43 protein-coding genes and 1 pseudogene (1 of these 44 running past the window's edge) are annotated in these 57,671 nt (G+C 57.8%); 31 read left to right on the top strand and 13 right to left on the bottom strand.

All coding sequences use genetic code 11. The features are described 5' to 3' along the window. The 4 genes and pseudogenes from CFN46_RS15730 to CFN46_RS15715 all read left to right on the top strand — a co-directional run. Positions 1-457: the end of an AraC family transcriptional regulator gene (locus tag CFN46_RS15730; protein ID WP_088744111.1), read on the top strand. Its footprint begins 548 nt before the window's first position; only the last 457 of its 1,005 coding nucleotides appear in the window; its start codon lies off the left edge, out of view; the stop codon is at positions 455-457. Positions 458-631: 174 nt separating this feature from the next. Further along, positions 632-1,924, top strand: a complete 1,293-nt coding sequence (locus tag CFN46_RS15725) for an O-acetylhomoserine aminocarboxypropyltransferase/cysteine synthase family protein (protein ID WP_088744145.1) — start codon at positions 632-634, stop codon at positions 1,922-1,924. Positions 1,925-2,077: 153 nt separating this feature from the next. Beyond that, positions 2,078-2,605, top strand: coding sequence for a hypothetical protein (locus CFN46_RS15720; protein WP_088744110.1), 528 nt, complete (start codon positions 2,078-2,080; stop codon positions 2,603-2,605). Between the two features lie 369 nt (positions 2,606-2,974). Next, positions 2,975-3,214, top strand: a pseudogene (locus CFN46_RS15715) (PLP-dependent transferase); the annotation flags it as partial. A gap of 108 nt (positions 3,215-3,322) precedes the next feature. Here the strand turns inward: CFN46_RS15715 and CFN46_RS15710 are convergent. Next, positions 3,323-4,090: a hypothetical protein gene (locus CFN46_RS15710; RefSeq protein WP_088744109.1), complete on the bottom strand. Its 768-nt coding sequence runs from the start codon at positions 4,088-4,090 to the stop codon at positions 3,323-3,325. A gap of 716 nt (positions 4,091-4,806) precedes the next feature. Between CFN46_RS15710 and CFN46_RS15705 the strand changes: the two genes are divergently transcribed. Genes CFN46_RS15705 through CFN46_RS15675 form a run of 7 tightly spaced genes read left to right on the top strand, consistent with a single transcriptional unit; the run spans position 4,807 to position 13,130 of the window. Next, positions 4,807-5,799, top strand: coding sequence for a DctP family TRAP transporter solute-binding subunit (locus CFN46_RS15705; RefSeq protein WP_088744108.1), 993 nt, complete (start codon positions 4,807-4,809; stop codon positions 5,797-5,799). A 2-nt stretch (positions 5,800-5,801) separates the two neighbouring features. Next, positions 5,802-6,392, top strand: coding sequence for a TRAP transporter small permease (locus tag CFN46_RS15700; RefSeq protein ID WP_254918519.1), 591 nt, complete (start codon positions 5,802-5,804; stop codon positions 6,390-6,392). Then, the gene (locus tag CFN46_RS15695) at positions 6,389-7,678 is read left to right on the top strand and encodes a TRAP transporter large permease (protein ID WP_024953016.1); all 1,290 of its coding nucleotides are present in this window, start codon (positions 6,389-6,391) and stop codon (positions 7,676-7,678) included. Before CFN46_RS15700 ends, CFN46_RS15695 begins: the two co-directional genes overlap by 4 nt. A gap of 3 nt (positions 7,679-7,681) precedes the next feature. Next, complete coding sequence (locus CFN46_RS15690) at positions 7,682-8,479, top strand: aldolase/citrate lyase family protein (protein WP_141103676.1); 798 nt, start codon at positions 7,682-7,684, stop codon at positions 8,477-8,479. A gap of 28 nt (positions 8,480-8,507) precedes the next feature. Next, positions 8,508-10,268 (top strand): thiamine pyrophosphate-binding protein, encoded by a 1,761-nt coding sequence (locus tag CFN46_RS15685; protein WP_088744106.1) that lies wholly within the window; start codon positions 8,508-8,510, stop codon positions 10,266-10,268. Between the two features lies 1 nt (position 10,269). Continuing rightward, positions 10,270-11,586, top strand: a complete 1,317-nt coding sequence (locus tag CFN46_RS15680) for a Zn-dependent hydrolase (protein WP_088744105.1) — start codon at positions 10,270-10,272, stop codon at positions 11,584-11,586. Continuing rightward, on the top strand, positions 11,583-13,130 hold the full coding sequence (locus CFN46_RS15675) for an aldehyde dehydrogenase (RefSeq protein ID WP_088744104.1): 1,548 nt from the start codon (positions 11,583-11,585) through the stop codon (positions 13,128-13,130). The genes CFN46_RS15680 and CFN46_RS15675 overlap by 4 nt, the downstream gene beginning before the upstream one ends. Here CFN46_RS15675 and CFN46_RS15670 read toward each other — a convergent pair. Next, a complete protein-coding gene (locus CFN46_RS15670; RefSeq protein WP_088744103.1) occupies positions 13,127-14,182 on the bottom strand; it encodes a LysR family transcriptional regulator in 1,056 nt (351 codons plus the stop codon). The genes CFN46_RS15675 and CFN46_RS15670 overlap by 4 nt on opposite strands. Before the next feature lie 124 nt (positions 14,183-14,306). Between CFN46_RS15670 and CFN46_RS15665 the strand changes: the two genes are divergently transcribed. The 8 genes from CFN46_RS15665 (at position 14,307) to CFN46_RS15630 (ending at position 21,580) form a co-directional block, all read left to right on the top strand. Continuing rightward, positions 14,307-14,690 (top strand): hypothetical protein, encoded by a 384-nt coding sequence (locus CFN46_RS15665; RefSeq protein ID WP_176426506.1) that lies wholly within the window; start codon positions 14,307-14,309, stop codon positions 14,688-14,690. Between the two features lie 5 nt (positions 14,691-14,695). Further along, positions 14,696-15,733 carry a sodium:solute symporter gene (locus CFN46_RS15660; protein ID WP_088744101.1) on the top strand — a complete coding sequence of 346 codons (1,038 nt, stop codon included), beginning with the start codon at positions 14,696-14,698 and terminating at the stop codon, positions 15,731-15,733. A gap of 528 nt (positions 15,734-16,261) precedes the next feature. Beyond that, positions 16,262-17,251 carry a TRAP transporter substrate-binding protein DctP gene (gene dctP, locus CFN46_RS15655; RefSeq protein ID WP_088744100.1) on the top strand — a complete coding sequence of 330 codons (990 nt, stop codon included), beginning with the start codon at positions 16,262-16,264 and terminating at the stop codon, positions 17,249-17,251. Between the two features lie 10 nt (positions 17,252-17,261). Beyond that, a complete protein-coding gene (locus CFN46_RS15650) occupies positions 17,262-17,807 on the top strand; it encodes a TRAP transporter small permease (RefSeq protein WP_088744099.1) in 546 nt (181 codons plus the stop codon). A 3-nt stretch (positions 17,808-17,810) separates the two neighbouring features. Beyond that, the gene (locus CFN46_RS15645; protein WP_088744098.1) at positions 17,811-19,115 is read left to right on the top strand and encodes a TRAP transporter large permease subunit; all 1,305 of its coding nucleotides are present in this window, start codon (positions 17,811-17,813) and stop codon (positions 19,113-19,115) included. Between the two features lie 22 nt (positions 19,116-19,137). Beyond that, a complete protein-coding gene (locus CFN46_RS15640; protein WP_176426505.1) occupies positions 19,138-19,806 on the top strand; it encodes an RraA family protein in 669 nt (222 codons plus the stop codon). 313 nt (positions 19,807-20,119) lie between these two features. Next, a complete protein-coding gene (locus CFN46_RS15635; protein WP_088744097.1) occupies positions 20,120-21,232 on the top strand; it encodes a hypothetical protein in 1,113 nt (370 codons plus the stop codon). A 120-nt stretch (positions 21,233-21,352) separates the two neighbouring features. After that, a complete protein-coding gene (locus CFN46_RS15630) occupies positions 21,353-21,580 on the top strand; it encodes a hypothetical protein (protein ID WP_088744096.1) in 228 nt (75 codons plus the stop codon). 233 nt (positions 21,581-21,813) lie between these two features. Here the strand turns inward: CFN46_RS15630 and CFN46_RS15625 are convergent, their stop codons facing one another. The 3 genes from CFN46_RS15625 to CFN46_RS15615 are packed head-to-tail and all read right to left on the bottom strand — an operon-like array spanning position 21,814 to position 25,913. After that, positions 21,814-22,671 (bottom strand): HNH endonuclease, encoded by an 858-nt coding sequence (locus CFN46_RS15625; protein WP_088744095.1) that lies wholly within the window; start codon positions 22,669-22,671, stop codon positions 21,814-21,816. Then, positions 22,668-24,257, bottom strand: coding sequence for an ATP-dependent endonuclease (locus CFN46_RS15620; RefSeq protein ID WP_088744094.1), 1,590 nt, complete (start codon positions 24,255-24,257; stop codon positions 22,668-22,670). The genes CFN46_RS15625 and CFN46_RS15620 overlap by 4 nt, the downstream gene beginning before the upstream one ends. Before the next feature lie 24 nt (positions 24,258-24,281). Further along, a complete protein-coding gene (locus tag CFN46_RS15615) occupies positions 24,282-25,913 on the bottom strand; it encodes a sigma-54-dependent Fis family transcriptional regulator (protein WP_088744093.1) in 1,632 nt (543 codons plus the stop codon). Positions 25,914-26,155: 242 nt separating this feature from the next. Here CFN46_RS15615 and speB point away from each other — a divergent pair, with 242 nt between their 5' ends. The 4 genes from speB to CFN46_RS15595 all read left to right on the top strand — a co-directional run bounded on the left by speB (position 26,156) and on the right by CFN46_RS15595 (position 32,067). Then, positions 26,156-27,106 carry an agmatinase gene (gene speB, locus CFN46_RS15610; protein ID WP_024953002.1) on the top strand — a complete coding sequence of 317 codons (951 nt, stop codon included), beginning with the start codon at positions 26,156-26,158 and terminating at the stop codon, positions 27,104-27,106. A 175-nt stretch (positions 27,107-27,281) separates the two neighbouring features. Beyond that, entirely contained in the window at positions 27,282-28,769 is a 1,488-nt protein-coding gene (locus CFN46_RS15605) for a YjiH family protein (RefSeq protein ID WP_141103675.1), read from the top strand. 75 nt (positions 28,770-28,844) lie between these two features. Continuing rightward, on the top strand, positions 28,845-30,521 hold the full coding sequence (locus CFN46_RS15600) for a 5-guanidino-2-oxopentanoate decarboxylase (RefSeq protein ID WP_088744092.1): 1,677 nt from the start codon (positions 28,845-28,847) through the stop codon (positions 30,519-30,521). A gap of 67 nt (positions 30,522-30,588) precedes the next feature. Continuing rightward, positions 30,589-32,067: an aldehyde dehydrogenase family protein gene (locus CFN46_RS15595; protein WP_088744091.1), complete on the top strand. Its 1,479-nt coding sequence runs from the start codon at positions 30,589-30,591 to the stop codon at positions 32,065-32,067. A 245-nt stretch (positions 32,068-32,312) separates the two neighbouring features. On the opposite strand, the gene CFN46_RS15590 is transcribed toward CFN46_RS15595, so the two are convergent. From CFN46_RS15590 to CFN46_RS15580, 3 genes are all read right to left on the bottom strand, one after another. Next, positions 32,313-34,148, bottom strand: a complete 1,836-nt coding sequence (locus CFN46_RS15590) for a SulP family inorganic anion transporter (protein WP_088744090.1) — start codon at positions 34,146-34,148, stop codon at positions 32,313-32,315. Further along, the gene (locus CFN46_RS15585) at positions 34,141-35,448 is read right to left on the bottom strand and encodes an FAD/NAD(P)-binding oxidoreductase (RefSeq protein WP_088744089.1); all 1,308 of its coding nucleotides are present in this window, start codon (positions 35,446-35,448) and stop codon (positions 34,141-34,143) included. Before CFN46_RS15585 ends, CFN46_RS15590 begins: the two co-directional genes overlap by 8 nt. A gap of 138 nt (positions 35,449-35,586) precedes the next feature. Next, on the bottom strand, positions 35,587-36,465 hold the full coding sequence (locus CFN46_RS15580; protein WP_088744088.1) for an MBL fold metallo-hydrolase: 879 nt from the start codon (positions 36,463-36,465) through the stop codon (positions 35,587-35,589). Positions 36,466-36,772: 307 nt separating this feature from the next. On the opposite strand from CFN46_RS15580, the gene CFN46_RS15575 reads away from it, so the two are divergent. From CFN46_RS15575 to CFN46_RS15540, 8 genes are all read left to right on the top strand, one after another. Next, positions 36,773-38,161, top strand: coding sequence for a sugar porter family MFS transporter (locus CFN46_RS15575; RefSeq protein WP_024952996.1), 1,389 nt, complete (start codon positions 36,773-36,775; stop codon positions 38,159-38,161). Positions 38,162-38,575: 414 nt separating this feature from the next. Then, complete coding sequence (locus CFN46_RS15570; protein ID WP_088744087.1) at positions 38,576-39,577, top strand: substrate-binding domain-containing protein; 1,002 nt, start codon at positions 38,576-38,578, stop codon at positions 39,575-39,577. A gap of 72 nt (positions 39,578-39,649) precedes the next feature. Beyond that, on the top strand, positions 39,650-40,918 hold the full coding sequence (locus CFN46_RS15565; RefSeq protein ID WP_088744086.1) for an ABC transporter substrate-binding protein: 1,269 nt from the start codon (positions 39,650-39,652) through the stop codon (positions 40,916-40,918). Positions 40,919-41,097: 179 nt separating this feature from the next. Further along, positions 41,098-41,946 (top strand): carbohydrate ABC transporter permease, encoded by an 849-nt coding sequence (locus CFN46_RS15560; protein ID WP_088744085.1) that lies wholly within the window; start codon positions 41,098-41,100, stop codon positions 41,944-41,946. Further along, entirely contained in the window at positions 41,946-42,845 is a 900-nt protein-coding gene (locus CFN46_RS15555) for a carbohydrate ABC transporter permease (protein ID WP_211242472.1), read from the top strand. The genes CFN46_RS15560 and CFN46_RS15555 overlap by 1 nt, the downstream gene beginning before the upstream one ends. An 87-nt stretch (positions 42,846-42,932) precedes the next feature. Next, positions 42,933-43,967 carry an ABC transporter ATP-binding protein gene (locus CFN46_RS15550; protein WP_088744084.1) on the top strand — a complete coding sequence of 345 codons (1,035 nt, stop codon included), beginning with the start codon at positions 42,933-42,935 and terminating at the stop codon, positions 43,965-43,967. Positions 43,968-44,022: 55 nt separating this feature from the next. Next, entirely contained in the window at positions 44,023-45,366 is a 1,344-nt protein-coding gene (locus CFN46_RS15545; RefSeq protein WP_088744083.1) for a trehalase family glycosidase, read from the top strand. Continuing rightward, the gene (locus CFN46_RS15540) at positions 45,366-46,613 is read left to right on the top strand and encodes an AGE family epimerase/isomerase (protein ID WP_088744082.1); all 1,248 of its coding nucleotides are present in this window, start codon (positions 45,366-45,368) and stop codon (positions 46,611-46,613) included. The genes CFN46_RS15545 and CFN46_RS15540 overlap by 1 nt, the downstream gene beginning before the upstream one ends. Positions 46,614-46,832: 219 nt before the next feature. Here CFN46_RS15540 and CFN46_RS15535 read toward each other — a convergent pair whose 3' ends face one another. The 5 genes from CFN46_RS15535 to CFN46_RS15515 all read right to left on the bottom strand — a co-directional run. Further along, positions 46,833-48,944 carry an HlyD family efflux transporter periplasmic adaptor subunit gene (locus CFN46_RS15535; RefSeq protein ID WP_176426504.1) on the bottom strand — a complete coding sequence of 704 codons (2,112 nt, stop codon included), beginning with the start codon at positions 48,942-48,944 and terminating at the stop codon, positions 46,833-46,835. A gap of 23 nt (positions 48,945-48,967) precedes the next feature. Further along, positions 48,968-50,308, bottom strand: coding sequence for an efflux RND transporter periplasmic adaptor subunit (locus tag CFN46_RS15530; protein WP_088744080.1), 1,341 nt, complete (start codon positions 50,306-50,308; stop codon positions 48,968-48,970). Between the two features lie 33 nt (positions 50,309-50,341). Next, entirely contained in the window at positions 50,342-51,145 is an 804-nt protein-coding gene (locus CFN46_RS15525; protein ID WP_024952985.1) for an efflux RND transporter periplasmic adaptor subunit, read from the bottom strand. Positions 51,146-51,234: 89 nt separating this feature from the next. Continuing rightward, on the bottom strand, positions 51,235-53,049 hold the full coding sequence (locus CFN46_RS15520; RefSeq protein WP_176426503.1) for a TolC family protein: 1,815 nt from the start codon (positions 53,047-53,049) through the stop codon (positions 51,235-51,237). 65 nt (positions 53,050-53,114) lie between these two features. Further along, positions 53,115-57,671 (bottom strand): S-layer family protein (locus CFN46_RS15515; RefSeq protein ID WP_141103674.1); only part of this gene is annotated, 4,557 nt, incomplete at its 5' end.

Below are 57,671 nucleotides of genomic sequence, written 5' to 3'. Positions count from 1 at the left end.
GGAATTCAGTCGCCAACGGCCGGGAACGCTGGCGCTTAGACTCGGCATCGAGTCAGTGGCGCTTGAGGTGATCAGCGAGTGCCTGGCGGCCAGACCGCCCCAGGCGGATGACAGCGCACAGCGCAGCCTGCAGGACACGTCAGAGTGGCAGGCGAGGCTCGAGGACTGGATCTCCAGCGGGGAAGTGGCCTATCTGAGTCAGGCGGAGATCGCCGCCCGGCTGGGCATGAGCGTGCGCCAGTTGCAGCGCCGCTATCGCGACGCCTACGGCCAGACCATGTCGCGGGACCTGAGGCGGCGGCAGTTGCTCCGCGCGGCGCACCTGTTGCAGGACCGCAATGTCACGGTGGAGTCTGCCGCCGAGATGGCGGGGTATCGCAGCGCGGCCAATTTCGCCACCGCCTTTCGCCGCCAGTTCGGCGTGCCGCCCAGCCAGCGGCCTGTCGTGACGGTGTGAACGACGCATGGACCTGGAGATGCCCCGTTGCTAATGTTGAGCGGCATCACGGCCTGCGCCATGCCTGCCGGTTGCGGTAGCACCTGAACGGCACACGGCTCGAATCAAACCGCACCACACAACAAGATCTTCGCCACGCTCTCGCACAAGGACATTGCCATGTCAGTCGACAACATGAAGCTGGAATCGCTCGCCCTGCATCACGGTTATACCTCGGAAGCCACCACCAAGGCGGCGGCGGTGCCGATCTACCAGACCACCTCCTATACCTTCGATGACACCCAGCACGGCGCGGATCTGTTCGATCTCAAGGTGCCGGGCAATATCTACACCCGCATCATGAACCCGACCAATGACGTGCTGGAACAGCGCATGGCGGCGGTGGAAGGTGGCATCGCGGCATTGGCCGTGGCCTCTGGCATGGCAGCCATCACCTACGCCATTCAGGCATTGGCTCAGGTCGGCGACAACATCGTCAGTACCAGCCAGCTATATGGCGGCACCTACAACCTGTTCGCCCACAGCCTGCCGCGTCAGGGGGTCGAGGTGCGCATGGCGGCCTTTGATGACTTCGCCGCACTCGAAGCACTGATCGATGACAGGACCCGCGCCGTGTTCTGCGAGTCCATCGGCAACCCTGCCGGCAACATCGTCGATCTCGAGCGTCTGGCCGAGATCGCCCACAGGCATGGTGTGCCGCTGATCGTCGACAACACCGTCGCCACGCCAGTGCTGTGTCGTGCCTTCGATCACGGTGCCGACATCGTGATCCACTCGCTGACCAAGTACATCGGCGGCCACGGCACCACCGTGGGCGGCATCATCATCGACTCCGGCAAGTTCGACTGGGTCGCCCACAAGGAGCGCTTCCCGATCCTCAACGAGCCGGACCCCTCCTACCACGGCGTCGTCTACACCGAAGCCTTCGGCCCGGCCGCCTATATCGGTCGCTGTCGCGTGGTGCCGCTGCGCAATACCGGCGCCGCGCTCGCCCCGCACAGTGCCTTCCTGCTGCTGCAGGGACTGGAGACACTCGCCCTGCGCATGGAGCGCCACTGCAGCAATGCGCTCGCGCTGGCCGAATACCTTCAGCAGCATCCGAGCGTCAGCTGGGTCAACTACGGCGCACTGCCCAATAGCCCCTTCCATGCCACCTGCCAGAAGATTACCGGCGGCAAGGCTTCTGGCATCGTCAGCTTCGGCATCAAGGCCGCGGATGCTGAGGCAGGCAAGATCGCCGGCGGCAAGTTCATCGATGCGCTGCAGATGATTCTGCGCCTGGTCAATATCGGCGATGCCAAGTCGCTGGCCTGCCACCCGGCCTCCACCACCCACCGCCAGCTCAACGAGGAAGAACTCGCCATGGCCGGTGTCTCGGCGGACCTGATTCGCATCTCGGTGGGGATCGAGCATATCGACGACATCATCGCCGATGTCAGCCAGGCACTGGACAAGGCGGTGGCGTAAACCATTTCTTAGTCCATTGTTAAAATTAAAAATATTAATTTTAACAAGCAAGTCCCTAACATAAGCCACTAAGATATGATTGAGTATAATTGGGGGCTACATACTTAGAACATTTAATAAACCATGGACGAATCAAGGACAAATGGATACAGTATGATCAACAAAAAAATCATCAACAACAGTAATTTGAGCATATTCATAGCCGTTTGTGCTTTCGGGTTGTCTTTATGGCAAGGGTATCAACAACGAGTTCAGAACCACATTTCAGTAGAACCAAGAATAAACGCATATTTCAAGCATGACTCTAAAATAGACAAACACGGCATCTACATATTTAATAACGGTCTTGGCCCAGCTTTCATAAAATCTTTCGAAGTCACTTTAGCTGGAAAAAAACTTAAAAAAAGCGTGTACGGCGAGCTATATAGCGCAGCAATAAAATTAAATCTAGATCCAACATGCTTTGCTTATGGCTCACCGAGGAAAGGCGATTCTTTAGCATTGAATAAGGAAGAAACCCTAATGGAAGTCAGTAAAAATGCTAGTAAAAGCTGTGCGGATAGTATAGAGAGATTCAACAAAATCAGGAGTAAGCCCCTAAACTTCACCATTAAATTTGAATCAATTTACGGCGATAGGTTTGTTTACAAATATCTCGACAACAAACAATATGATGACTAGCAGCGTTTCTTCATACATTTACAGCACCTTAATAAAAGTACAGCAACCATCCAAATATGAGCAATAAGCGTCATAACTATATATCACAATAGCTAGAACACACCCCCTACCTTGACAAAGAGATTATTTAAATAATCTGATCAACCATATTTAGACAGGTGCTATTTAAAAACCATCTTATCGCAACCACCAAGTATTAAAATATTTAAAACATTAGGATTACATGACGCTAGACCTTAGCGGATGGCCTGCCCACAAACCTATACTGCAGCTAAGGTCTGCACCGCAACTTCTCTCTTCAACACCATTCGGGACGGCTCGGCTATATAAGCAAATCACTTTAGCTAGGCCTGTTACGCAATGCATGATGGCCGTATCGCCGGCGGCAAGTTCATCGATACGCTGCAGATGATTCTGCGCCTGGTGAATATCGGTGACGCCAAGTCGCTGGCCTGCCACCCGGCCTCCACCACCCACCGCCAGCTCAACGAGGAAGAACTCGCCATGGCCGGTGTCTCGGCGGACCTGATTCGCATCTCGGTGGGAATCGAGCATATCGACAACATCATCGCCGATGTCAGCCAGGCGCTGGACAAGGCCGCAGGGTAAGAGCTGATTGAAGAACATGAAAAGCCCATGAGGAGATTAGACCTCATGGGCTTTGGGCCAACAGAAACGGAAAATCGAAAATGGCTATGGCTATGGCTATGGCTATGGCTACGATTTCACATAGTAGAGATTCCAGAGATCCGTCTTGAAGTTTGAATCTTTATTATAATCCGATATATAATCTGCATCATTCCATTTCTTGAACGTGGCATCATCCAACTTTACCCAATCATGCTGAGACATGATACTCTTCATCATCGACTTGCATTTCTCAGCTCTTTCGTCATCAGTACCCAGCCTCTTCCCTCTCTCGATCTCAAAACGATCAGGATAAGACAGACTACTCCTATCGGGTTCAAAGTCATAACTTTTGTAAGTATAAAAAGGTCCCGCCTTTTCAACCAGACGATAGGGACATTCCGAATATTCAGACCGATCACCAATTTTCTTATATATCGTCACAAAGAATGGAGATATTGCCCTTTTGGCTTCATCTCGGGGTCCAAAGAATTTCATGCTTTCCAGAGGCGGCTGCGTATGTCTCTTGCTCATCCATCCATATCCTGTATATTCTGGAGTGTAGAATGCTCCATACGACACAAGCAAGATGATAGGAATCGGTAAAAGCCCGACCAGCATATTCGAAGTTGGTTTCATCTCATTGACGATGAATCCAGAAACAATGACAGCCAATGTAGTGGAATAAACGACAGGACTGATGATCTTGGCAGAAAAAGACCACCCAAATATATAAATCGACGCCGGTATCAAACTGTGATGCATAGCAAGCAGAATAGCAATATTGACACAAAATACCAACAGCACTATAGCAACATAAAAGTACCCGCGAGAAATCTTGTTGGTTTTTTCTAGCATTACACGCCTCATAATATCAGATATATCAACTAATTCTAATTTATTATTGTAAACTAGTCAATCTCATGCAACATTGGTGCAATTGATACACAAGGCCGCTTGGTGATTGATCCTTTGCATCACGTAGCTCCACTACTATCAATTCACTGAACGACAGCATTATATTTCACACAGCGTGCGCGTGATCATGGTGTAGGGATTGTCTTCCTCCTGATCGGCAGTCAAGATTTGCGTCGAGTGTATCCACTGATGATTAGTCGCCTGGCATCGCAACGGGGAACTCGGCAGTAAAGCAGACCTAGCCTCCTGTTCGGCACGCGATGTATGGCAGAGCATCGATGGTGAACATCTCTGCCAGAGTGGCACTGATCAGCAATAGCTTGACCTTCTTTCCGGCGCCATGAGCAGCATATTCACGATCTTCTTCTCACTCTCCGCTCCTTACGCTCCACGCCTCGCCGGCTGCCCTGATCACGAGGGTTTCTACGAGCACCTCTCCCAGCCTTGCCAGTGTCGGACATTTCAACACGACAAGATAACGGTATATAAAAGAACTGGACTGTCAGATGGGCGGGACATCCAGACCCAGCATAAATCTGGTTAATACCAAGAATAAGAATTCGCAACTACCGAAATACACGAGCAGAACACACTCTTGGATCAAGGCGTACACAGAGACGCCTGTCATGACCATAACAACTCCAAGAGGTGTCCCGATGAAATCCGTCCTGTTGAAGCCTGCTCTACTGACCGCTGCCATCGCGGCTGCCACCGCCCTGCCACTGAGCGCCGCTCAGGCTCAGGATATCAAGCTGGGTCATGTTCTTGCCCCGACGCACAGCTGGAACATCGCTGCCAAAGGCTTCGCCAAGGATGTGGCTGAGGCGACCGACGGTCGCGTCAATTTCCAGGTCTTCCCCAGTGGTCAGCTTGGCAACGAGAAGACAGTCGTTGAAGGCATGCAGATCGGCAGCGTACCGGCTGGCGTGATCGGCTGTGGTTCCTTCCAGCCGCTGGATGCCCGCTTCGGTATCGTCGAACTGCCCTACTCCTGGCCGGACCGCGAGCACGCCTATGCCGCCTACGATGGCAAGCTGGGCGACGCGCTCGAGGCACTAGCCGACGAGCACAACATGAAGATTCTGTCGTGGTGGGAAAACGGTTTCCGTCACGTCACCAACAACCGTGGCCCGATCACCTCGCCTGAAGATCTCGCTGGCCTCAAGATTCGCGTCACGCCAGACAAGATGCGTCTGGACACTTTCACCGCACTGGGTGCCAGTCCTGCACCGCTGTCCTTCGGTGAACTCTACTCCGCGTTGCAGCAGGGCGTGTTCGATGCCCAGGAAAACCCGCTGGCCATCATCTATTCCTCCTCGTTCAGCGAAGTGCAGGACTACGTCTCCCTCACCGGCCACGTCTGGGCACCGGCATGTCTGACCATGTCCAACTTCAGCTGGAATCAGCTCTCCACTGACGATCAAACAGCCGTACAGCAGAGCGCCGATGTGTGGCGTGACAAGCAGCGCGCCATGACTCAGCTTGACGACGCCGAGCTGGTCGCCAAGCTGGAAGCGGCGGGCATGAAGGTCAATGAGGTTGATACCGCGCCGTTCAATGCGCAGGTGCAGGGTGTGTGGGCAGAGTATGCCGACGTCTTCGGGCCTGAGCTGATGGGCCTGGTCGAGCAGTACCGCAAGGGCGAGTAAGCATGGCTTTCCTCTCTCCTTCCGCCAAGCCCTCAGCCATGTCTGCTGCGCGCGTCTTGATCATCACCCTGTCACGCTGGGTCTGCCAGGGCTGTCTCGCCCTGGCGGCCAGCGGCGTGGCGCTGCTCTCGGCACTGGTGATCTGGACGGTATTCATGCGCTGGGTGATGGGTCAGCCACCGCACTGGGCAGAAGAATTGCCGCAATTGGTGCTGGTGTGGACCACCCTGCTGGCCGCCGTCTCTTGCACGCGCAACCGCACTCATCTGAGTGCGGGTCTACTGCCGCTGCTGGTGCGTTCACTCAAGGTGCAACGTATCACTGGCCGCATCACCAATGCGCTGATCTTGATCATGTTGCTGATGCTGGCCAAGGCCGGATATGACCTGTCCGTGATCACCATGCGTCAGACCACCACTGCGCTGCAGATTCCGGCCGGCATCGTCTACCTGTCCGTGCCGCTGTGCTGCGCCGCGATGGCCCTGATCCAGCTTGAGCATCTATTGAGCCCTTCGGCCATCGGAGCCGATGTTCACGAGACGGATGCCACTGCGCCTGACAACGCTTCATCTCGCCAAGGAGATGCCTCATGACACTCGGCGCCCTGGCTCTGCTCGGCGTATTCGCGCTGGGCATCCTGATCGACATTCCCATTGCCTTCGCATTGTTGATGTCGGCACTCGTCTACCTGCTGGCCTTCGGTGCGGCACCGATGATGGTGTCGGCGCAGCAATTCGTGGCGGGCATGGAAAGCTTCACGCTGCTGGCGATTCCGCTGTTCGTGCTCGCCGCACAATTGATGAACCGTGCCGGACTGACCGAGCGTCTGGTCAAGCTGTGCATGGCGATGGTTGGCAACATTCGCGGCGGTCTGGCCGTGGTCGCGGTACTGGCCTGCATGATGTTCGGTGCGCTGTCCGGTTCCGGTGTCGCGGACGTGATCGCCATCGGCAGCATGTTGCTACCGACCATGGCGCGCAACGGCTATGACAAGGGCTTCAGTAGTGCGCTGGTCGGGACTGCCAGCTCCATCGGCACCGTCATTCCGCCCAGCATCGTGATGATCGTCTACGGCACCACCTCCAACACCTCGGTCGGTCAGTTATTCATGGGCGGTATCGTGCCGGGCCTGATGCTGACAGCGGCGCTGGTGGGCGTGGCGCTTTACACCTCACGCAAGCATGGTTGGTCCGGGGGTGTCGCTGAACGCAAGCCCGGCGAACGTCGCCGCGCCTTCATCAGTGCGCTACCAGCCTTGATGGTGCCAGTGATGATCATCGGCGGCATTCGCTTCGGGGTGTTCACGCCCACCGAAGCCGCGGCCTCCGCGATTCTCTACGCCATCATCATCGGTACCTGCGTGTATCGCAGCCTCACCTGGCGCGGAATGCTGGATAGCGTCAAGGCGACCGCCGAGACCACCGGCGCCATCCTGTTGATCATCGGCGCCGCCGGCATGTTCGCCTGGGGACTGACCTACGAGCAGGTGCCGCAGGCCATCGCCCAACTGATTGGTGACTTCACCGATAGCCGAATCAGCGTATTGCTGCTGCTGACCGCCGTACTGCTGGTGCTGGGTTCCTTCATGGAAAGCGTGGCGATCATCATCATCGTGACACCGATCGTGATGCCGCTGCTGGCCCAGTACGGCATCAGCCCGGTGCACTTCGGGGTGCTGCTGACCGTCAACCTGGCCATCGGTGCCAATACGCCTCCGCTGGGCATTGACCTGATGGCGGCCTGTCGTATCGCCGGCATCAACGTCAGTGACTCGCTGCGCCCATTGGGACTGATGCTGGGCGCGATGATTTGCGTGCTGATGTTGATCACCTTCATTCCGGAACTCGTGCTGTTCCTGCCCAACCTGATGGAGGGCTAAGTGATGACGACTTCTGTTGACCAGACCCTGCCACAGCGCTGGTTGTTCGTGCCAGGTGACGATGCCGTACGGCTGGACGCCACATTGGAAAGCGGTGCCGACGCCATCGTGGTGGATCTCGAGGAATTCACCGCCCCCGAAGGCCGTGCACTGGCGATCAGTCGTTTCGCCGAGTTCGCCAGACGTGCCCGTCGCCTGCATCTGTGGCCGGCGGTACGCCTCAACCTGCTGGAGCAAGGCGGGCGCGAAGAACTGGCTGCCCTGATCACGAATGCGATGGGCGATATCACTGCCTGTCCTGCCGCCGTCTTTCTCCCGGCGGTCGAGTGCCGCGAGCATCTGGTCACGCTGGATCACGCACTCGCAGAGCAGGAACGCCTGCATCAGCTACCGACAGGCAGCCTGAAAGGCATCGCCACGCTCGAGAGCCAGGCAGGCCTGATGGCGGTTGATGAGCTGCTCGCACCGGCGACCGATACGCCACGCCTGCTGGGTGCGCTGATTGGCACCGGTGATCTGGCGCTTGATCTTGGTCTATCGCCCACCCAGGACCCGACATTGATCACCGAGACTCTCAAGCCGTGGCGCGTGCGACTGGCGACCGCCTGCCGGACACATCAGCGGCTGGCCATCGACGGGCCATGGCGCTGGAAGAATGGCCTGGGCACTGATCAACACTGGGCCAATCAGCAGGGCTTCAAGGCACGCTGCGTGATTCACCCCGAACAACTGGAAGCGCTGAGCGACCTGATGCCGCTGGCGATGCCACTTCTCGAGCCGACGTCTCGAACCCACTTCTGATCTCCTCAACAATAACGAGAGCACCTCCATGACTCAGGCCACCGCTGCTTCTGACACCACCGGCTTCTCCACTGCCTCTGAATACCCGCTGCGCAATGGCGGACAGATCCTCGTCGATCAGATTCGTCTGCACGGCACCAAGCGTGTCTTCCTGGTGCCCGGCGAAAGCTACCTGCCGTGCATCGATGCGCTGAATGAACACAAGGGCGCCATCGAGCCCATCGTCTGCCGTCAGGAAAGTGGCGCGGGTTACATGGCCGAAGCCTACGGCAAGCTGACCAACGAGCCGGGCGTCTGCTTCGTCACGCGTGGCCCGGGCGCCACCAACGCCTCCATCGCCGTGCATACCGCCTATCAGGACTCCACGCCGATGATTCTGTTCATCGGTCAGGTCGGGGGCGACTTCATCGAGCGCGAAGCCTTCCAGGAAATCGATTACCGCCGCATGTTCGGCGAGATGACCAAGTGGGTCGCGCAGATCGACGACACCTCACGCATTCCGGAATACATCGCTCGCGCCTATCAGGTCGCGCGCAGTGGGCGGCCGGGGCCTGTCGTGCTGGCGCTGCCGGAAGATACCCTGTGGGGCGAGGCGCAGGTCGCGGACGTCAAGCCGCATCCGCGCCTGATGACTTACCCGGGACAGCCGCAGCTGGATGAACTCAAGCGCCTGCTGGCCAGTGCCGAGCGCCCCTTCCTGCTGGTCGGTGGCAGTGGCTGGACCCGTGATGCTCAGGTCGCGCTGGAAGGCTTCGCCGAGCGCTTCGACATCCCCACCGGCGTCGCCTGGCGGCGCCTGGAATGCGTCGATGCCGAACTGCCGCAGTACGCCGGTCACGTCGGCATGGGCATGCACGCTGAACTGCGTCAGCAGCTGGTCGAGAGTGACCTGGTCATCGCAGTCGGCACGCGCATCGGCGAAGCCACCAGCGAAGGCTACAGCTGGATTCAGTCACCGGTGCCGACACAGAAGCTGGTGCACGTCTACGCCGACCCCGAAGAGCTGGGCCGTGTCTATCAGCCGACACTGGCCATCAACACCGATGTAAACGGCTTCGCGCTGGCGCTCTCCACGCTGTCACCGGACAGCGCACCGCGCTGGTCTGACATCACTCGCGCTGCCCGCACCGCCTATCTGGCCACGCTGGAAGAGCAACCGTCGCCGGGCCCGCTGAGTCTGGACAAGGTCAGCCTGACGGTTGATCGCATCCTCGACGGCAAGGGCTGCATCACCGTCGGCGCGGGCAACTATGCACTGTACGCCCACCGCTATGTACGCTTCCGCGGGCTGGGTAGCTCGCTGGCCCCGACCGTCGGTTCGATGGGCTACGGCCTGCCAGCGGCCATCTCCAGCAAGCTCGAGTTCCCGGAGCGCCCCGCCGTCTGCTACGCCGGTGATGGCTGCTTCCAGATGAACATGCAGGAGTTGGGAGTGGCACTGCAGTATCGCGTCGGCATCGTGGTACTGGTGTTCAACAACGGCATGTGGGGCACCATCCGCGCCCACCAGGAGAACGACTTCCCGGGCCGTGAGATCGCGCTGACCTTCACCAATCCTGACTTCGCGGCGTTGGTGACGGCCTATGGCGGTCTCGGTCAGGTGGTGGAGAAGGACGAAGACTTCGAGGCAAGCTTCACGCGCGCGCTGGAATTCGCTGATCGCGAGCGCCTGCCGGCCCTGATCGAGCTGCGCTATGACCCGGACGGCATCGCCCCCGGCAAGCTGCTGAGCGGCATTCGCGAAGATGCCCTGGCCCGCAACGCGACCACCGCACAGGCAGGAGTCTGACATGAGCACAACATCTCCCCAGTCACCTCATCATGTTCTTGAAACACTCGACCTGCGCGTCGATGGCCAGCGCCTATGGGAAGCGCTGATGACCTTGGCCAAGATCGGCGCTACCCCCAAGGGCGGCAACTGCCGTCTGGCACTGACCGAGGAAGATCGCGCCGGTCGTGAGCTGGTCACCGGCTGGTTGGAGGCCGCGGGCCTGACACTGCGCGTCGATCAGATCGGCAATATTTTCGCGCGCCGTGCAGGCCGTAACAATGCCCTGCCGCCCATCGCCACCGGCAGTCACATCGACACCCAGCCGACCGGCGGCAAGTTCGACGGCTGTTACGGCGTGCTGGCCGGTCTTGAAGTCATGCGCGTACTGCAAGAACGCGGCATCGAGACCGAAGCACCGCTGGAGGTGGTGATCTGGACCAACGAGGAAGGCAGCCGTTTCGTGCCGGTGATGATGGGCTCTGGTGTGCATGCAGGCTTGATCCCGCTTGAGAAGGCGCTGGCCGCCACCGACCGTGACGGCGACAGCGTTGCCGCCTCGCTGGAACGCACCGGCTATGCCGGTGATGTGCCCGTGGGCAGCCATGAGTTTGGGGCCTATTTTGAAGCGCATATCGAGCAGGGCCCAGTGCTGGAGCAAGAAGCCATCACCATCGGCGCCGTCACCGGCTCCCTCGGCCTGCACTGGTTCGACGTGGTGGTCAGCGGTCAGGAAGCCCATGCCGGACCGACGCCGATGCCCTACCGTCGCGATGCGCTCAAGACCGCCTGCGCGCTGGTCAGCGATATCCTGACGCTGGCCGATGACTACCAGCCCAACGGCCGCGTGACCTGTGGTGAGTTCAATGTGCATCCCAACTCGCGCAACGTGATTCCGGGCCAGGTGCGTTTCAGCGTTGATCTGCGCCACCTCGAACCTCCAGTGCTCGCCGAGATGCACGCCAGACTCAAGGCGCTGTGCCTCAAGCATCACGCGGCCAATCAGAGCGACAAGCAGCGCGTCGAGGTTGAGCTGATCGAAGTGCAGCATATTCCGCCGACGCCCTTCGCGCCGGCGCTGATCGAGATGGTGCGCAGCGCCAGTCGACATCTCGGCTTGAGCTTCCGCGACATGGAAACCGGCGCGGGCCATGACGCCGTGCAGATCGCCGGTATCAATCCGGTCGCGATGATCTTCGTGCCCTGCGAGGACGGCATCAGCCATAACGAGAGCGAAAATGCCGAACCGGAGGATCTCGAAGACGGCGCCAACGTGCTGCTGCTGGCGATGCTGGAACGCGCCGGTGTCGTTGCCAACCCGCAGGAGGCTGCGCAATGAGCACCTCTTCTGATCAGGCGACTTCGGTTCAGGCCTCTGTCGCCCCGTTGACGCATGCTGATTGGCAAGCACGCGCGGCAGGGCTCGTCTTCGAGACCCGTCCCTTCATTGACGGGGCGTATGTCGAAAGCACCGGCTGCGACACCTTCCCGGCCTGGAATCCGGCAACCGGCGAGGTACTGGCCCACATCACCGCCTGCACCGAGCAGGACATCGACCGCGCCGTGATAGCGGCGCGGCGTGCCTTTGACTCCGGCATCTGGTCGCGTCAGTCACCCCAGGCACGCAAGGCAGTCTTGCAGCGTTTCTCGGCATTGATCAGCGAGCATGCCGAAGAGCTGGCATTGCTGCAGACACTGGAGATGGGCAAGCCGATCGGTGACAGCCTGGGCTTTGATCTGGCGGAGACCGCGCGCTCGGTGGCCTGGTATGCCGAGGCCATCGACAAGCACTATGACGAGATCGCACCGACGGGCGAGAACGTTCACGCCACCATCACCCGTGAAGCGCTGGGCGTGGTCGCGGCGGTGGTGCCGTGGAATTTCCCGCTGATGATCGCCTCTTGGAAGTTCGCCCCGGCGCTGGCGCTGGGCAACAGCGTGGTGCTCAAGCCGGCCGAATCCTCAAGCCTCAGTGCGCTGCGTCTGGCGGCACTGGCCACTGACGCCGGCATTCCGGCGGGCGTCTTCAATGTCACTCCAGGGCTGGGCGCAGTGGCAGGACAGGCACTCGGCCTGCACATGGAAGTCGATGCACTGGCCTTCACCGGCTCTACCGCCACCGGCAAGCGCTTCATGCGCTACGCCAGCGAGTCGAACCTCAAACGTGTGTGGCTTGAGTGCGGCGGCAAGTCGCCGCATATCGTGTTCGCCGATTGCCCGGACCTCGACATGGCGGCGCGCGCGGCCGCTGATGCCATCTTCATCAATCAGGGCGAAGTCTGTATCGCGGGCTCACGTCTGTATGTCGATGACGCCATCTATGACGACTTCATGCCGCGCTTGATCGCCTGTGCCCGCGCCATGCCGGCCGGTGATCCGCTCAACCCGGCCACGCGCATGGGCGCACTGGTCAGCGCTGATCATCATCAGAAGGTGCTGGGGTTCGTCGAGACAGCACTCGCGGAAGGCATGACACTGCATCAGGGAGGCGGTTCGCTGCCACCGAGCACAGCGTGCGCAGGCGGCTGGTATCTGGAACCGACCATCGTGGAAGGCGCCCATGACAGCACCGTGATGCGTGAAGAGATCTTCGGGCCAGTGCTGGGCGTGACGCGCTTCAATGGTGAGGATGAAGCGGTCGCGATGGCCAACGACTCAGTCTATGGCCTGGGGGCGGGGCTGTGGACGCGCGATCTGGCCCGCGCCCACCGTGTCTCGCGTCGATTGAAGGCGGGGCTGGTGTGGGTCAACTGTTATGCCGATGGCGATATCAGTGTGCCCTTCGGCGGCGTCAAGCAGTCTGGCTTCGGGCGTGACAAGTCACTGCACGCCCTCGACAAGTATTCAGACCTGAAGACCACCTGGATCAACCTCGACTACTAGGTATCCGCAGGCGGCAGTGTCAGGGAATCGATCATTCGCGGCGTATCGGACGATCGATTCTCTGGCGCTGCCGTCTTGGCATCTGGTTCTGGCGCACGCACGGGCTCAAGGCCACGATGCAGACGGTCTTCCAGCGGCACCTTGGCCAAGGCGTTATGCAGGAAATCAACGAAGGTGGATTCGGCCGCGCTGAAGCGCGCTTCGCGGTGCCACATCAGGTGCAAGTCGATATCCGCCACACCGCCATAGGGCGGCAGCGGCCACAGCTGACCCTGTTCGACTTCGCGCCTGACGATGTGTTCCGGCATGCAACCGATGCCCCAGCCGGCATGCACCATGCGCTGGATTTCCTGCAGGCTGCTGGACTGGCCGACCACTGGCCCCTGCAGGCCTTCCTTGGCGCGGAACATCGCCAGCGGCGACAACACACCATCCAGCTGCTCACTGCCAAACGAGATGTAGCGCTCACTGCGCAGCGCCTCGAGGGGCAGATTCTGGCGGCCAAACAGCGGATGGGTCTGGCCACAGAAGTAGTGATAACTCTGGCGTACCAACACCTGTGACATCAGCTGGTCCGGTGTCTGGCGGGCCAGACAGATTCCCAATGCCCCCTGGCGCTGCAACAGGCCCTGCTGAACCTCGTGACTGGACATGTCCTGTATCGAGAAGGTGACCTGGGGGAAACAGCGATGAAAGCGTGCAAAGACGCTATCAAGGAAACGGCATTCAATGCCAGTCACGAAAAGGAGCGAGACATGCCCGGAAATCTCCGTTTGACTATTGCCCACCTCCGACGCCAGACGTGCCACATTGGCGTAGATCTCCACCGCTTCGCGATAGACTACCTGCCCTGCCGATGTCACCCGAAAGCGGTGACTATCACGCTCGATCAATCGCTGCCCCAGTCTTTCTTCCAGCCGCTTGAGTGACAGGCTGACCGCGGGTTGAGACAGGTAAAGACGTGCGGCTGCACGACTGACACTCTCCTCTTGGACAATGACAATGAAGGTGCGCAGTAGATTCCAGTCCAGCGTGTCATGAATGGGCCGCATGTCACTTTTTCCTGTATGTCGTGAGAAAATCCGTACGACAGTCGAGTTTGCCTGTGCAATATGCTATGACAACTCACGCTGTTATGACGTTAAATACAATACCAAGAAAGCGGAAATAAAGACGATGTTCAATAGCCGAGAAACCTTCATCCTCTCGATCATGATCATAGCATGTGGCGTATTTATGATGGGGCTTTCGCTCTATTTCTTCCGCCGCATCAAGACCTATGACGACTACAATGTAGCCGGGCGATCCACCGGCACCTTCCCGCTGATCTGCACACTCATTGGCACCGCCGTCGGAGGGTCCACATTATTGGGATTCGTTTCCAAGGGCTATGCGTTCGGGCTTGGCCAGCTGTGGCTACCGGTCGGCATGACCGTTGCCGGTGTGGCGCTCTACTTCTTCATCGCCAGGATTCACTCTGAAGGTGAGCGCCTGAACATGGTGACACTGGCCGACTTTCTGGTCAGTCGCTTCGGTGAAGGCGTAAGAACCCCACCCTGATCAGTGTGCTGTGTGCCTACTCCGCCATCACCGGCATGCAATTCGTCGCAGTGGCCACGGTGCTCAAGCTAGTCTTCGGGCTGGCACTGCCGGTGGGCATCCTGCTGACCTGGGCACTGCTGACCGCCAAGACCTGGCTGGGGGGCCTGATGGCGGTGATCTGGTCAGACGCCATCCTCGGCACCCTGCAAACGCTGGGTATCTTCTTCCTGCTGGGCATGGTCTATTTTGCCAGCGGTAGCTGGGAGGTGATGTCGGCCGCGCCGCTGCCCACTGACAGCCCTGACTTCCTGAGCCTGACCGGCATTTCCGGCCACGAATTGACGGTCTACATGCTGACCATCGGTGCCTATCAGTTCGTGCGTCAGGACCTGTGGCAACGCTTCTGGGCCGCTCGCAGCCTCAGGGCGGCACGTACCGGCTACGCTGTGGCCATCGTCTTCACACTGCTGGTCGGTGCGGCGGTGGTCTTGATCGGCAGCTTCGCCAGGCTGGGGCTGGACATTGCGGTCACCAATCCGGATCTCTCCTTCTATGCCATCATCAAGGCGACCCTGCCATTGCCGTTGATGGTCAGCATGGTCGTGGTGCTGCTGGCGACCATCATCTCGTGTGCGGATTCGTTCTTCATCGCGGGTGCCTCGTCGATTGCCAATGACGTGATCAAGCCGCGCATGAAGGGCCGTGACGATGCCTTCATGCTACGCATGAGCCGTCACTCCGTGATCGCCATGTCATTGATTTCACTGGGACTTGCGCTCTATGCACCACGCCTGCTGGATATCTGGATCCTGGGCAGCGCCATGTTGGTATGCGGGGTACTGGTCCCCACGATAGTGGCGCTGTGTTGCCGTACGCCGAATCCGCGTGGCGGTCAGATCATGATGTGGGGCGGTCTCGCCACTGCCGTCATGTGGCAGATACTGGGGCATCCGTTCGGACTGCATCCGGTGATGATTGGCTTACCCGTTTCACTGGCACTGATGCCACTCGCCTTGCGTCAGGCACGATCACCGCTGACGACAACGTCCAACGCAGAGTGATAGTGCTTGCTGGCGTTGATGCAGAGGTTAGGCCAATAGAACTCAGCAGCTGAATTCATGAAATGAGTGCAGATAGCGACGCTGCATTTCAAGGTACTTTCGACACCCTTTCCTGCACCCTTCACTGGGGTTCTGGAAGGGGGGTCGTGCGTTTCTGATGGTCGCATTCTATATGCTATCGAATGGTAATTGATGTTCAATTCAGTCAGCGATAATCACATGACTTTCAGATCAATCTGTAATTACAACGTGTCAATCTTGAGCATAAATATAAGTTTATTAACTAACATAAATAATATAAATACCAAGTATTGAAATTTGAAAAGCCAAAAGGAAGATGATTCGTTGACCGTGGCCTGAGCGACTCATAGATTGAAGGCGTACCATCATGATGACAGAGAAGGCACCACCAGTGCTGACCAAGGATGCCACCTGTTCCTGGCCACTTGGTCAGTATTCACCACTGCCTCTAGCTTCCAGGTCTTACGATCTCGGGAACTCAAAAATAACGATAATGCGGATAATTCAATGAAAACACTCAAGCCCGCCCTACTGCTCCCGCTGTTTGCCCTGCTGCCCGCGACGTCTGCCATGGCGACCGAGCTGCGCATGCTCGCAAGCTACGATCAAACCAGCGCCTACTCGCGTGAAATTGCCCAGCGCTTCATCAAGGAAGTCGAAGCCAACGACACGGCAGACCTCTCCATCAAGCTGACCGGCCCCGATGTCGTGTCGCCGTTCGAGCAGCTGCAGCCAGTGGCCGCAGGTGTTTTCCAGTTGCTTTACACCCACGCCGCGTATCACACCAACACTACCGGTGTCGGCGCTGCGATGGATGCGATCAAGGTCAACCCTGAGCAGACGCGTGAATCCGGCCTTTGGGACCTGGTCGATGAGCACTACCAGACACTCGGCCTCAAGCTGATCTCGATTCCGCCGCTGGGCAGCAGTGGTTTCCAGTACGTACTCAAGAAGCCGATTGAAGGCTCACCGGGTCTGGATGGTCGCCGCCTGCGCGGCAGCCCGACCTATACCAACGTTACCAAGGGCATGGGTGGCACACCGGTGCTGATGTCGAGCGGCGATGTCTACTCCGCCATGGACCGCGGCGTGATCGACGGTGCCGCCTGGGGCCTGAACGGCGTCAAGGACATGGGCTGGCAGGAAGTGGCCGGTTACTTCTCCAAGCCGACCTTCGGTCAGACCTACAACTTCGTGCTGATGAACCTGAATGCCTTCAACAGCCTTTCGCCGGAACAGCAGCAAGTCTTGCTGGATCAAGGTCGTCAGCTTGAAACCGAGATCGCGCCGGTGATGGACAAGCTGGCCATCGATGAGTGGAAGTCACTGGAAGCGGCAGGCATGCAGCCGACCGAGTTCTCACCCGAAGATGCTTCACGTCTGGATGCGCTGGTCACCGACGGTATCTGGCAGCTGGGCATCGACAAGACACCAGAGACCGTGACGGCCATGCGCAAGCTGGCGATCGAGAAGAACCTGACCACCGTCAGCGAGTAAGGAATTCACCATGCTAACCCTGCTTGCACGTGTGCATGACGGCGTGACGCGAGCAGGCTTCCTTCTGGGCGGTGTCACACTCTGTGGCATCGTCCTGTGCTTCTGGCTGGAAGTCATCGCGCGCTACTTCTTCAACTCCCCTACGCTGTGGTCCGGCGCGATGGTGGCTTACCTGCTGTGCCTCTCGATCTCACTGGCGATGCCAGAACTGGCCCGCACCCACGGCCACATCGCCATCACGGTATTGCCGGAGCGGCTGTCTCCTGCCACCCGCGCCCGCTATGACCGTGCACTCGCGGTATTGACTGGCGGTGTCTGTGCCGTGGCCGGCTGGATCTGCGTGCAAGAAAGCCTGCGCCAGTTCACCTACCACACCACCACGGCGCTGGGGCTCGACATTCCGAAAGTCTGGATCTCGATGTTCATCGCCTATGCCTTGGTCAGCGCTGCACTGCACTTCCTGCGTCATGGCTTCGGCCGCCCGGCGGTGCCAGAAGCTGTTGAGCCGACGCCTGCCAAGTCCACACCTGCGACAGACCCCACAAAAGGACCCTGAGTCATGGAATGGTATTTCTCTCTGGGCCTCGCCATTGCCGTTCTGATGGGCCTGTTCGCCCTCGGCATTCCCGTCTTTGCCGCATTCCTGACCATCAACGTGCTCGGCACGCTGTGGTTGATGGGCACTGCCGGCTTCGGCATGTTCGCCAACAGCATCTACGACAGCATGACCTCGGAGACGCTGACCACCATCGCGCTGTTCGTGTTGATGGGCGAGCTACTGTTCCGTTCCGGTTCCATCGACGTCATCTTCGACTCCCTCGATACCCTGATGGGACGCATGAAGGGACGCCTCTATTTCTTCGTCGTCGCGCTCTCGACCCTGTTCGGTGCCCTGTCTGGCTCCGCGCTCGCGGTGACCGCCATGCTCAGTCGTTCGGCACTGCCGACCATGCAGCAGCGTGGCTATGATGACCGCCTCTCCATCGGTCTGATTCTGGGGGGCGCAAGTCTCGCTCCCATCATCCCACCCAGCCTGTTGGTCATCATCATCGGCTCGATGGTCGATGTCTCCATCGCCCGCCTGCTGATCGCCGGTATCTTGCCCGGCATTCTGCTCGCGGCCCTGTTCATCCTCTATGTGAAGGTGCGCATCACGCTGGACCCCAGCCGTGCCCCGGCCATCGATGAAAGCGGCGGTGGCAGTGCCCAGGAAAAGCGGCGCGCCCTGATCAACATGCTGCCGTTCAGCATCATCATCTTCGCCGTGCTCGGACTGATTCTGCTCGGTATCGCCACGCCCTCCGAGTCCGCCGCCACTGGCGTGCTGGGTGCATTGCTGGTTGCGGCCTACTACCGCAAGTTCTCGTTCAAGATGGCGGGCGAAGCGGTGATGTCATCGCTGAAGGTCAGCACCATGATCATCGTGATCCTGGCGTGCTCGAAGCTGTTCTCGCAGCTGTTGAGCTTCACCGGCGCGACCAGCGGGCTGGTCAACAGTGTCACCGGCATGGAGCTGGACCCGGTCTGGATGCTATTGATCCTGATGTTGATTCCGCTGATCGCCTGCATGTTCATCGATCAGATCGCCTTCATGATGGTGGTCATCCCCATCTATGCGCCGCTGGTCAAACTGTATGAGTTTGATCCGGTATGGTTCTGGACACTGTTCTTGATCAACATCTCGGTCGGCAGTCTCACGCCGCCCTTCGGCTACAACCTGTTCGCGGTCAAGGGAGCTGCACCGCAGATGCCGATGCAGACCATCTACGCCGCCGCCTGGCCAATCGTGATCTGCTTCCTGTTCGCGATGCTGATGCTTTATTGGGCACCGTGGCTGACCACCTTCCTGCCGAGCCTGATCTGACCGACCACGACGAGAGACTTCCATGTACCAACTCAATGACATGCCAGCGCAGGTCGCGCCCGAACTGCTGGCCCAGCTCATGCAATGCGAGACGGCCACCATCGGCCACTTTCACACCCACGGCTTCGTCGAACCGGCGATTGCCTCGATGCTGCCCCAGGTGCGCATTGCCGGCACCGCCGTCACCGTCTCACTGCCGCCGGAAGATGGCACCTTGCTCAATCACCTGATGCGGCTAGTGCGCCCCGGTGATGTGCTGATCGTGCATCGTCAGGGCGATCGCCATCGTGCCTGCTGGGGCGGCGTGATGACGGAAGTCGCCTCACGTCTGGGCGTGGCGGGCGTCGTGATCGACGGCATGGCGACCGATGCCGTGACCATTCGCGACAAGCAGTTCCCGGTGTGGAGTCGCGGTGTCGCCTCCCTCACCACCCGCTTCGCCGGCATTGGCGGCGCACTCAACGTGCCGGTCAGCATTGGCGGCGTGGTCGTCAATCCGGGCGATGCCATCCTCGCTGACGAGAGCGGTGTCATCGTCATGGCCCCCTCAGAAGTCTCCGCCATCGCCACCCACGCCATCGAGGTACAACAGGCAGAAGAGGTACTGCTGGCCAAGATCGCCGACGGCGCCTGCCTGCCGGACCTCACCGGCTCCAGCAAGCTGATCGAGGAAGTGAACGCGCGCGGTTGATCGGCTCAGATGTTTGCCTCGGCTGTTCGCTTCAACTGTTCATCCCAATCATGTGAGCCAGCAGGATGCTGGAAACAAAAAGACCACCAGAATCACTCTGGTGGTCTTTTCGGTTGTGGCTTATTGTCGTGGGCTATCACGGCGCTTGGCACGGCCGCACATCAACGCATCGAGCCACAGCATCGAGTCACACCTTTCTCAGAACAGCGTCTTGTCGCGTGCTGTTCTCACGATGTTTTCCCTGCAGTGCTCAGCGATGTCACGTTTTCCATTGTGGGTCTTGCGTCACTTGTACTCTGACAGGATGTCATGCATGTCGCTTTCGGTTACCTGTCGCGCCTCTCTGGCGCGATACGATTCAATGGCGCGGCGTACCGTCGCCGCACTGATGCTCGGTGGGGCTGGCGTATTGCTGTCTGCCACATCGCCCGCGAACGCCGCCCATTTCCAGCATACTCAGATAGTGCTCAATAACCTGGGGGGTAGTTACGGCTTCATCGTGGCGCAGGACATCACGCTTTCGCGGATAGCGGAGCAACATCCAGAACTTCAGGATGAGGTACGTGCCGCCGCGACCGATTTCGACAATGCCTTCCCGAATATCACCCAGCGGCTGACGCGGGCGGTAGAGTCCCTCATCGGGCGCGAGGCGACGGCCAACGCGATGCAGCGCATCGAGACGCGAGTCCACAAGAAATTGGCCGCCATGCTGGCACCAACCGTATTGACGACCGACTTCTCACAGCGCTTCCTCGAGATCCTTCATCGCCGCGCTGAAGGTGATGACATCCCTTCGCCCTACCGCGAATATCTGCTGGCGACCACCTACCAGGATGAGCCGGTCTATGAGCTATACGACGGCTACTATCAGCAATTCAGCACCAAGGGGCATGCCAAATCGAGAGGAGTAGACCTCACATTGCGCCTGCCTGCCTCCTGGGGTGCCAAAGAAAGTCGACAGCCACATATCGTGCAGAAATGGCGCAATCAGGTTGGCACCGGCATGCAACTGATCGTGCTGGAGGTCTATGACCTGGATGGCGCCACCATCAATGCCCAACAGCTAAAGGTGATGCAAGCCAACCAACAGCTCAGCCGATGGGCGCCGCAAGGCAGCGAGATGCTCGACTCTGGCGTCACGACCATCAATCATCGTCCGGGCTACTGGTTTGATATCTCGATGGCACAACAGCATAAAAACAAGCGCACCCTCTCGCATACCCGTCAGTACGGCATCTTCATCAACGACAAGATGGTACGGCTCAGCTGCAGTGCCTATCAGGCGCTGCCGGAGGGCATGTCAGCGGTGAAATCGCCTCGCGATCGGGATTCCAACAGCGAATTCGAGTCACTCAAGACACTGTGTAGTGGAGTGATAAAAGGCTCGGCGGTGATGCAGACATACGAGACCAGCGTCAGCCGTTAAAGAGGATGCTATCTCGTTGCTCCCCCCTGCACTTCTCCCATGAATCCGCCTGATCACCGATATCTCCCTCGCATCATCGTCACGACCCATCACCGGTGGGCCTGCTGATTCGATATCGCCATGACACAGCGACACCAGGGCACACCCATCACCTCGCAGACCCGCGAATACGGCCTCTTCCTCGATGACAAGTTGATCCGCCTGCACTACACCAGCTACCACCCCGCCGCCGACGGCACCGCCTACGCCAAAGCCAAAACAGACCTCACCGTCGAGGAAGGCTTCAGCGAGATCAAGCCGTTATGTGAAGGGGTGATGGGGAGTTTGGTGGTGATGGAGGGAGATTGAGTAAACGTGCTAGATATTTATAACAAATAGAGTGGCGATAGACGACTTACATACATATTGTTCGCATATATTATATTCAGTCTAGGAAAATAGATATCAAAATATCACAATACACCTATTATCAATACAAATCATTATTATCACTAGACCACAACTAAACCCAATCTTCAAATTATAATCACACTAGAGAAAATATAGCCTAGTAATTTTAATTCACTTAACTGTATGAAACCTCAACTTCGATAAAAGTCGATCATTGCTTGGCACATAACTTTATGCCAATGATTTGGAAACATCGCTGCTGTAATAGCTGGCTTAAGAGCCATATCTATTACATCATCGATTGTGTCTCCCCTCGCTAAAGCCACTCTAATTACCTCTTGCAAATACACTAAATTTTGAGCCGCTTTATTGCCATACTTAGTATTCAAATTAAAATCTTCAAAATGCTTTATCGCTCTAACTTTATTAATATCATTCCATTCTCGGGGTGTTTTTACATAGAAGTTAAACCAACCGAGCCCTGTATCATCACATTCGAAATCAGCAAATATCCACTGATCATCAAAGAAGACATCATTATCAATATAAGGCTGTATTAATTGCTCGCCCGCTTTTGTAGCATAACTAGAAGCCTTTCCATCCATATTACAATCACGACACGAAGGAACTAGGTTAGAGGGTAATATTGAAAACTGTGGAAAATGAGATTTAGGTAGGAAATGATCTAAATTTCTAGGTGTCCCTATCCCTCCACAAAAAGGGCATTTTTCTTCAGCTGAATTTAAGATTGCATCATACAATCTACGCGCTGGCTTTTCTTCAAGGACAAAATATCTCTCATATAACTTTACTAGCTCCGGCTTACTCAACTCACAAACAACAGCATCATTTATGTCAGCTTGGTGCAAAAGTGGTTCAATACTATATAGCGAGCCTGAAACCGACATTGCTGCATACTGTTCACCCATTGTTAATAAATCATTTTTACTTGCTAATAACTTGCTTCGCAAGGCTATATTACCATTAATCCCTATACCGCAAGCATCTATTACACCCTCATAATCGAGGTTATTATTTAAGCGCATCATGCGCCATCCCCCCTATCATGATTAGATATGAGACCTTTAAGTATTGCCCGTCCCTCTAGTCCCAATTGGTGCTTAAAGTCATGCAAAATTTCATTGTAGGTTTTATTTTTATCTACCTCCCGTTTTAATATTTCATGAAATCCCGAACTAGTAGCCTCAAGACCAAAGACTTCTCTAGTTAGTATACCAACGTTCTCTGCGAACGTTTCTAAATCTGGCCTTTTTACTCTAACATCAGATCCAATTCGATAAATCTTAGATACACACGATCTCGGTATTTCTTGCAAAACAACAGGCGAATGGGTAGCTATTATTGCTACGCCATTACGATCGTATAGCAAATCTGAAAGAGCTCGAATGAATGAAGACAACAACGGAGGGTGAAGGTGTGCTTCTGGCTCATCTACTAGTATTAATGTTTTTTCTTCTACGGTTGCAACCAAATGAGTAATAGTTAAAAATGTTATAGCATGCCCAGAACTCATAGAGTTTAGTATGGGTGACACTTCATTATAATACTTTAAGATAAATTTGGCATCATCCGGGCATTCACTAATATCCATATCAGAGGAACGAAAAGATTCCAATACATCTCTAAATTTTTCTTCAAGCGACTCAAGCCTCAAGCCATTAAAAATCTCATCATATCTCAATTTATTGATAGCGTGTAACCAACGACTTGTCTTCTTTTTCTCTCTAAAACATTCAATCAATGAACGAGTACAACTCTCAAAAAGACATTCGACACGACTATTCGCGCCTCTATCATTGGGATCTTTTAAACCTATATAAAAATAACGCGCCCCTTTAGAGGAATCCTCTTGATTTTCGGTAATTGCAAATGGATCAAACGCGCTAAATGAAACTGATACAATACTACTAAAATAATCTCTAGAAATTTCTTCATCACAAAAAAAATCCACCTCATAGAATCTAGACTCAGTTTGATCAGGCGCAACTATACTATTTATCATTGAATTTAATACTGTAGTTTTTCCAACTCCATTTCGTCCGATCAATGCGTGTATATTCGTAGCTGGCAAAGAGTTAGCAATAACATCAAACTCAAGCTCTAGCCCTCCAAAGTCATCTTTAACTGGCCGTATAAACTTAAAATTATAGTTGGTAACTTCAGCAAGACCATTTAATACTCTACGAAACTGACCTTTGACTAAAGATATACTAACGTTTCTTAATAGTGAGACTCCAAACACTTCTTCATCTCTCACTCTATCAAGTATAAGTGGATCATAAACCACATCACGCAATCCAACTAAAATCTCATTAGAACAATATACCTCTAAGGTTGACAGTTTTTTATAAAAATCAACACTTTCACCCAAGGAGAAAAAATTGCTATCTAACTGCTCAAATTTTTTCGGTATTACTGAGTAAGTACTTATTTCTTCAACTTGGCCTTCAAAACCTATCTTGACCCTACCTAGATTATGATACTCACCTGCTAGGTCAACCAATACAGCATCAAACATAGTTATAAATGAATAATCATTCCAATTATCTTTTATTAAATAAACCCCAGATTCTGGTGGCAGATTCCACGGACCATCAATAATGTTGAATAACATTGCAACCTCATATCGCCCGATATATTATGGTTTATTCTGCAAATAGATATTGTGCTTTTTTAAAATTCTTACTATGGAAGGCTGACTAATACCTGCCCTTTTGGCTATCGCATAGGTACTGGGCAGCTCAGCAGCCATCTCGCGTAACCATTGCGCTTCAATACGTGCCAAGCCTTCCTTGAGAGTTTCATTGGGGCCGAGTTTGGGTATTGGCATGGCTACCGCCCCCTCAGCGGTAGGCTCTGAGAGGGAGTTGTCACTATGTAAGGTATCGGCAGTGATAAAACTATCATTAACGCCTATTCCATTAGATTTTTCATTACTGAAGCCAAATGAATTGCCTAGTCCATTAGCGTTATTCGTGGAACAAGTGTTGAGCAGCGATTGTACTGAGTCGTTGTCGATGACATCACTGGGGGCGCTGAGCCAGGCGCGTTCCAGCCAGTTTTCGAGTTCGCGGATATTGCCGAGCCAGTCCTGGCGCATGAGGACAGGCCAGAGCGAGGCGTCGAGAAGCTTGTCACGCCCGTGGCGGGTATTGAGACGTGCGAGGTGTTGTTCGACCAGCGAGGGAATATCTTCGCGACGTTCACGAAGCGGCGGCAGGCTGACGGGTAGCACATTGATGCGGTAGTAGAGGTCCAGCCGGAACTGGCCCTGCTCGACGCGGGCGGCGAGGTCTTGATTGGTGGCGACGACCAGCCGGAAGTCGGCGCGGCGAGTGGTGGTGTCACCCAGCCGTGTGATTACGCCATCCTGAATCACCTTGAGCAGCTTGGTCTGCGTGGCCAGCGGTAGCTCGCCGATTTCATCCAGAAACAACGTGCCGCCTTCGGCCTGCTCCATCAGGCCCGCCTTGCCACGATTGCCTGCGCCAGTGAAGGCACCGGGTTGATAGCCGAACATCTCCGACTCGAACAGGCTTTCCGGAATCGCCCCACAGTTGACCTCGATGAACGGCCCCTTGGCGCGATCGCTCCAGCGATGCAGTTGATGCGCAAACGCCGTCTTGCCGACACCAGACTCGCCCAGCATCAACACGGTGGCACTGGTAGACGCGACACGCTTGAGCAGCAACGCTATCTCGCGCATCACCGGACTGCAGACTTTCAGCTCGCCCATGTCGGTCAGCAGGTCCTGTTCTTTCTGCTCCTCTCTCTGCTCTGCCCTCTGTCCCTCATCGTCGTACTGACTCACATCACCGGAACGCCCCGATATCGCTGACACCCGCGACAGCTCACCGCCACGCGTATTGCGCCGCAGGTGATCACTGAAGCGCTGCTGGAGCACGGCATATTCCTGCTGCAACAGCTGAATGTCGGTGAGGTCCATCGAGCGGCTGACCACGCACTCAAGCCGCCCCTCGACAAATACCGGATGCGCCTGCGCGACAACCCGCCGCCCTGTGGCCGTCAGCTGCATCATCTGTACCGTGCGTCCCGTGCGCAGCACTTCAAGACTGATGGAAGGCTTGAGCACGCCACTGGCTTCCAGCTCATGCACGTTGGCCGCGCATAGCGCTTCACGCGTCATGCCATACACCGCCGCGGCACCGGGGCTGACATCCAGCACCTGGCCGTCCGCGCTCACCACGAAGTAGTGGTCATGGGCGGTGTCGATGATGGTCTTGAGGGTCTGACGGTCGAGCTCTGACATCGCAGCCACCTGGAGAGTGATCCATTTATGAATCGATGATACATAAATGGATCACTGTAGGCATTCCTGATGATCCATAAATGAATCGATTTATAAAAAATAGATAAAAAACAGACGACTAAAAGTTGGCACACTTACTGCAATACTAGAATATGCGCCGCAGTATTCACTCGGGCCTACAACGACAATACACCGCTCGTCCTCTTCATCCGACGAGCGATACAGGACTACCGGAGAGTTTCATGAGCGAATTCAATCAGCCGTTGGGCGGCAACGACATGCCACGTTTCGGCGGCCCGGCCACCATGATGCGTCTGCCAACTCAAGAGACGGCCAAGGATCTTGATGTGGCCTTCATCGGTATTCCGCTGGATATCGGCACCTCCAACCGTCCCGGCGCCCGTTTTGGCCCGCGCCAGATTCGCGATGAATCCCGCATGCTGCGCCCTTACAACATGGCCACCCGCGCCGCGCCCTTCGATAGCCTGCAGGTGGCGGACATCGGCGATGTGCCGATCAACACCTTCCACCTGCCCAAGAGCATGGACATCATCGAGAAATTCTACGATGAAGTACTCAGCCATGATTGCGTGCCGCTGACGCTGGGCGGTGACCACACCGTCACTCTGCCGGTGCTGCGGGCCATCGCCAAGAAGCACGGGCCGGTCGGCCTGATCCACATCGATGCCCACGCCGATGTGAATGACCACATGTTCGGCGAGCCCATCGCCCACGGCACGCCGATTCGCCGCGCCCAGGAAGAAGGCCTGCTCGACAGCACGCGTGTGGTGCAGATCGGCCTGCGCGGCACTGGCTACTCCGCCGATGATTTCGACTGGTGTCGTCAGCAGGGCTTCCGTGTCGAGACCGCCGAGATGTGCTGGTTCAAGTCACTCGCGCCGCTGATGGCCGAAGTGCGCGACATGATGGGCGATCGCCCCGTCTACATCACCTTCGACATCGATGGCCTCGACCCCTCCGTGGCACCGGGTACCGGCACCGTGGAAGCCGGCGGCCTGACCATGCCGCAGGGCATGGAAATCGTGCGCGGTGCGCGTGGCCTCAATATCGTCGGCGGTGATTTGATGGAAGTCTCTCCGCCCTACGATACCAGCGGCAATACGGCACTGATGGGCGCGACCCTGCTTTACGAAATGCTGTGTGTGCTGCCGGGCGTAGTGCAGCGCGACTGAGTCGTACTCGACTGGCAAGAGCTTCGTGCTGCCCGCTTGATCGTCCCGTCAGGCGAGAAGCGCACAGTCTCAAGACCTGCCAATGCATTGCCCTGCGACAGTCTCATGAAAGTATTCATTAAAAACAAAGCGTTAACGAAGCCTGACCATTATAAAAAGACCAAGGTGACTTACCATGTCCTCAAGCATTGATCCGACGGCGGCTACCACGCCGTCCTCTGTTGATCAGCCTCCGCGCTCCGATCAGCCGAAAACGACACAGAAAACGACACAGAAAACGACACAGAAAACGACACAGAAAACAATAATCGCCACGGCCCCCGCCCCGTTGAGCAAGCGCGGCCTGATCAAGTTCCTGGTACCATCAATTATCGGCGTCTCCTTCTTCCTGGTGCCGTTCAGCGTCGGCGACACCATCAATATCGGCATGGGCCTGATGGCTGACTGGCTCAAGGCGTCGCTCGGCGACTCTCTGCCCGCCATCGCCGTCGTCGTGCTGTGCCTCTCCGTGCTGTTGACAGCCTTCGTCAAGGTTGCCAAGCCGAGTTGGGCCAGACAGGGCGCTGCCCACGAGCTATTTGATGTGTCTGCCGTCTGGTTCGGCATGCGGGCACTCGGCGCAATGTTCGCGCTGATGACCTACTTCCAGTGGGGGCCGACCGCCGTCACGGCGGCCTTCACCGGCGGCGTGATGCTCAATGACCTCGCGCCGGTGCTGCTGACCTTCTTCTTCTTCGCGGCGATTCTACTGCCGCTGCTGGTCGATTTCGGCTTCATGGAATTCATCGGCAGTCTGGTATGTCGCCCGTTTCGCGCCATCTTCAATCTGCCCGGCCGTAGCGCCATCGATGCCACCGCATCATGGATGGGGTCTGGCACCGTCGGCGTATTGATCACTACCCAGCAGTATGAGCAGGGCTTCTACAACCAGCGCGAAGCCGCGGTGATCGCGACCAACTTCTCAGTAGTCTCGATTGCCTTTGCCCTGCTGATCACCAGCTTCATGAACATCAATCACCTGTTCGTGCCCTTCTACCTGACCGTCATCGTGGCGGGCTTGATTGCCGCGGTCATCGTACCGCGCCTGCCGCCGCTGTCACGCAAGAGCAATAGCTATCATGAGCCGGTCGGTTGCCAGATCTCTGAAAAGAATCAGACTGACGGCAGTGAACTGCGCTTCGCCCTCAGCATGGCCGTGGCTCGCGCCGAATTTGCACCGGGCCCACTGAAACTGGCGAAGACAGCCGGTATCAATGTGGCCGATATCTTCCTGGGGCTGTTGCCGGTCGTGATCGCCATCGGTACCGTCGCGCTGATGCTGGCCGAGTTCACCCCCGTGTTCACCTGGCTGTCCTATCCGATGATTCCGCTGCTGGAACTGCTGCAGATTCCCCACGCAGCCGAGGCGGCACCTGCTACGCTGGTCGGCTTTGCTGACATGTTCCTGCCGGCGGTGCTGGCCAAGGATATCGACAGCGAACTGACGCGCTTCGTGATCGCCTGCCTGTCACTGACCCAGTTGATCTACATGTCCGAGATCGGCGCGCTACTGCTCAAGTCAAAGATTCCGCTCAAGCTGTGGGAACTGGTCGCCATCTTCCTGCTGCGTACGCTGATCACTCTGCCGATCATCGCCTTCATCGCGCACATGTTCGTGTTCTGAGTCACGCGGGCACTCGACTTGTTTCTCATCTCATACGGGAGCACCACGGTGCTCCCGTCATTGGAATAACCTGCCATGACCTGTGCTGAATTGTTGATTCGACTACTACGTGATACCTACGGCGTGGATACCGTGTTCGGCATCCCTGGCGTGCATACCATCGAGCTCTATCGTGGTTTGGAAGAGAAGCGTGGCCTAACAGACGATGCCACTGACAAGACCATCCGCCACGTCACGCCGCGCCACGAACAGGGCGCTGGCTTCATGGCCGATGGTTACGCACGCGCCACCGGCAAGCCGGGCGTGTGCTTCATCATCACCGGCCCGGGCATGACCAACATCACCACCGCGATGGGCCAGGCACTGGCCGATTCCATCCCGATGCTGGTGATTTCCAGCGTCAATCGTAGCGATACGCTGGGTCGCGGTCAGGGCCGTCTGCATGAGCTACCCAGCCAGCAGCAGCTGATCGCGGGCGTTGCTCGTTTCAGCCATACCCTGCTTGATCCATCGGCGCTGCCAGAAGTGCTGGCCCGTGCCTTTGCACTGTTTGAGGGTGCACGTCCCGGCCCGGTGCACATCGAGATTCCCATCGACCTGTTTCCCGCGGAAGTCGAGCCGCCACATGGCCGCGCATCGCATGAGTGGACTCGCCCGCGCATTGGCCGCACCGCACCCGACCCCGTGCTGATCGATGCCGCGGTCGAGCTGCTCAACGGCGCCAAGCGCCCACTGGTGTTGCTCGGCGGTGGCTGTGTCGCAGCTCCAGACGCTGCGCGTCAACTGGTGGAGATACTGGATGCCCCGACCGTCGTCACGGTAAATGCCAAGGGCTTGCTGGGCGCTGCTCATCCATTGGATCTCGGTGCCAATGCCTCACTGCCAGCGGTGCGCGAACTGGCACGTGATGCCGATGTGGTACTGGCGATCGGCACCGAGCTGGGCGAGACAGACTATGACGTCGTCTTCGATGACGGCTTCGTGATTGGTGGCAAGCTGATTCGCATCGATATCGATCCTGAGCAGCTGGGCCGCAACCAGCACGCCACCTTGGCGATGGTCGCCGATGCAGGACTGGCGCTGGAGATATTGGCCAAGCGCTGCAGTGAAGCAAGCAAACACACGCCCAATGGCTCAAGCGATGGCTCAACCAGGGGCGCGCAGATCACCGCTACCGCACTGGAAGCGCTCGCACTACCGACAGACCCGGCCTTCGCACCCTACGTGCCGCTGTTCGACACCTTGCAGCAATCACTGCCAGAGGCCATCTGGGTCGGTGATTCCTGCGCGACCGTCTACGCTGCCAATCATCTGGTCAGCCAGCCGGCGCCGCGGCGCTACTTCAACTCCGCGACCGGTTACGGCACCCTTGGCTATGGCCTGCCTGCCGCAATGGGCGCGACGCTCGGGCGTCCTGACCTGCCGGTGATCGCGTTGGTCGGCGATGGCGGCATCATGTTCACGTTGAGTGAGCTTGCCTGCGCGGTGGAAGAGCAGCTGCCCGTCGTCATCGTGCTGTGGCACAACCAGGGTTATGAAGAGATTCGCCGCTTCATGGACAACGCCGGCGTCACCCGTCTGGGCGTCGACATCCAGGCACCCGACTTCCAGCTGATCGCCCAAGGCTTCGGCTGTGCCGCCGTGCGTGTCGACTCGCCGGACAGCCTGACCCGTGCACTGACCGAACGAAATGCCAAGGCACCGCTGCTGGTAGAAATAGATGCGGCCGCGTGGTGCCATCACGTACGCTAGATCATCAGCCTGTCACCTCATTGGCACTTTCATCCGCTTCATGGCGTCACCGTCTCAAGGAATTCACATGCAACAGCTCGATCAGCAGACTCTCGGCAATCAGTGTCTCCATCAATTCATCAACAACCAGTGGGTCAAGAGCCACGGTGAGCGCCATCTGGCCGTGACCAACCCGTATGAGGAGAGCGTGATTGCCGAGGTGACTGCCGGTGATCCCCGTGATGTCGATGCTGCCGTCGAGGCCGCCGCCATTGCCTTCGAGGGCTGGCAGACATTGAGTGGCGCCGAGCGCGCCGTGTATCTGGAGGCCTTCGCGGAGGGCCTGACGACCCGTCGTGAGGCGCTGGTCGAACTATCGGTGCGCAATAACGGCAAGATTCGCGCCGAAGCCGAAATCGATCTCGACGATGCCATCGGTTGCTATCGCTATTACGCCGAGCAGGCACGTGCACTGGATGCCCGTCAGGGCGTCGCGGTGGAGCATGATGTCGAGGGCTACGCCGGACATTGCTACCAGGAACCCGCCGGTGTCGTCGGGCTGATCACGCCGTGGAACTTCCCGCTGGTCACCAGTGCCTGGAAGGTCGCTCCCGCGCTTGCGGCGGGCTGCACGCTAGTCATCAAGCCGTCTGAGGTAACCCCGCTGCCGGAGCAAGTAATGGCCGAGATTGCGCTGGAAGCCAAGCTGCCCGCCGGCGTATTCAACCTGCTGCACGGTGATGGCGAAGGCATCGGTGGCCCGCTGACGCGTCATCCGCGTATCGACAAGATTTCCTTCACTGGCAGCAATGTGGTCGGCGAGAAGGTAATGCAAGCCGCTGCCTGCGGCATTCGCGGAGTATCACTGGAGCTGGGCGGCAAGTCGCCCATCATCGTGTTGGAAGATGCCAACATTGAGGAAGCCGCTGACTGGGTCATGGCAGGTATCTACTTCAATGCTGGGCAGATCTGTTCTGCCACCTCGCGCCTGCTGGTGCATGAAGCCGTCGCCGATGATCTGCACGCCGCGCTTGCCAAGCGCATCGATGCGCTGGTGCTGGGCGATCCAATGGATGCCGCGACCCAGATGGGCCCGATGACCAGCGCACGCCAGCGTGACACCGTGCTGAATTATCTGGACGTGGCACGCGAAGAAGGCCTGACCGTGCTGCGCGATGGTACGCATCGTACCTTGCCGGCACAGGGCTACTTCGTGGCGCCGACACTCTTCACCGAGGTACCGCTGGAGAGCCGTCTGTGGCGTGAAGAGATCTTCGGGCCGGTGCTGTGTTCGCACACCGTGGCTAATGAAGCCGAGGCGATCCGCCTGGCCAATGACAGTGACTATGGCCTGGTCGGTACTGTCATCAGTGGCGATGCCAAACGTGCTCGTGCCGTGTGCCGCCGTCTGCGTACCGGTGTAACGTGGTACAACAGCGAGCAGATTCCACTGGTTCAGGCCAGCTGGGGTGGCTTCAAGCGCAGTGGTATCGGCCGCGAGCTTGGCCCGTGGGGACTGGCAGGCTATCTGGAAGTGAAGCACATCATCGGCCCAGTACTCGACTGAACCGGGCTACATTGAGCTGCACTGCACTGGAATGAACAGGACTGGAGTGAACAGGACTGATCAGTCTCTGAGCATCGCCCGCTGACTGGGCGGCATGGTTAGCGCTCGCAACAGAACTCACAAGACAGAACGTGGCTAATAGAACGTAGCTAACAGAACGTAAAGAAAAACGCCCCGACTCTGCCACTGGCAGGCTCGGGGCGTTTTGGTCTATCGCGGGTCATTCAATCAAGTCATCTCGCTCACTATCCGTTCAGCGCCGCTGTCTGGCTGACGCCATCCCGCGCGCAGGCCTGTCCGCAATGGCTGCCATGAATGCTGAGCGCCTGCCAGGCATCGAAGGTGCTGAGATAGATCTCGCCGCCAAGATTCTCTGGCAGATCAGAGCACTTGAGGCGGTCCATCACCGGCCCTTTCACTTCACTAAGATGCAGCTTCACTCCTGCCGCTGTCATGCGCTCGTTGATGACTTCGAGGCTTTCCAGTGCCGAGGCATCAATCAGATTGACGGCCTGACAGGCCAGCACCAGATGGCGCAGCGAGGGACGGTCGGCCGTCAACGCCAGCACGGTGTCTTCCAGGTAGCGCGCATTGGCGAAATAGAGACTCTCATCGATACGCAGAATCGCCAATTCAGGATCAGTCTCCACCGCGTGACGCTCGACATTGCGAAAGTGCTCGGTTCCCGACACACGCCCGACCAAGGCACTGTGGGGCTGACTGGTACGCTTGAGATACAGGACCAGTGAAATCACCACTCCCGCCAGGATGCCACTCTCGACGCCATGCACCAGTGTCACGATCAGCGTGATCGCCAGTGCTGCGCCATCCCCCCGTGAATAGCGGAAGGTACGTTTGATGGCCGCGATATCGATCAGACTGGTGGTCGCCACGATGATGATGGCCGCCAGTGTGGCGCGCGGCAGCCATGCCAACCAATCGGTGAGCAGCAGACTCGCCAGCAGGATGCCGAGCGCCGTGAAGGCACCCGCCAGCGGTGTCGCGGCACCGGCATCGAAGTTGACTACCGAACGCGACAGCCCGCCGGACACCGGCATGCCACCGCTGATACCGGCGCCCATGTTGGAAAGCCCCAGCGCGATCAACTCCTTGTCGGGATCAATGCGCTGACGACGACGCGCGGCCAGTGTCTGTGCCAGTGCCAACGACTCGACGAACCCCACCACGCTGATCAACAGCGCCGACATCAGCAGGCCAGACCAGTCGTGGCTGACGAATGACGGCAGGCTGATCACCGGCAAACCGGCCGGAACAGCACCGACCAGGGCCATGCTGTGCTCTGCGTTCTGATCTCCCAGGTTCAATCCCCACGCCAGCAGGCTGGAGGCGATCACCGCGATGATCGGGGTCGTCTTGCAGCACATGCCTGCCGTTGTTTCGCTCAGCCCCAGCGCCATCACTCCATTCTTGAGATGACGGCGCGCCAGAATGAGTCCCGCCCAACATCCCAGCCCGATGGTCAGTGTCGGCAGATGAATGCCTATCCCTGTTGGCAGCGCCAGCAGCGACTGGCCCATCTCGATCAGATTGCCGCCTTTGAGACTCAGTCCGCTCAAGGGCCCTAGCTGACTGGCGATGATCAGAATGCCAGACGCTGTCATGAAACCTGAGATCACCGGATGGCTGATGAAATTGACCAGCGCCCCGAGGCGCAACAGCCCCATCGTCACCAGCAGCGCGCCTGACACCAGCGCCAGTAGCAGCGCGGCACCCAGCATCTCAGGAGTGCTCAACGCTGCACCATCAACCCCCGTCATACCCGCGATGGCCGAGGCTGTCATCAATGAGATAATCGCCACCGGCCCCACCGCCAGCGTGCTACTGGTGCCGAATAGCGCATACAGCACCAACGGCAACATGCTGGCATACAGGCCCACCTGGGCGGGCAGTCCCGCCAACAGCGCATACGCCAGTGCCTGCGGCACCAGCATGACGCTGACGATCACTGCGGCCAGCAGGTCGCGCCCGAAACTCTGGCGATCATAATGTTCCAACCAACCCGCCAGAGGTAGCCAGCGGGCGAGTGTACGGCTATCCGCTCCGCGAGCCTGCTCAGACATCACGTGACGCCGGACGCGCCAGCCACTCGTGTCCCTTGAGCATCATGTTCCAGTAGATGAACGGCAGCCCGCGTGACTTGAGCTGCCAGGCAAGCCGTGTCGGGCGCGTGCCGTCATTGATCCACTTAGGGAACGTGGGTTGAAGTTCGCCGCCGTAACCGAACTCCGCCAGCACGATGCGGCCATTCTCGACCGTCAACGGGCAAGAACCATAACCGCGATAACCGGCCACAAGTGCACCACCGGCCAGGGTCGCAAGCAGATTCTCAGCCACCACAGGTGCCTGCTTGCGCACTGCAGCGGCCGTCTTGGCGTTGGCGGTGCCACTGACATCACCCAGCCCGAAGATATCGGCATGCGTCACGTGTTGCAGGGTCTCCGGCTCGAGATCCAACCAGCCACCGGCATTGGCCAGGCTTGATTCGGCAATCAATGCGGGAGCCTTCTGGGGCGGCACTACGTGCAGCATGTCGAAGGATTGCTCGACGATCTGCGGCTCTCCTCCCTCTTCGGTCGCCGGCACCTCAAAGCGAGCCGTCTGCGTTTCGCCATCAACGGAGATCAGGCGCTGGTTGAACTGCACGTCAATGCCATAGCCCTTGACGGCCTCTTCCAGCGCCGGCACATAGGCCGGTACACCGAACATCACGCCGCCCGCATTGTGGAAGGTGACGTTCAGCTGACCGAGCACTCCTTCACGCTGCCAGTGATCACAGGAAAGATACATCGCCTTCTGAGGAGCACCGGCACACTTGATCGGCATTGGCGGCTGGGTGAATAGCGCCTTGCCGCCCTTGAGAGTCTGCACCAGCTCCCAGGTATAAGGGGCGAGATCGTAACGGTAGTTGGAGGTCACGCCATTCTTGCCCAAGGTGTCTTCCAGACCCTCGATGGCGGCCCAATCAAGCTCAAGGCCAATGGCAACGACCAGCCGGGTATAGCTGAGCTTGCGGCCATCGCCGAGCATGACTTCATGCGCTTCGGCATCAATCGCCATCACCGATTCGCGATACCAATGCACGCCCTTGGGCATTACCGCCTGCATCGGCTTGCGCGTGTATTCCGGCGTGAAGATACCGCCACCAACCATCGTCCAGCCTGGCTGATAGCTGTGCTGCTCAGCGGGTTCGACGATGGCGATATCCATGTCCGATTGGCGCTTGAGCAGGCTGGCCGCGACGGCAATACCGCCAGCACCGCCGCCCAGAATCACTACCTTGTGAGCATTGGGCGGAATCGTGACTGACGCCGTAGCATGTGAAGGCTGTGCGGACGCTGACTCGGTGACTGGGTTGTTCATCCGTGACTCCTGAAAAAGAAAAGGAACATGTGTCGGTAAGAAGTTTACGTCATTCACTTACATCATTCGCTGAGACCCACGCTGTCGCCACGCAGAAGCGCTGCCTGAACCACGAATGCCGACTGCCATCTGCACCACTCAAAAGTGATTGAGGGGAATCTTGAGATAGACCTGCCCATTGGCTTCCACCGGCGGCATCTGCCCGGCGCGCATGTTGACCTGAACCGCTGGCAACATCAGGCGCGGCATACCCAAGCCTGCATCACGCGTGGAGCGCATGCTGACGAAGGCCTCCTCATCAATGCCTTCATGGACATGTACGTTGTGCTGACGCTGCTCGCCCACGGTGGTTTCACAGCAGAAACCTTCACGCCCGTCTGCCGAATAATCGTGGCAGAGGAATAATCGCGTGTCTGCGGGTAGCGCCAATACCTTGTGAATCGAACGATACAGCGTGCGTGCATCGCCACCGGGAAAATCACAGCGCGCGGTGCCGTAATCCGGCATGAATAGAGTATCACCCACGAATACCGCATCCCCGATCACATAGCTGACACAGGCGGGCGTATGACCCGGCGTATGCAATATTCGGCATTCAAGCGCACCAATCGCCAAGCTATCACCCTCTTCCAGCAGTCGATCAAACTGGCGACCATCGCGGGCAAAACCGGACTCGGCGGCGAAGATATCAGCAAAGATGTCCTGCACTTCACGAATACGTGCGCCGATCGCCAACTGACAACCCAGCGTGTCTTTCAAATAGGCGGCCGCCGAGAGGTGGTCCGCGTGCACATGCGTCTCGAGAATCCACTCCACTTCCAGTGACTGCGCCGCGATATGGGCCAGCAGAGCATCAGCAGAATCGGTCTTCGTCTTGCCGGCGGGATAATCGAAATCCAGTACCGGGTCGATGATCGCGCAGCGGCGCGACTGCGGGTCACACACCAGATGAGTGAAGGTGTTGCTGTCCTTGTCAAAGAAGCTGGTGACATCAGGATGTAGGGTAGAGGGCGCCATAGGTGCATACCTCGTAGGTCAGATCGTGTCGGAAAACTGACTTCAGGTTACGCCTCAATCGCACGAGATGCAAAATAATGAATAACGTTATTCCTATATGGAATAAATGAATATGTGTACTGATAACTAATTGATATTATTTGCTTAACCCAATATGAACAGCACTGTAACGGCGGCAGATACCGTCGCCTTCATACAAGGTCTAGCAGATACACATGAAAGAGACATGCCAAGCTAATTTACAAGGTGACTCGATTCATCTTAAGCTAAAAGTGGTCAATCATCTCTCATCGGACGAGAAACTCTCATGTCTAGAATTCTGCAATGGTCGATAACGGTCGCGCTGGCCGGCTTTCTGTTCGGCTTCGATACCGCCGTCATTTCTGGCGCGGATACCTCCTTGCAACAGCTGTGGGAGCTGAGTGACCTGTCGCATGGCCTCATCATCATGTCGATGGCGTTATGGGGCACGGTGATTGGCGCCATCTTCGGCAACTGGCCGACGGATCGCTTTGGCCGTCGTGCGACGCTGATCGGCATCGGTGTGCTCTATCTCGTCTCGGCACTGGGCTCAGCGCTGGCAACCGATCCTTATATCTTCTCCTTCTTCCGCCTGTTGGGGGGCCTGGGTGTCGGTGCCTCTTCCGTGGCCGCACCGATCTATATCTCCGAGATTGCGCCACGTGCGCGACGCGGAGCGCTGGTCGGGCTTTATCAGTTCAATATCGTGTTGGGTATCCTGATCGCCTTCGTGTCCAACTACTTCATCGGCTTCATCGAGGGCGAGAACTGGCGCTGGATGCTGGGCGTCGAGGCGATTCCAGCGGCGATCTATCTGCTGATGATCTGCAAGGTGCCACGCAGCCCTCGTTGGCTCATCCTGCAACGCAACGATGAAGCCGCTGCCGGTGAAGTGATCAGGATGATCGACCCCAACGCGAATATCGCAGAAGAAGTCGCCATCATTCGCGGCACCGAGTCCCCCGAATCCGTCGGCAAGCACACTCGCCTGTTCGCGTGGCGCTACCGTCTTCCCGTGCTATTCGCCTTCCTGATCGCCGCCTTCAACCAACTGTCGGGTATCAACTTCATCATCTATTACGCGCCGCGAATTCTCGCCGAGGCACAACTCGAGACGAGCGCGGCTCTGCTCTCGACCGCGGGTATCGGCCTGATCAATCTGGTCTTCACCATGCTGGGCATGTCACTGATCGACAAGCTGGGCCGCCGCACCTTGATTCTGATCGGCTCAGCCGGCTATCTGCTTTCGCTGTGCCTGATCTCATGGGCGTTCTACCTCCAGGATTTCAGCGCTCTCGACGGTTATGGCGTGCCGGTATTGCTGGGCGTGTTCATCGCGGCCCATGCCATGGGCCAGGGCGCGGTGATCTGGGTGTTCATCTCCGAGATATTCCCCAACAAGGTACGTGCCTTGGGCCAGTCCTTTGGCAGCTCCGTGCATTGGGTCTTCGCGGCACTGATCGCCCTGCTGATGCCCGCCATTCTCAGCCAGTTCAGTGGCGGCCCAGTGTTCGCCTTCTTCGCGGTGATGATGCTGCTACAGCTGATCTTCGTGCTGTTCTTCATGCCGGAAACAAAAGGCGTCTCACTTGAAGACCTGCAGGGCCGACTGATTCGCCCCTCGCGCAAGGAACAAGCCGAGCAGGACGCGGCGTTACAAGCACAGCGCAGCTGATTCGCACGACTGAACCCACAGGGCGAAGCCCTCGTCTAACGCTCTATCGCTTTTCTTATCGACACCCCGCCCTGTGCGGGGTGTTTGCGTTTCTGGGCCCCTGATTTCAGTACTTCTTGCTCCCACCCTTGCAGGGCATGTCCCACGTATCGGGGCTGATGCACCATACGTATCGGTATCCACCAGAGGCATCTGAGCGGGTACGGCCTCCGAGATAACCATCAAGGTTGCGTGTGCTCAGCGTGTAATTCGCTGCATGCCAACAGGCGCCCCAGTCAAGTTGATGCAAGAAACATTACAGACATATTCTTTAGTAGCGACAGCCTTGCGGAGGAACGAAAAACAGTGAAATCATTCATCCGAAACGTTTCGGATAACAGTTTTTAACGTTATTGCTGCTCAAGGATTCTGGCCATGCCACCCAACATCACGCTCAAGCATCTCGCCAGCCAACTGGGACTCTCAGTGACAACCGTTTCCAGAGCACTAGGCGGGTTCGAGGATGTCAGTGTCGCCACCCGTGAGCGAGTTCAGGCTTTTGCCAATGAAGTAGGCTACCAGCCCAACCAGAGCGCACGCCGCTTGAAGACCGGTCGCACCTCATCGGTGGGCTACATCATGAACGGTGCCCAGGGCGACTTTCGCGATCAATTCAACACGCGGTTATTGGTTGCGCTGGGCCAGGCACTACATGACGCCGCACCGGAACATGACCTGATCGTCACCACTGTGCCGGAAGATCGCGACGAGCTGGATACCTACAAGCGCTTCATCGACGGCGGCAAGGTGGATTCCTTCGTGGTAGCACGTACCCGTATTCAGGACCCCCGCGTCGACTTCCTGCTCGAAAGCGGTTTCCCCTTCGTCACCCACGGACGCACAGGCCGTGCTGATGAACATGCCTGGGTAGATACCAACGCGACCGATGGATTTGTCAGAGCCACTCGTTACCTGATTGATAGCGGCCATCGAGACATCCTGTTCCTGAACTTCTTCAGTGACCTCTACACGGCGGTAGAACGTGAGAAGGGCTATCACGATGCCATGCAGGCGGCCAAACTGACTCCCATGTCACGCCATTGCCAACATGGGTATGCCAGCGCCTACCAGGCCGCTTGCGAAGCATTGTCCAGCGCTACCCCACCCACGGCTTTCGTATGTGCCAGCGATATCTTCGCCTACGCCGTGATGGAAGCAGCCACTGAATCGGGACGCGTGCCTGGCAAGGACCTCGCCATCATCGGCGCGGATAACCTGCCCGCCCAGATGTATCGTCAGCCGAGTCTCAGCACGCTGGAAGTGTCCTTCGAATCCGTCAGTCAGGCGCTGATCGAACTGGTGTTGGCTCCCGCGGGTGGCACACCGCGTCATCGTTGCTTCGACTACGAACTCCTGCTGCGCGATACCACCGGTTGATCAATCGACCTCGCCGACATGTTTCAACAGCACGCCTGACAAGTACAACGACACCCGAGAAGGGAGAGCTCCATGCGCAAGACGCCAATTGCCCTCACATTGATGGCACTGCTGGGTAGCACGCCCGCCATGGCTGATATCAATTTCTTCAGCACCCAGGCCAGACCGCTGGAGGAAGCCCAGCAGATGCGCGAGATCGCGCTGGCGCCTTATGGCGAGGCCGTGAATTACATGCCCCAGGAGGCGGGTACCTTCCTGTCGCGCCTTGAAGCTGAGAAAGGCAGCGCGAATGGTGCACTGGATGTGTTGGGCGGGCTGCATGGTGAGCTTGGCTCGCTGACGCCAGCGGTATTGGCCCCTCTCGATGACCTGATGAGCACACTGGGTGAGCAGGGTATCAGTGAGCAGTATCTGTCACTCGGCAAGTTGGGGGGCGAGCAGCAGCGCTACATCCCCTGGATGCAGGCCACCTACATCATGGCGGCCAGTCGCAAGGCGCTGCCCTACCTGCCCGAAGGCGCGGACCTCAATGCGTTGAGCTACGACGAGCTACTGGCCTGGGGACGTAATATCGAGGCTGCCACCGGACAGCCGAAACTGGGCTTTCCCGCGGGTCGCAAGGGACTGATCCATCGCTTCCTCGAGGGCTATCTCTATCCCTCCTTCACCCATTCGGTGGTGCGTGAATTCCGCAGTGATGATGCCGTCGCGATGTGGCAAAAGTTCCGCGAGATCTGGGCCGTGACCAATCCGCGCTCTACCGCCTTTGGCTTCATGCAGGAGCCATTGCTCAACGGCGAAGTCTGGGTCGCCTTCGACCACACGGCGCGATTGAAGGATGCCTTCAACAAGCGACCCGATGATTTCGTGGCCTTCCCTGCCCCCGCTGGCCCCAGCGGACGTGGCTACATGCCGGTGGTCGCCGGACTGGCCGTGCCCGCCAACGCACCTGCGCCAGACGCTTCGCGCAAGCTGATTCAGTACCTGATGACGCCTGAGGCTCAGATTCGCACTCTGCGCGCCACCAACTTCTTCCCCGTGGTGGCAACCGAGCTTCCCGATGACCTGCCCGCCAGCATCCGCATGTCCGGCAAGGCCGTCGCCACCCAGTCCTCAGCCGAGGATGCCGTGCTGTCACTGCTGCCCAGCGGCCTTGGCAAGCAATCGGGGCTATTCAACAAGATCTATCGTGACGCCTTCGTACAGATCGTGCTGCGCGATGCCGACATTCACGAGACGTTGGATATCCTCGCGCCGCGCCTACAGGCCCTGATTGACAAGTCGGGCGCTGGCTGTTGGTTGCCGGATGCTCCCAGCGATGGTCCCTGTCCCGTCAAATGACTCCGCCTCTTCCACCAGAACTGCAAGACAGTCGCTGATTCGCAAGCCTGCAGAACATCGATGTTGCCGTAAGTTCACAAGCACCATAAGCGCCCTCAAGAGTCGACATGACAGTACGCCAACCCCTGTCGTGTCTGCTCTCTGCCATCCACCATCACAACAATCAAAGGTGAGCACTGATGAAGCACAATCGCTGGCTACCTTATTACTTGATCGCTCCCAGCCTGCTGTTCATGGGCGCATTCTTTCTCTATCCCTTTCTGCAGATCTTTGCTGAAGCCTTCACCAACAGTGACGGCGGCGTGGGGCTGGGCAACTTCAGTCGCATCATCAGTGATTTCAATTTCTGGCCTTCGCTCACCAACACTTTACTGCTGACCGGGGTCGTCGTGCCGGTCCAGCTGGTCATGGCCATCGGCATGGCATTGATGGTGACCAAGATGAACAAGGGTCGCGACAGCATCCTCTACATCTGGACCATCCCGCTGGGCATCTCCGATCTGGCCGCCGGCATCATCTGGCTGGCGATTCTGGAGCAGTTCGGCTTCCTCAACAGCTTCATGAGCGCCGTGAACCTGATCGACACCCCAACCTCGTGGCTCAACTATCAGAATGCCTTCGCGCTGTTTCTGGCCGTCGTCGTCGCCGAGATCTGGCGGGGTACCGCCATCGTGCTGGTGATCCTGGTGTCGGGCATGGGGCTGATCCCCAAGGAATATGACGAGGCCGGGCAGGTATTCGGGGCCAGCTACTGGCAGCGCCTATGGAAGATCACTCTGCCGATGCTGCGCCCGAGCATTCAGTCAGCACTGATCCTGCGTACCCTGCTGGCGCTGGAAGTCTTCGCGGTGGTGATGATGCTGGGCGGCAGTGACATGCCGGTGCTGATGAGCGAGACCTTCGACTGGCAGTTCCTTTACCAGCAAACCGGTGCTGCGGCCGCCTACGCCGTGCTGATCATGTTGATCTCGGTTGCCATCACCGGCTGCTACCTCAAGTTCCTCAATGTTCCGAAGGAGGCCCGCTGATGAAATCCTCATCCTCCGAAGCCGTCATGTCCTCTTCGCTACCCTCCGAGGCCTCTGCGCGCCCGCTGGAGCAGATCGCTCACAAACCACGTCGTCATGACATGGCCTGGAAATGGCTGTTCCGAGCGGGGGTCGCGATTCTGGTGCTGTGGGTGCTGGTACCCATCGCGTTATTGATGCTCAACAGCATCAGCACACCGGAGCAGATCAGTGGCTGGCCCAAGACCCTGACACCAGCATTGAGCTTCGAGACGCTCGACTTCTTCTGGCACTACCAGGGCGTGATCAGTGCGCTGGGCAACTCGCTACTGGCCGCTGGCTTCACCATGGTGATTGCCATCGTGTTGGGCGCACCGGCGGGTTATGCACTGGCGCGCTTCGTATTTCCGGGCATGAATGCCTACCGGATGATCATCATTCTGTCGCGAGCCTTCCCGATGCCTCTGCTGGCGTTGCCATTGGCGGTCATCTTCATTCGCGTCGGCATCGATGACTCCATTCTCGGCTTGGCGATGGTGCATGCCACGTTGGCGCTGCCCTTCGCGGTGCTGATCACCTCAAGCCTGTTCATGGGCATTCCGGTCGAACTTGAAGAAGCGGCCTGGTTGATGGGGTGCAATCGTTGGCAGGCCTTCCGTCGCGTGGTGCTGCCGCTGGCCGCGCCGGGCATTACTGCCTCGGCAGTGTTCGCCTTCGTGATCTCGTGGAATGAGGTATTTGCCTCGGCAATTCTCACCGTTCAGAACCGCACCTTGACCGCCTTCCTCGTTCAGAGCCTTTCCGAGTCGCCCGCCGAGATCAAATACGCCGGCGGCCTGATTCTGGTCGTCCCTGCACTGCTGTTCCTGTTCGCGATCAGGAAGTACCTGTTCAGCATGTGGGGCATTTCCAACCGCTAGCGTACGGCCTTTCATCCGGCCAATGCATGACGACGGCTGTCACCTGTCCATTCAGCGCCGTCGATCACGACCACAAGGAGTCCGACCATGTCAGCCATCCAGATCAGTGCCGTACGCAAGCAGTTCGGCAAGCAAGAAATCCTCAAGTCCATCGATCTCGAGATTCGCGACAAGGAATTCACCGTGCTGCTCGGCCCGTCCGGCTGCGGCAAGTCCACCCTGCTGCGCATCATCGCGGGGCTGGAGTACGAGACCAGCGGTTCAATCTGCATCGGAGACCGCGAGATCACCTCACTGGCCCCGCGGGACCGCCGTATCGCGATGGTGTTCCAGAACTACGCCGTCTTCCCGCACATGACGGTGGCGGAGAACATCGCCTTCGGCCTGCGCGTGCGCAAGGATAGCGAGGCGCACATTCAGCGCAAGGTGAAGGAAACGGCCGAGTTGATGCACATCGAGGACCGACTGGATCACTACTCCGGCCAGCTCTCCGGCGGTCAGCGTCAGCGTGTTGCCGTCGCCCGCGCGCTGGCGATGGAACCGGAAGTGCTGCTGATGGATGAGCCACTCTCCAACCTGGATGCGCTGCTGCGTCTCGAGATGCGCGCCGAGCTGAAGACCATCCTGTCGGCATCCGATACCACCACCATCTACGTGACCCACGATCAGGTCGAGGCCATGAGTCTCGCCGACCGCATCGCAGTGATGAAAGGTGGTGAGATAGAACAGTACGCCCCACCGTCCGAGATCTACCATTACCCGGCCACCGAATTCGTCGGCAGCTTCATTGGCAATCCGCCCATGAACTTCATCCTGCCAGACACTCGCTGGACACAGTCCCAGCCAAACGCTCCGACACTGTCGCGAATTCATAAATGCGGTATTCGCCCCGAAGATTTTGAGGTGCGCTTTGAGCCCACCGAGCACTTTTCACCGGTCCGCGTGTTGGTCTCCGAGCTACTGGGCTCGCACAAGCAACTCACCGCGCGCTTCGGCGACGAAATGATTCGCGTGAATGTGCCAAGTGACCTCGATATCGCCAACGGCAGCGATATCCACGTCCGCCCGATGGCGGAAAAGATGCGTTTCTATGACCAGACAGGTCATCTGATGTCTGCCTGACACGCCCTGATTCATCCATGTCTGACCTTCAACCCGACGACGGAGCCCGTTGCACATGACAGCAATGCCCGATGCCCCAAGTGCCCACGACATTCTCAAGCTCAACGATCTGGGCGGTTATACCGTACCCACGCGTGGCCTCTATCCCTTCCAGTGGAACTGGGACGCCGCCATCACGGCGCTGGGCTGGATGGCCGCCGGTGATGAAGCGCGCGCCTGGCGCGAAGTGGAGCGCCTGCTGGAAGGCCAGTGGGACAACGGCATGGTGCCGCACATTGTCTTCCATGGAGATGCGGAAACCTACTTCCCGGGGCCGGAGGTCTGGGGCGTGCAGCGCAGCCCGTCGACCAGCGCCATCTCACAGCCGCCCGTGCTAGCCAGCGTGATGAAGATCCTGTTCGAGGAAGGTCGTGACCGGACGCTTGCCGAGCAAAAGCTGGCCGCGACGCTGCCGGCCGTCATCGATTATCACCTGTGGTTCTATCGCGAGCGTGACCCTGAAGGTACGGGGCGCGTCTGTAGCTACCATCCGTGGGAATCCGGCATGGACAACAGTCCACAGTGGGATGGTCCGTTGGCTGGCGTACCGGCCGTCGATGCCGAATACGTACGCCGCGATACCGGGCTGGTCGACCCGTCCGAGCGCCCGCACAAATACGAATACGACCGCTACATCTACCTGGTGAAGTTCTTCCAGCAGAATGATCACGATGCCAAGGTGCTGTATCGCGACTGCCCGTACCGCGTGGAAGATATCAGCCTGATCTCCATCCTGCATCGCGGCACGCGGGACCTGGTTACGCTGTGTGAAGAGGATGCTGCCAGTCTCGATCTCGTCAACGCCCATGGCGAAGCGCTGTTCAGTCTCAAACAATCGCTGGCCCGTACCGAGGAAGGCGTGCAGGCACTGTGGAGCGAAGAGCTCGGCTGCTTCCTGAGCCGTGATGCGCGTGCCAACGTGCTGCTGGAGCATGTGACCACCGCCGGGATACTGCCGCTGTTCGCGGGCTTGCCCAACGATGCCCAGGCCAAACAGATGGGAGGTCTGGTCGCTGACTGGCTGGCCCAGGCACCGTATGGAGTTGCCTCAACCCATCCCGAGAGCACTCGCTTCGAGCCGAAGCGCTATTGGCGCGGGCCAAGCTGGCTACATATCAACTGGATGCTGGCCATCGGCTGTGAAGACCATGGACTCACCCAGGAGGCTGCGCAGATCAAACAGGCCAGCAAGGATTGCATCGCGGCCGCGGGTTACTGGGAATACTTCAATTCGGTGACAGGCGAAGGCTGTGGCGGACGCGATTTCTCATGGACGGCCGCGATGGATCTTTATTGGCTCAATCCGCTGGACATTTTCACTGCGAACAAGGCGCAGGACAGTGCCGTGGAGGTCTCCTGATGGCCGCGAAAAGCACACTGACGACAGCTCAGCCTGACATTCCAGTGGCACCACCCGCCTCCTTTGCCAGCCGTGAGTTTCTGGACGTGCATATCCGTTCGATCATGAATTTCTACCTGCCGCGCGCGGTGGACCATGAGCGTGGCGGCTATTTCCAGGCCTGGCGTGATGACGGCACAGTGTATGCGCCGACAGCTCGCCATCTGGTCAGCAGCACACGAATGATCTTCAACTTTGCGATGGAATACCTGCGCACTGGCGACACCGAATGCCTGGAAGCCACTCACCATGGCATCCGCTATCTGCGCGAGGTCCACCTCAACAAAGAGACCGGCGGCTATCTGTGGTCACTCAGCGAGGACGGCGAGACCGATCACACCAATCAGTGCTATGGGCTGGCCTTCGTGATACTGGCCTACGCGACCGCCTATCGCGCCGGCATCGAGGAAGCCCGAGGCTGGCTCGACGAGACCCACGCACTGATGGAGCAACATTTCTGGTCGGAGCACCACGGTCTGTATGCCGATGAAGCCAGTGCCGACTGGCAGACGCTGTCTGACTACCGTGGCCAGAATGCCAACATGCATGCCTGTGAAGCCATGCTGGCCGCCTATGAGGCCACCGCTGAGACACACTATCTGGCACGCGCCATGACGCTTGCCAGCAACATCTGTCAGCGTCAGGCAGCCAAGGCGGATGGCCTGATCTGGGAACATTACGATCACGACTGGAATGTCGACTGGGACTACAACCGCGACGATCCCAAGAACCTCTATCGTCCGTGGGGCTTCCAGCCGGGTCACCTCACCGAATGGGCCAAACTGTTGTTGATGCTCAGGCGTCATCGCGATGATGAATGGCTGCTCCCCACTGCGCAGCGTCTGTTCGATACTGCCGTGGATCTAGCCTGGGACAGCGTGCGTGGTGGGCTCTACTACGGCTTCGCGCCGGACGGTCGCATCTGCGACGACGACAAGTACTTCTGGGTGCAGGCCGAGAGCCTGGTCGCAGCGGCACTGTTGTACGAAGCTACCGGCGATGACGGTTATACCGCGTGGTATGACCGTCTCTGGCAATACGCCTGGGCGCATCTGATCGACCATCGGCACGGCGGTTGGTATCGGATACTCGATGCTGACAACCAGCGCTTTGATGACCTCAAGAGCTCCCCGGGCGCCAAGTGCGACTACCACAGCCTCGGTGCCTGTCATGAGCTATTGCGCTGCCAGGGCCTCTTGCAGCCCTGACGGACCAGGCCGCTCTTAACACATGCATTACCCCAAAAGCCCCACTGCCTTCAGTAAAGACAGTGGGGCTTTTCATGCTTGACGCATTGTCATCCACAGGGCCTGACCAATCAGATGGAGTGAATGACTCATGACTCCTCAAGCCCAGGACTGGCGGGCAACGCTGTACGAATATTGTCAGTATTCAGTCACCGGCACGAAGCTCGAGCGCTATCAGTCTCAAAAGCCGCTTTCGCGTATCAAGACACTGGCGGCATGCCGGAAGATAGCACCCGCCAGACTTTCGGCAGGCCCCTCCACCGAAACTTTCCCGTAGACCTGCCAGTCACGCACTGAAGCATCACTATCAGGCACCAGGCTGACACGATAGATACCGTCCTCAAGACGCAAACCGTCCTGGTCCTCTCGGCGCCGCTCCTCGACAGGCAAAGGGCCGCCATAGCGGCTTGCAAGCCCGGGGTAAGCCAACCGCTCAGCCCCTACGTTATCGATACTCCGCACGGTCAAGTCCACGCTATCGTGGTTGCCATCGTCAGGGATGAATCGCGCCGAACTTCCGACACGGATACGCTCGAGGTCCTGCTCACGCACAAAGGCATTGACTCGTAGACTGTGCTGACTGACGAGATCGGCAAGTCGCGTTCGAGAATCCAGCCACTGGCCTTCATGCAAGACGCCTGGCATATCCACCCGACCCGCCATGGGCGCTCGTATCACGAGGGCACGAGCACGGGACTCAAGACCACTGATTTGCGCTTCAAGCTCAGCCATCTGGGTGCGTAGCACTCCCTGCTGTGCAAGATCATCTGCAGAACCCGCACGGCGTGCGAGACGTGCCTTTATCGCCTGTATACGCCGCCTGGCTTGCTGCAGGTTGACGTTGATCTCAGGCTGTTCGAGTTCATAAACGATCTGCCCTACCGATACATGCTCATCCTGTGAGACAGGCATCTTTTTCAATTGCGCCGATTCGGGAGGGAACAATACGACATGGGCATCTGCTTCGAGCACGGCAGGGAGCGAGACCCGACCTTGCCAAGGTAAAAACAAGATACCCAGTATCAAGCAGGCACTCATGATCGTGATGATGGTGCGCATATTCAGTGATATGCGGCGTCTACTCACTTCTCGGATCTCATTCATAATAGGCCGTAGGATGAACCAGAAAATCTCGACCGCAAACAGGATGATGCCCAGCACTTTGAAAGCAAAGTGATAGACCAGTAACGCGATCCCCAGAAACAGGAAGAAGCGATAAAGCCAGGTCAATACGGAATAGACGACTAACAAGTGGCGCCGACGACGGGTAAAAGCTTCCGTCGGTGGCTCGCCAAAGCCGAACAGTCGTTCACGCAACCACCAACGGGTGATCGCAAAGGCCCGTGGCTGCAGATTGCGAATCCCCCATAGATCGCTCAGGGCGTGATAACCATCAAAACGCATGAAGGGGCTCAAGTTGACCAGCAGAGACGTTATCAAACTGGTCGTGGCCAGGAAAAAGGCCGCCTGTCTTAGCGCACCATCCGGCAAGAGTCCCCAGCACACCGTTGCCAACACCGCGATTGTTAGCTCTGTCATGACGCCAGCCATGGCGACTCTTAGCCGGTCATGATCTTTCTCAAGTCGCCAGGTATCCGTTGCATCGGTGTAGAGCATCGGAAACATGACGAGAAAGGCAACTCCCATGGTGGGCACTCGGCAGCCATAATGCTTGGCGACCAGAGCATGACCGAGTTCATGGGCTGACTTCACAATCACAAGCGCCAGCGCGTACCAGAAAATGCCCTCCCAGGAAAGAAAGCGCACCAAGGTACCGACAAAATCCGACCACTGACGCACGATGAAGTAGCACCCCAGCATCGCAAGAAACAGCAGCAGAAATTTCGCCGTACGACTGACCAGCAAACGCGCCAATGGCAGCAGGCCTTCAAGATGCCGATCTGGACGTACCAAGGGTATTCGGAAAAACAGATAATGATGCAGTAGCCAGCTACCCGTCGAAACACGTACTTGTTCCATTGCACTGGCGAGACGCTGCCGACCCTCATGCCCTTGCACCACTACCAGGTGATTGGCCTCCGCAAACCGCACTAATCCCTCGACATCACCATCATCCAAGGCAGCGCCCTCGGCTTTTGCCCGCAAGACAAGTTCGCCAAGAGTGCTACATTGCCGCCAGAGCCTGATGATACGTAGCCCGCTGAGATGCAGGTGAAAGTAGAGTCCGCGCATCGGGTCAAACAACGTCCACATCGGGGCGCCATCTGTATCTGGAGCACTACGACTAAGACGAAGATCGGCTCGTAATTCGGGCAGAGGAGCATCGTCCATTGGAGCCTGCATTGACTCCATATTCAGACCCCCAAGGCTTGGCGCAGGCCTGCAAGCGGCCGACGGAACAAGTAATAAGCCAGCGGTACACGATCACCGCTGATACGCGCCGTCCCACGAAGCCCGATGCGTAGAAAGTCCGGAGACTCCTCCAATGTGGCCGACACATGATAGATCAGCTGATCGCGACCATTAATGATGGGTTTGTAGCTAACTCGCTCGACTTCGCCCTCAATGGGAGATAGTGGGCGAGAATCCAGGAATAGAGTGATCGGTGCGCCTTTGGATAACACAAGAGCATCATCAACCGGGAGTTCAATGTTCACCTTACGATCCAATGGGTCAGCCAGCTGCATGATGCGTTCGCCTGTCCGTACCGGCCGCCCTGCCCAATCATTGGGATCGTCGAAAATTGCCAGCCCGGCCTCATCAGCCCTCAGAATCACTTGCTCCAACTGGACCTCAGCGTAGGTACGCTGCACGGCTCGCAAATCACGCTCGGCACTCAACGCGGCCATGCTGGCACGCGACTTTGCATCACCGAACGCTTCCTGTCGGGCCTGTTCATAGCGTGCCTGGGCAACATTGAGTGCCTGGTCAGCCACTTTGAGCCTTGCCTGGGCATCAATGTCCTGCAACTTGACCAGTGGCTGGCCCTTGATGACTTGGGCGTTGGGTTCAACCAGCACATGATCCACTACGCCATCCATCGGAGATGACACCATCAGGGGAGCTCTTGCTACCACCTCAGCTGGCGCCAGTGCAGATAACCGCACCGGCAGACAAAGTATCAGGAGAGCCAATACCAATGCCCCCCACCACAGTCGTGATGAGCGGAGTCTGCTTCGCCATTGAGCGCGCTGTCGAGTCTGGACGAACGCATTCATGGCATGACCGAATACTTCACCAAGATGTGCCGCCAAGTTGATAGGGGCTGGTTGCCAGGGAGCCTCTCGGGTCAACCAGAGCCATGAGGCCGAGGACTCCCGAGTATTCATTGGCACCAGTAACACCTGCCCGGGACAGACTTCTCGCCAGGTAGCAAGCGCCCATTCATCCATCCCGTCAGTACCAAGCACGGTAGGCTCTGACCCAACAGGAAGGTGGTGAGCCATGACGTGCTCGACCCACTGAACATAAAGACTGTTGCGATCTACTGAGGGCACATTGGCCAGCGCAGTAATCCGCCATCCATTGACACCGGAACGCTCCACCATCGCAGCCTGCTGATAGTCGATCACCTGACGGGCATCATTGACAGCCACATAACGCAGCGCTTTGAGGGTCTCGGCTTTGCGAGCACGGTGCTCGACATCAAATAATGCCGAGAGTTGTGCGGTATCGAATTGATTCGGCTCACTCACGATAATGTCTCACTTACTGCCCGGTTCATTGCCTTACTGCCCTTGCGATAAATCAAGTGGCGGCGTGAAAATCGCGGAAGCTGTCATCCCGGGTCGCAGAGCTGGCGTGACCTTGATCTCCGCCCAGATGGGAATGGTATGGCTGACAGGATCGACACTGGCTCCTACTCGCGTCACCTTGGCCGACACATTCTCGCGAGTTTCCTCAATGGTCAGCTGTGCCTGTCGTCCCGGCTCCAGCCAGGCAAGCCAGTCAGCCGGCACAATGATGCGCGCCTCGAGCGCCTGTCCGACGATGGACAACAGCTCTGCCTGAGCCTCGACACTTTGACCTACGCTAGCCTTGCGCTCGACAACACGGCCGTCGTAAGGCGACTTGATATCACACCGGTTCATGTTGGTACGGGCGATCCGGTACTCGGCATCGTTCTCGTTGACAGCCAGTCGCGACAGATCGACGTCTAACTGGCCGACGGAACGCAACTCCAGAAGCCGCTGATTGTTCTGCAGCTGACGCCGCGCGCTTGCCAACCTCGCGCCGACACGATCGCGCTCGGCAGCGTAAAGACTGCAATCCATCTTGACCAGCGTCTGCCCTTTCGTGAAAGCATCCCCCTCACGAAACTCCATCTTTTCGATGCGGCCACTGACCTCACTGCTGATAGTGGCTCTGTCAGTTGCCTCAATGACAGCGCGCTGCGGCTCCAATCGCGACTCTGCGGCATCTTCCTCACCAGCCGCATGTGCAGCAGTACCCAGCGTCAGAGAAATACACGATAGCGTGACGACAGTGCCCCAGTGCCGCAGCTTTTCGCACCGAATGCCTAAATTTTTCATGATTTACGCCATCACCAATGAATAAAGAAAACAAGAGCGCCGTCTTGGATAGACGGCGCTCTCCCGAAAGACTTCTGAAGAGGCGAAGGTTACGCTTCGGTCAAACTGCTATCCGGCGCTAGCACAAAGCGATCCAACGCATAGACACCCTTTTCGTTCTCGGCCTTGATCATGATGGTGACAGGCGTGGCCGGTGATCCCGGCACAGCGGTGAAGGTCCGCGTGGCCTCAGAGAATGTCAGCCACTGCGGAAGCCCCTCTCCCGCGGGGGTGGAAAAGCTGTAATGCACAGAGCCTGCAACAGCGAAGGTGTTGGCATCAAAGCTGAAGGACGGCGCTTCACCATTCTCGCCCTGCTTCAGGATTGGCGACTGTTCAGAAATGGGCTCAACCACGACACCAATCTGGCCGTCGTCCCAATCCTGGCGACGCTGCACCAACGCGCTGGCCAGCTGTGCCGGCTCAGCAGTACCTTCAAGTTTCGGATAAGGGTCCAGGCCGATACTTTGGTAAACGCGAGCGTAGGCATTCTGGATCTGCGCATAAGCAAGGTCACGACGCAACTCGGCAATCAGAGAGTTAAGCTGCTCCTTGATAGCGGTCAGCTCGCCGATGCTGCCGGAACGAGACTGCTGAGTCACCAGATCGGATATATTACGCGAGACCTGCAGGTAGTTCTGTGCAGTTCCAAGATCACGGTCAGCTGCCACGTACTTGAGCTGAGCCAGATGCACCTGCGTCAATACTGCCAGTGATGTAGCCAGACGTTCTTCACGCGTGATCTCTACACTTGTCTCTGCCGCTTCCTTATTGGCTTTCGCCTGGAAAACGTTGAGCAGGTCATAGCTGACAGCCGCCCCGGCACTGGTCCAATCCTGGAAAAGCAGGTACTGATTGTCATCGTACGAATAGCTCGCGGAGAAGCTCAGGTCAGGGAACATCTTGAGCAGTGAGGCCCGCACTTCGTCACGCGCAATACGTTCACGATAATGTGTCGTCAGCACTTCAGGACGCATCAGCAGCGCCGTCTGCTCCATGGTCGCCACATCAAGCTTGGCCTTCGGTGCCTTGAGCTGTGCGGTGTCATATTGCGGCAGTTCGAGCGTGGTAGTCGGTGGAAGTCCCATCAGGCTGGCCAGTTTTTCACGCGCACCGATCAACTCATTGCGCAAACTATCCAGGCTGCGCTTCACGTCCAGCAAGCTGCGCTCGTAGGAGTAGCTGTCCAGCGGATTGGAAAGACGCTGACGTGAGATTGTGCGACTCCGCTCCAGCGATTCGTTGACCCGAACCATCAGCGGCTCAACCTTGTTCAGCAGACGATCAGCAGAGACCGACTTCCAATACGCGGTACGCACTTCCTGTGCCAGATTCTGAACCGCCTTGCGCTCTTCCTCGACAGAAATCAGATACTGATCAGCACTCTGATTTGCCCGCACATAGGAAAGACCGAAATCCAGAATGCTCCAGGTGAAATCGACACCGTAAGTCTTGCGATTTCGCTCTTGGGAAATGCTGTAGCTATTGTCATTTGATGAATTACTCGGCTCACCATCGACAAAAGGCACACTCTGGGTGGCTTCATATTCGCTACGCGTCGTGTAACCGGCGCGCGCGGTCAATGACGGCAGCATGTCGTAGTTGGCTGCATCCAATTGTTGGCTTCTCAGGGCAGACTGCATCGTCTTGACATGCCTATCCCGGTTATAGAGCAGTGCCCTTGCAACCGCCATTTCGGGCGTCAGCAACCCTGTCACCTTACTCTGCGAGGCGTTGAGTGTCTTGACGTCCTCAGCCGCCTTCGGCTGTATTTCCGCCATCGTCAGTGGATTTGGAGTGACTGCACAGCCGCTTAACAAAAGCAACGCTGCCAGAGGTGATGCCGTGAGTATCTTTTGACTCATAAGTCCCTTTCCTGAAGTCATTTTATTGAAGTCCGTGCTTATTTTTAATAATAATTGGCCATGCTTCATGACAGACCAAACATACGAGCCAAGCGATTGGCCAGACTATCTTCTTGGTGATTATCGCCAACTTCTGCCAATGCTTCCTCAGCCTGTTGACCTAGCGACTGCCAGCGAACCTCGGCGGTATCCAAGGCTTCAGGCAATGCAATATCCAAAGACAAGATGCGAGTTGTACCATCTCCCGATATTGCCACGATTCGGATATTCAGAGAGTCACTTATCCCATTGATGTCACCCACTACATCACCTGTCTGCGGATCAATCGACAGCCCTGCTGGCAAAGAGGATCCATCGCCAAGAGAGGCCTCATATAGAGTGACCACCGCAGTACGTGGGTCATTCAGAGTGATAACCAAGCGCGAGCCGGTGAGACTCATACGGCCGATCTGCATGTCATTACCGGCATTCTCTTCATGCACGACTTCGGCCGATCCTTGGGAATCCATGCTGATATCAAGACGGCGATACAGCACTTGATCCTCACGCTCTTCCAGCACCTGTCCATCAGCATCGACCAATACTTCACGCGGCTGCGCATTACCGTATTCATCAATACCAATCACAGTAACTCGTGCACGCTCCATTCCCGGCGGCAGTCTTCCAGACAGCTGCCCAGAGGAAGCATCCACTGTCAAAGTCCCCGGTAATGGCGAGCCATCGGTCTGCGTCCCCTGGTAGCGAATTGTCATCGCTTCTGGCAGGCCAAACGCACCTATGTCATTCAGAGTGTTGGAAGCGGCTGTCCGAAGGAAGTAGTCGAGATTGCCAATGTCATTCCCACCATCTTGCCCCTGCGAGTCATCACTACCAGCTACGAATCCTTCTGCCCCAAGCACCTCATTGACAAAAGGATCTGTCACAGGTGCGTCAGGAACAAAGGTGCTCGGGGCTTGAGTGATTCCTGGTGACGCCAAAGGCTCAGCCGGAACGGATAGCGTGAAACTGTAACTGGCAGTTCCACCATTACCATCATCAGCAGTGACGGTAATGACATATGGAGCATCAAGAGAAGCGTCCAGAGCCAGCTGCCCCGAAATATGGCCTGTTTGCGGGTCAATCATCACCCCTTCAGGAAGGCCACTTGCCGAATACGTCAACTCATCAGAGGCATCAGTATCGGCGAAGGCTTCTCCGGCAGGAATTGAGATATCCCCGCCATTTCCGGCGGTACGGTCTGGTAGATCAGATACAACAACAGGCGCATCATCAGCCCCGGTCACGGTGACACTCAGGGTGGCGGTATCAAGGCCGCCCTGACCATCGCTGACTTGATAGCTGATGCTGGTGGTACGGGTCTCATCGACCGCGAGGTCGTCGAAGTCCGCGCCCGGCGCGAAGTCATAGCTGCCATCGGCATTGACGGTGTACTGGCCACCGTTGTCACCGGCAGTCGGCTGACCGACATTGGCGGCATCTTCGCCCACCTGGCTGACCGTCAGGGCATCGGTGTCGTTGCCACCGTCCGCATCGTTATCCAGCACATTGCCGGAGGCCGGCATCTTCTCGGCGACGGTAGCAGCGTCATCACCCGCCACCGGCGCGGTGTTGCTCGGCGTCAGCGTAAAGGTATCGGTGACCATGCCGCCATTGCCATCATTGGCGGTGACGGTGATCTCGAAGGGACCATTCTGCGAAGCATCCGGCGTCAGGGTGCCCGTGATACGTCCAGTGCCCGGATCAATGATGACCCCTTCCGGCAGCCCCTCGGCCGTGAAGGACAGCTCATCGCTGCCATCCACATCACTGAAAGCATCGCCCGCCGGGATGTCGATCGCATCGCCATCTTCGGCATTCGCATCAGCCGTCGGGGTACTGACCACCGGCGCATCATTGGTGCCGATCACGGTGATGCTCAGCGTCGCGGTATCCACGCCACCCTGACCATCACTGATCTGGTAATCGATCGCCGTGATACGGCTTTCTCCATCGGCCAGATCATCAAAGTCGGTGCCCTGGGCAAAGGTATAGCTACCGTCACTGGCGATCGTGATCAAACCACCGGTGGAGCCGGCAATCGCCTCACCGACATTGGCGGCATCTTCGCCGACCTGGCTGACCGTCAGGGCATCCGTGTCGTTGCCACCGTCCGCATCGTTATCCAGCACATTGCCGGAGGCCGGCGCTTTCTCGGCGACGGTAGCGGCGTCATCACCCGCCACCGGCGCGGTGTTGCTCGGTGTCAGGATGAAGGTGTCGGTCACGGTGCCGCCATTGCCATCATCCGCGGTGACAGTGATCTCGAAGGGACCATTCTGCGAAGCATCCGGCGTCAGGGTGCCCGTGATACGGCCGGTAGCCGGATCGATGATGGCCCCTTCCGGCAGCCCCTCGGCCGTGAAGGACAGCTCATCGCTGCCATCCACATCACTGAAAGCATCGCCCGCCGGGATGTCGATCGCATCGCCATCGTCGGCATTCGCATCAGCCGTCGGGGTACTGACCACCGGTGCATCATTGGTGCCGGTCACGGTGATGCTCAGCGTCGCGGTGTCGAAGCCACCCTGACCATCACTGACCTGGTAGCTGATGGCAGTGGTGCGAGTTTCATCGACCGCGAGGTCATCGAAGTCCGCGCCCGGCGCGAAGTCATAGCTGCCATCGGCATTGACGGTGTACTGGCCACCGTTGTCACCGGCAGTCGGCTGACCGACATTGGCGGCATCTTCGCCCACCTGACTGACCGTCAGGGCATCGGTGTCGTTACCACCGTCCGCATCGTTATCCAGCACATTGCCGGAGGCCGGCATCTTCTCGGCGACGGTAGCGGCGTCATCACCCGCCACCGGTGCGGTGTTGCTCGGCGTCAGGATGAAGGTATCGGTGACGGTGCCACCATTGCCATCATTGGCGGTGACGGTGATCTCGAAGGGACCATTCTGCGAAGCATCCGGCGTCAGGGTGCCCGTGATACGGCCGGTAGCCGGATCAATGATGACCCCTTCCGGCAGCCCCTCGGCCGTGAAGGACAGCTCATCGCTGCCATCCACATCACTGAAAGCATCGCCCGCCGGGATGTCGATCGCATCGCCATCGTCGGCATTCGCATCAGCCGTCGGGGTACTGACCACCGGTGCATCATTGGTGCCGGTCACGGTGACACTCAGCGTCGCGGTGTCGAAGCCGCCCTGACCATCACTGACCTGGTAGCTGATGGTGGTGGTACGGGTCTCATCGACCGCGAGGTCGTCGAAGTCCGCGCCCGGCGCGAAGTCATAGCTGCCATCGGCATTGACGGTGTACTGGCCACCGTTGTCACCGGCAGTCGGCTGACCGACATTGGCGGCATCGTCACTGACCTGGCTAACGATCAAGATATCACTGGCATCGACATCACTGTCGTTGAGCAGGACATCTCCACTGACAGCATTATTCTCTGTCGTGGCATTGGTGTCCTGCACCGCTACCGGCGCGTCATTGACGCCAGTCACGGTGATGCTCAGCGTCGCGGTGTCGAAGCCGCCCTGACCATCACTGACCTGGTAGCTGATGGCAGTGGTGCGAGTTTCATCGACCGCGAGGTCGTCGAAGTCCGCGCCCGGCGCGAAGTCATAGCTGCCATCGGCATTGACGGTGTACTGGCCACCGTTGTCACCGGCAGTCGGCTGACCGACATTGGCGGCATCTTCGCCGACCTGGCTGACCGTCAGGGCATCGGTGTCGTTACCACCGTCCGCATCGTTATCCAGCACATTGCCGGAGGCCGGCGCTTTCTCGGCGACAGTGGCAGCGTCATCACCCGCCACCGGCGCGATGTTGCTCGGTGTCAGGATGAAGGTATCGGTGACGGTGCCACCATTGCCATCATCCGCGGTGACAGTGATCTCGAACGGACCATTCTGCGAGGCATCGGCGCTCAGGGTGCCGGTGATCTCGCCGGTGGTGCCATTGATGGCCAGACCTGCCGGCAGACCCGCAACCGTATAGGCCAGCGTGTCAGTGGCGTCGACATCGCTGAAGGCGTCACCGGCAGCAATCGTGAGGGTCTCACCATCGACGGCAATGATGTCATCGGTCGGTGTCGCGACGACCGGCGCATCATTGGTGCCAGTCACGGTGATGCTCAGCGTGGCAGTGTCGAAGCCACCTTGGCCATCACTGACCTGGTAATCGACGGCAGTGACACGACTTTCGCCGTCAGCCAGATCATCAAAGTCCGTGCCCTGCGCGAAGGTATAGCTGCCGTCGGTATTGATGGTGATCAGACCACCGGTGGAGCCGGCAATCGCCTCACCGACATTGTCGGCATCGGCGTCCACCTGACTGACGACCAGAATGTCACTGTCGGTGCTATCAATGCCGCCATCGCTGTCATTGGTCAGCACGTTGCCGGTGGTCGGCGTCACGTTCTCGACCGCTGTCGCCGCGTCATCGGTGGCGACCGGTACGACGTTGCTGACCGTCAGGGTGAAGACGTCATTGATCGTGCCGCCATTGCCATCATTGGCGGTGACGGTGATCTCGAACGGACCATTCTGCGAGGCATCGGCGCTCAGGGTGCCGGTGATCTCGCCGGTGGTGCCATTGATGGCCAGACCTGCCGGCAGACCCGCAACCGTATA

Source organism: Cobetia sp. QF-1, from assembly GCF_002213105.1.
Classification (GTDB): Bacteria; Pseudomonadota; Gammaproteobacteria; order Pseudomonadales; family Halomonadaceae; genus Cobetia; species Cobetia crustatorum.
The sequence above is the reverse complement of the archived record's forward strand: the minus strand, read 5'-3'. Positions and strand labels throughout refer to the sequence as shown.

Bases quoted from the DNA above. Each gene is read 5' to 3' on its own strand.
- CFN46_RS15635 (WP_088744097.1), top strand. From the start codon at position 20,120: ATGTCGCTTTCGGTTACCTGTCGCGCCTCTCTGGCGCGATACGATTCA.
- CFN46_RS15620 (WP_088744094.1), bottom strand. From the start codon at position 24,257: ATGTTATTCAACATTATTGATGGTCCGTGGAATCTGCCACCAGAATCT.
- CFN46_RS15675 (WP_088744104.1), top strand. From the start codon at position 11,583: ATGAGCACCTCTTCTGATCAGGCGACTTCGGTTCAGGCCTCTGTCGCC.
- CFN46_RS15705 (WP_088744108.1), top strand. From the start codon at position 4,807: ATGAAATCCGTCCTGTTGAAGCCTGCTCTACTGACCGCTGCCATCGCG.
- CFN46_RS15615 (WP_088744093.1), bottom strand. From the start codon at position 25,913: ATGTCAGAGCTCGACCGTCAGACCCTCAAGACCATCATCGACACCGCC.
- CFN46_RS15670 (WP_088744103.1), bottom strand. From the start codon at position 14,182: ATGCGGCCCATTCATGACACGCTGGACTGGAATCTACTGCGCACCTTC.
- CFN46_RS15605 (WP_141103675.1), top strand. From the start codon at position 27,282: ATGTCCTCAAGCATTGATCCGACGGCGGCTACCACGCCGTCCTCTGTT.
- CFN46_RS15580 (WP_088744088.1), bottom strand. From the start codon at position 36,465: ATGGCGCCCTCTACCCTACATCCTGATGTCACCAGCTTCTTTGACAAG.
- CFN46_RS15685 (WP_088744106.1), top strand. From the start codon at position 8,508: ATGACTCAGGCCACCGCTGCTTCTGACACCACCGGCTTCTCCACTGCC.
- CFN46_RS15555 (WP_211242472.1), top strand. From the start codon at position 41,946: ATGAAATCCTCATCCTCCGAAGCCGTCATGTCCTCTTCGCTACCCTCC.
- CFN46_RS15520 (WP_176426503.1), bottom strand. From the start codon at position 53,049: ATGAGTCAAAAGATACTCACGGCATCACCTCTGGCAGCGTTGCTTTTG.
- CFN46_RS15650 (WP_088744099.1), top strand. From the start codon at position 17,262: ATGCTAACCCTGCTTGCACGTGTGCATGACGGCGTGACGCGAGCAGGC.
- CFN46_RS15525 (WP_024952985.1), bottom strand. From the start codon at position 51,145: ATGAAAAATTTAGGCATTCGGTGCGAAAAGCTGCGGCACTGGGGCACT.
- CFN46_RS15665 (WP_176426506.1), top strand. From the start codon at position 14,307: ATGTTCAATAGCCGAGAAACCTTCATCCTCTCGATCATGATCATAGCA.
- CFN46_RS15680 (WP_088744105.1), top strand. From the start codon at position 10,270: ATGAGCACAACATCTCCCCAGTCACCTCATCATGTTCTTGAAACACTC.
- CFN46_RS15630 (WP_088744096.1), top strand. From the start codon at position 21,353: ATGACACAGCGACACCAGGGCACACCCATCACCTCGCAGACCCGCGAA.
- CFN46_RS15625 (WP_088744095.1), bottom strand. From the start codon at position 22,671: ATGATGCGCTTAAATAATAACCTCGATTATGAGGGTGTAATAGATGCT.
- CFN46_RS15640 (WP_176426505.1), top strand. From the start codon at position 19,138: ATGTACCAACTCAATGACATGCCAGCGCAGGTCGCGCCCGAACTGCTG.
- CFN46_RS15595 (WP_088744091.1), top strand. From the start codon at position 30,589: ATGCAACAGCTCGATCAGCAGACTCTCGGCAATCAGTGTCTCCATCAA.
- CFN46_RS15720 (WP_088744110.1), top strand. From the start codon at position 2,078: ATGATCAACAAAAAAATCATCAACAACAGTAATTTGAGCATATTCATA.
- CFN46_RS15535 (WP_176426504.1), bottom strand. From the start codon at position 48,944: ATGGACGATGCTCCTCTGCCCGAATTACGAGCCGATCTTCGTCTTAGT.
- CFN46_RS15545 (WP_088744083.1), top strand. From the start codon at position 44,023: ATGACAGCAATGCCCGATGCCCCAAGTGCCCACGACATTCTCAAGCTC.
- CFN46_RS15550 (WP_088744084.1), top strand. From the start codon at position 42,933: ATGTCAGCCATCCAGATCAGTGCCGTACGCAAGCAGTTCGGCAAGCAA.
- CFN46_RS15690 (WP_141103676.1), top strand. From the start codon at position 7,682: ATGACGACTTCTGTTGACCAGACCCTGCCACAGCGCTGGTTGTTCGTG.
- speB (WP_024953002.1), top strand. From the start codon at position 26,156: ATGAGCGAATTCAATCAGCCGTTGGGCGGCAACGACATGCCACGTTTC.
- dctP (WP_088744100.1), top strand. From the start codon at position 16,262: ATGAAAACACTCAAGCCCGCCCTACTGCTCCCGCTGTTTGCCCTGCTG.
- CFN46_RS15695 (WP_024953016.1), top strand. From the start codon at position 6,389: ATGACACTCGGCGCCCTGGCTCTGCTCGGCGTATTCGCGCTGGGCATC.
- CFN46_RS15585 (WP_088744089.1), bottom strand. From the start codon at position 35,448: ATGAACAACCCAGTCACCGAGTCAGCGTCCGCACAGCCTTCACATGCT.
- CFN46_RS15565 (WP_088744086.1), top strand. From the start codon at position 39,650: ATGCGCAAGACGCCAATTGCCCTCACATTGATGGCACTGCTGGGTAGC.
- CFN46_RS15600 (WP_088744092.1), top strand. From the start codon at position 28,845: ATGACCTGTGCTGAATTGTTGATTCGACTACTACGTGATACCTACGGC.
- CFN46_RS15725 (WP_088744145.1), top strand. From the start codon at position 632: ATGAAGCTGGAATCGCTCGCCCTGCATCACGGTTATACCTCGGAAGCC.
- CFN46_RS15590 (WP_088744090.1), bottom strand. From the start codon at position 34,148: ATGTCTGAGCAGGCTCGCGGAGCGGATAGCCGTACACTCGCCCGCTGG.
- CFN46_RS15700 (WP_254918519.1), top strand. From the start codon at position 5,802: ATGGCTTTCCTCTCTCCTTCCGCCAAGCCCTCAGCCATGTCTGCTGCG.
- CFN46_RS15575 (WP_024952996.1), top strand. From the start codon at position 36,773: ATGTCTAGAATTCTGCAATGGTCGATAACGGTCGCGCTGGCCGGCTTT.
- CFN46_RS15570 (WP_088744087.1), top strand. From the start codon at position 38,576: ATGCCACCCAACATCACGCTCAAGCATCTCGCCAGCCAACTGGGACTC.
- CFN46_RS15710 (WP_088744109.1), bottom strand. From the start codon at position 4,090: ATGCTAGAAAAAACCAACAAGATTTCTCGCGGGTACTTTTATGTTGCT.
- CFN46_RS15645 (WP_088744098.1), top strand. From the start codon at position 17,811: ATGGAATGGTATTTCTCTCTGGGCCTCGCCATTGCCGTTCTGATGGGC.
- CFN46_RS15560 (WP_088744085.1), top strand. From the start codon at position 41,098: ATGAAGCACAATCGCTGGCTACCTTATTACTTGATCGCTCCCAGCCTG.
- CFN46_RS15540 (WP_088744082.1), top strand. From the start codon at position 45,366: ATGGCCGCGAAAAGCACACTGACGACAGCTCAGCCTGACATTCCAGTG.